Origin of the sequence: Streptomyces sp. NPDC019937, from assembly GCF_040631655.1 — a bacterium.
Classification (GTDB): Bacteria; Actinomycetota; Actinomycetes; order Streptomycetales; family Streptomycetaceae; genus Streptomyces.
In genome coordinates, this window is the sequence record NZ_JBEYAL010000031.1 from 1 (window position 1) to 57,671 (window position 57,671).

The 57,671-nt window shown below is 73.7% G+C and carries 46 protein-coding genes and 3 pseudogenes (1 of these 49 running past the window's edge); 24 read left to right on the plus strand and 25 right to left on the minus strand.

Annotation, left to right across the window (positions count from 1 at the left end):
• The 3 genes and pseudogenes from ABZ562_RS28035 to rsgA all read right to left on the minus strand — a co-directional run.
• Positions 1-417, minus strand: a pseudogene (locus tag ABZ562_RS28035) (hypothetical protein); the annotation flags it as partial.
• 66 nt (positions 418-483) lie between these two features.
• Positions 484-1,923, minus strand: coding sequence for an NAD(P)/FAD-dependent oxidoreductase (locus tag ABZ562_RS28040; RefSeq protein ID WP_361484802.1), 1,440 nt, complete (start codon positions 1,921-1,923; stop codon positions 484-486).
• 151 nt (positions 1,924-2,074) lie between these two features.
• The gene (rsgA, locus tag ABZ562_RS28045) at positions 2,075-3,172 is read right to left on the minus strand and encodes a ribosome small subunit-dependent GTPase A (protein WP_361484804.1); all 1,098 of its coding nucleotides are present in this window, start codon (positions 3,170-3,172) and stop codon (positions 2,075-2,077) included.
• Positions 3,173-3,447: 275 nt separating this feature from the next.
• On the opposite strand from rsgA, the gene ABZ562_RS28050 reads away from it, so the two are divergent.
• Together ABZ562_RS28050 and ABZ562_RS28055 are read left to right on the plus strand one after the other, a co-directional pair.
• Positions 3,448-3,927 carry a MarR family transcriptional regulator gene (locus tag ABZ562_RS28050; protein ID WP_361484806.1) on the plus strand — a complete coding sequence of 160 codons (480 nt, stop codon included), beginning with the start codon at positions 3,448-3,450 and terminating at the stop codon, positions 3,925-3,927.
• Between the two features lie 250 nt (positions 3,928-4,177).
• Entirely contained in the window at positions 4,178-6,361 is a 2,184-nt protein-coding gene (locus ABZ562_RS28055; protein WP_361484808.1) for a tetratricopeptide repeat protein, read from the plus strand.
• Here ABZ562_RS28055 and ABZ562_RS28060 read toward each other — a convergent pair.
• Both ABZ562_RS28060 and ABZ562_RS28065 read right to left on the minus strand, forming a co-directional pair.
• Entirely contained in the window at positions 6,262-6,933 is a 672-nt protein-coding gene (locus tag ABZ562_RS28060) for a hypothetical protein (RefSeq protein WP_361484810.1), read from the minus strand. The two genes, ABZ562_RS28055 and ABZ562_RS28060, sit on opposite strands and share 100 nt — an antisense overlap.
• Positions 6,934-6,938: 5 nt before the next feature.
• Complete coding sequence (locus ABZ562_RS28065; protein ID WP_361484812.1) at positions 6,939-8,219, minus strand: hypothetical protein; 1,281 nt, start codon at positions 8,217-8,219, stop codon at positions 6,939-6,941.
• A gap of 309 nt (positions 8,220-8,528) precedes the next feature.
• Here ABZ562_RS28065 and ABZ562_RS28070 point away from each other — a divergent pair, with 309 nt between their 5' ends.
• Positions 8,529-11,696: a BTAD domain-containing putative transcriptional regulator gene (locus tag ABZ562_RS28070; protein WP_361484814.1), complete on the plus strand. Its 3,168-nt coding sequence runs from the start codon at positions 8,529-8,531 to the stop codon at positions 11,694-11,696.
• 287 nt (positions 11,697-11,983) lie between these two features.
• Here the strand turns inward: ABZ562_RS28070 and ABZ562_RS28075 are convergent, their stop codons facing one another.
• Positions 11,984-12,685 (minus strand): class I SAM-dependent methyltransferase, encoded by a 702-nt coding sequence (locus ABZ562_RS28075; protein ID WP_361484816.1) that lies wholly within the window; start codon positions 12,683-12,685, stop codon positions 11,984-11,986.
• Positions 12,686-12,728: 43 nt separating this feature from the next.
• Positions 12,729-13,964 (minus strand): YihY/virulence factor BrkB family protein, encoded by a 1,236-nt coding sequence (locus ABZ562_RS28080; RefSeq protein ID WP_361484818.1) that lies wholly within the window; start codon positions 13,962-13,964, stop codon positions 12,729-12,731.
• Positions 13,965-14,155: 191 nt separating this feature from the next.
• Here ABZ562_RS28080 and ABZ562_RS28085 point away from each other — a divergent pair, with 191 nt between their 5' ends.
• The 11 genes from ABZ562_RS28085 to ABZ562_RS28135 all read left to right on the plus strand — a co-directional run bounded on the left by ABZ562_RS28085 (position 14,156) and on the right by ABZ562_RS28135 (position 24,649).
• Positions 14,156-14,689, plus strand: a complete 534-nt coding sequence (locus tag ABZ562_RS28085; RefSeq protein WP_361484820.1) for a GNAT family N-acetyltransferase — start codon at positions 14,156-14,158, stop codon at positions 14,687-14,689.
• A 396-nt stretch (positions 14,690-15,085) separates the two neighbouring features.
• Positions 15,086-16,780, plus strand: a complete 1,695-nt coding sequence (locus ABZ562_RS28090; RefSeq protein ID WP_361484821.1) for a nitrite/sulfite reductase — start codon at positions 15,086-15,088, stop codon at positions 16,778-16,780.
• A gap of 150 nt (positions 16,781-16,930) precedes the next feature.
• Complete coding sequence (locus ABZ562_RS28095) at positions 16,931-17,131, plus strand: hypothetical protein (RefSeq protein WP_361484822.1); 201 nt, start codon at positions 16,931-16,933, stop codon at positions 17,129-17,131.
• Positions 17,128-17,829, plus strand: a complete 702-nt coding sequence (locus ABZ562_RS28100; RefSeq protein ID WP_361484824.1) for a phosphoadenylyl-sulfate reductase — start codon at positions 17,128-17,130, stop codon at positions 17,827-17,829. Before ABZ562_RS28095 ends, ABZ562_RS28100 begins: the two co-directional genes overlap by 4 nt.
• The gene (gene cysC, locus ABZ562_RS28105) at positions 17,811-18,401 is read left to right on the plus strand and encodes an adenylyl-sulfate kinase (RefSeq protein WP_361484826.1); all 591 of its coding nucleotides are present in this window, start codon (positions 17,811-17,813) and stop codon (positions 18,399-18,401) included. The genes ABZ562_RS28100 and cysC overlap by 19 nt, the downstream gene beginning before the upstream one ends.
• Positions 18,398-19,348 (plus strand): sulfate adenylyltransferase subunit CysD, encoded by a 951-nt coding sequence (cysD, locus tag ABZ562_RS28110; protein ID WP_361484828.1) that lies wholly within the window; start codon positions 18,398-18,400, stop codon positions 19,346-19,348. The genes cysC and cysD overlap by 4 nt, the downstream gene beginning before the upstream one ends.
• 2 nt (positions 19,349-19,350) lie before the next feature.
• Positions 19,351-20,733, plus strand: coding sequence for a GTP-binding protein (locus tag ABZ562_RS28115; RefSeq protein ID WP_361484830.1), 1,383 nt, complete (start codon positions 19,351-19,353; stop codon positions 20,731-20,733).
• 206 nt (positions 20,734-20,939) lie between these two features.
• Complete coding sequence (locus tag ABZ562_RS28120) at positions 20,940-22,091, plus strand: ABC transporter substrate-binding protein (protein WP_361484832.1); 1,152 nt, start codon at positions 20,940-20,942, stop codon at positions 22,089-22,091.
• 59 nt (positions 22,092-22,150) lie between these two features.
• On the plus strand, positions 22,151-22,966 hold the full coding sequence (locus tag ABZ562_RS28125; protein ID WP_361484834.1) for an ABC transporter ATP-binding protein: 816 nt from the start codon (positions 22,151-22,153) through the stop codon (positions 22,964-22,966).
• Positions 22,953-23,876: an ABC transporter permease gene (locus ABZ562_RS28130; protein ID WP_361484836.1), complete on the plus strand. Its 924-nt coding sequence runs from the start codon at positions 22,953-22,955 to the stop codon at positions 23,874-23,876. The genes ABZ562_RS28125 and ABZ562_RS28130 overlap by 14 nt, the downstream gene beginning before the upstream one ends.
• Positions 23,877-23,896: 20 nt before the next feature.
• The gene (locus tag ABZ562_RS28135) at positions 23,897-24,649 is read left to right on the plus strand and encodes a sirohydrochlorin chelatase (protein WP_361484838.1); all 753 of its coding nucleotides are present in this window, start codon (positions 23,897-23,899) and stop codon (positions 24,647-24,649) included.
• Positions 24,650-24,658: 9 nt separating this feature from the next.
• Here ABZ562_RS28135 and ABZ562_RS28140 read toward each other — a convergent pair whose 3' ends face one another.
• From ABZ562_RS28140 to ABZ562_RS28170, 7 genes are all read right to left on the minus strand, one after another.
• Positions 24,659-25,294: a disulfide bond formation protein DsbA gene (locus tag ABZ562_RS28140; protein ID WP_361484840.1), complete on the minus strand. Its 636-nt coding sequence runs from the start codon at positions 25,292-25,294 to the stop codon at positions 24,659-24,661.
• 152 nt (positions 25,295-25,446) lie between these two features.
• Positions 25,447-26,667 (minus strand): S8 family serine peptidase, encoded by a 1,221-nt coding sequence (locus ABZ562_RS28145; protein WP_361484842.1) that lies wholly within the window; start codon positions 26,665-26,667, stop codon positions 25,447-25,449.
• Between the two features lie 285 nt (positions 26,668-26,952).
• Entirely contained in the window at positions 26,953-28,218 is a 1,266-nt protein-coding gene (locus ABZ562_RS28150; protein WP_361484844.1) for a macrolide family glycosyltransferase, read from the minus strand.
• Positions 28,219-28,278: 60 nt separating this feature from the next.
• Positions 28,279-29,535 carry an extracellular solute-binding protein gene (locus ABZ562_RS28155; RefSeq protein WP_361484846.1) on the minus strand — a complete coding sequence of 419 codons (1,257 nt, stop codon included), beginning with the start codon at positions 29,533-29,535 and terminating at the stop codon, positions 28,279-28,281.
• A complete protein-coding gene (locus ABZ562_RS28160; RefSeq protein ID WP_361484848.1) occupies positions 29,535-30,389 on the minus strand; it encodes a carbohydrate ABC transporter permease in 855 nt (284 codons plus the stop codon). Before ABZ562_RS28160 ends, ABZ562_RS28155 begins: the two co-directional genes overlap by 1 nt.
• Positions 30,386-31,327, minus strand: a complete 942-nt coding sequence (locus tag ABZ562_RS28165; RefSeq protein ID WP_361484850.1) for a sugar ABC transporter permease — start codon at positions 31,325-31,327, stop codon at positions 30,386-30,388. The genes ABZ562_RS28160 and ABZ562_RS28165 overlap by 4 nt, the downstream gene beginning before the upstream one ends.
• Positions 31,328-31,359: 32 nt before the next feature.
• Positions 31,360-32,091: an alpha/beta fold hydrolase gene (locus tag ABZ562_RS28170; protein ID WP_361484852.1), complete on the minus strand. Its 732-nt coding sequence runs from the start codon at positions 32,089-32,091 to the stop codon at positions 31,360-31,362.
• 254 nt (positions 32,092-32,345) lie between these two features.
• Here ABZ562_RS28170 and ABZ562_RS28175 point away from each other — a divergent pair, with 254 nt between their 5' ends.
• Positions 32,346-33,254, plus strand: coding sequence for an aminoglycoside phosphotransferase family protein (locus ABZ562_RS28175; protein ID WP_361484854.1), 909 nt, complete (start codon positions 32,346-32,348; stop codon positions 33,252-33,254).
• Here ABZ562_RS28175 and ABZ562_RS28180 read toward each other — a convergent pair.
• Both ABZ562_RS28180 and ABZ562_RS28185 read right to left on the minus strand, forming a co-directional pair.
• Entirely contained in the window at positions 33,251-33,868 is a 618-nt protein-coding gene (locus ABZ562_RS28180; RefSeq protein ID WP_361484855.1) for a TIGR03086 family metal-binding protein, read from the minus strand. The two genes, ABZ562_RS28175 and ABZ562_RS28180, sit on opposite strands and share 4 nt — an antisense overlap.
• 155 nt (positions 33,869-34,023) lie before the next feature.
• Positions 34,024-34,122, minus strand: a pseudogene (locus ABZ562_RS28185) (3'-5' exonuclease); the annotation flags it as partial.
• 144 nt (positions 34,123-34,266) lie between these two features.
• Between ABZ562_RS28185 and ABZ562_RS28190 the strand changes: the two are divergent.
• Positions 34,267-34,590, plus strand: a complete 324-nt coding sequence (locus ABZ562_RS28190) for a hypothetical protein (protein WP_361484857.1) — start codon at positions 34,267-34,269, stop codon at positions 34,588-34,590.
• A 29-nt stretch (positions 34,591-34,619) separates the two neighbouring features.
• Here ABZ562_RS28190 and ABZ562_RS28195 read toward each other — a convergent pair whose 3' ends face one another.
• From ABZ562_RS28195 to ABZ562_RS28205, 3 genes and pseudogenes are all read right to left on the minus strand, one after another.
• Complete coding sequence (locus ABZ562_RS28195; protein WP_361484859.1) at positions 34,620-35,333, minus strand: 3'-5' exonuclease; 714 nt, start codon at positions 35,331-35,333, stop codon at positions 34,620-34,622.
• 65 nt (positions 35,334-35,398) lie between these two features.
• Positions 35,399-35,497 (minus strand): annotated as a pseudogene (locus tag ABZ562_RS28200) (3'-5' exonuclease); the annotation flags it as partial.
• A 105-nt stretch (positions 35,498-35,602) separates the two neighbouring features.
• The gene (locus tag ABZ562_RS28205; protein WP_361484861.1) at positions 35,603-38,803 is read right to left on the minus strand and encodes a BTAD domain-containing putative transcriptional regulator; all 3,201 of its coding nucleotides are present in this window, start codon (positions 38,801-38,803) and stop codon (positions 35,603-35,605) included.
• A 154-nt stretch (positions 38,804-38,957) separates the two neighbouring features.
• On the opposite strand from ABZ562_RS28205, the gene ABZ562_RS28210 reads away from it, so the two are divergent.
• The 8 genes from ABZ562_RS28210 to ABZ562_RS28245 all read left to right on the plus strand — a co-directional run bounded on the left by ABZ562_RS28210 (position 38,958) and on the right by ABZ562_RS28245 (position 50,202).
• The gene (locus ABZ562_RS28210) at positions 38,958-41,534 is read left to right on the plus strand and encodes an FtsX-like permease family protein (protein WP_361484863.1); all 2,577 of its coding nucleotides are present in this window, start codon (positions 38,958-38,960) and stop codon (positions 41,532-41,534) included.
• Between the two features lie 82 nt (positions 41,535-41,616).
• Positions 41,617-42,384, plus strand: coding sequence for an ABC transporter ATP-binding protein (locus tag ABZ562_RS28215; RefSeq protein ID WP_234356890.1), 768 nt, complete (start codon positions 41,617-41,619; stop codon positions 42,382-42,384).
• Between the two features lie 2 nt (positions 42,385-42,386).
• Positions 42,387-44,954: an FtsX-like permease family protein gene (locus tag ABZ562_RS28220; protein WP_361484866.1), complete on the plus strand. Its 2,568-nt coding sequence runs from the start codon at positions 42,387-42,389 to the stop codon at positions 44,952-44,954.
• 129 nt (positions 44,955-45,083) lie between these two features.
• Positions 45,084-46,229: a radical SAM protein gene (locus ABZ562_RS28225; RefSeq protein ID WP_361484868.1), complete on the plus strand. Its 1,146-nt coding sequence runs from the start codon at positions 45,084-45,086 to the stop codon at positions 46,227-46,229.
• Positions 46,226-47,206, plus strand: a complete 981-nt coding sequence (locus ABZ562_RS28230; RefSeq protein WP_361484870.1) for a radical SAM protein — start codon at positions 46,226-46,228, stop codon at positions 47,204-47,206. The genes ABZ562_RS28225 and ABZ562_RS28230 overlap by 4 nt, the downstream gene beginning before the upstream one ends.
• A gap of 33 nt (positions 47,207-47,239) precedes the next feature.
• Positions 47,240-47,932 carry an iron-containing redox enzyme family protein gene (locus ABZ562_RS28235; protein WP_361484872.1) on the plus strand — a complete coding sequence of 231 codons (693 nt, stop codon included), beginning with the start codon at positions 47,240-47,242 and terminating at the stop codon, positions 47,930-47,932.
• A gap of 109 nt (positions 47,933-48,041) precedes the next feature.
• Complete coding sequence (locus tag ABZ562_RS28240) at positions 48,042-48,242, plus strand: aroma-sacti cluster domain-containing protein (RefSeq protein WP_039937244.1); 201 nt, start codon at positions 48,042-48,044, stop codon at positions 48,240-48,242.
• Positions 48,243-48,366: 124 nt separating this feature from the next.
• Positions 48,367-50,202 (plus strand): BTAD domain-containing putative transcriptional regulator, encoded by a 1,836-nt coding sequence (locus ABZ562_RS28245; protein WP_361484875.1) that lies wholly within the window; start codon positions 48,367-48,369, stop codon positions 50,200-50,202.
• A 20-nt stretch (positions 50,203-50,222) separates the two neighbouring features.
• On the opposite strand, the gene ABZ562_RS28250 is transcribed toward ABZ562_RS28245, so the two are convergent.
• The 6 genes in view from ABZ562_RS28250 to ABZ562_RS28275 are tightly spaced (at most 55 nt apart) and all read right to left on the minus strand, a layout consistent with a single transcriptional unit that may run on beyond the window.
• Positions 50,223-50,912 (minus strand): GAF domain-containing protein, encoded by a 690-nt coding sequence (locus tag ABZ562_RS28250; RefSeq protein WP_361484877.1) that lies wholly within the window; start codon positions 50,910-50,912, stop codon positions 50,223-50,225.
• Positions 50,913-51,734, minus strand: coding sequence for a S8 family serine peptidase (locus tag ABZ562_RS28255; RefSeq protein ID WP_361484879.1), 822 nt, complete (start codon positions 51,732-51,734; stop codon positions 50,913-50,915).
• The gene (locus tag ABZ562_RS28260; RefSeq protein ID WP_361484986.1) at positions 51,731-54,877 is read right to left on the minus strand and encodes an adenylate/guanylate cyclase domain-containing protein; all 3,147 of its coding nucleotides are present in this window, start codon (positions 54,875-54,877) and stop codon (positions 51,731-51,733) included. Before ABZ562_RS28260 ends, ABZ562_RS28255 begins: the two co-directional genes overlap by 4 nt.
• Before the next feature lie 55 nt (positions 54,878-54,932).
• On the minus strand, positions 54,933-56,462 hold the full coding sequence (locus ABZ562_RS28265; protein WP_361484881.1) for an MFS transporter: 1,530 nt from the start codon (positions 56,460-56,462) through the stop codon (positions 54,933-54,935).
• The gene (locus ABZ562_RS28270; RefSeq protein WP_361484883.1) at positions 56,462-57,145 is read right to left on the minus strand and encodes an iron-containing redox enzyme family protein; all 684 of its coding nucleotides are present in this window, start codon (positions 57,143-57,145) and stop codon (positions 56,462-56,464) included. The genes ABZ562_RS28265 and ABZ562_RS28270 overlap by 1 nt, the downstream gene beginning before the upstream one ends.
• Positions 57,142-57,671 carry the final stretch of a radical SAM protein gene (locus tag ABZ562_RS28275; RefSeq protein ID WP_361484885.1) on the minus strand. 562 nt of this gene lie beyond the right edge of the window, so the window shows 530 of its 1,092 coding nt (coding positions 563-1,092); its start codon lies off the right edge, out of view — the gene reads right to left on this strand; its stop codon occupies positions 57,142-57,144. The genes ABZ562_RS28270 and ABZ562_RS28275 overlap by 4 nt, the downstream gene beginning before the upstream one ends.

Consider the following 57,671-nt stretch of genomic DNA (forward strand, 5'->3'; position numbering starts at 1 on the left):
GCCGGCGCGGGGCCGCTCGGGCGCCTCGGCCTCGTACGGGGGCGGCCCGACGCCCACGTCCCCGTCCGCGGCGCCCCGCCCGGGCCGCCGGGGCGCGGGGGCGGGCGGGGGCGGCGGCCCGCCGGGGCCGTCGCCGCCCTCGGCGGGCCGCCGCCCCCGCGGGCCACCTCCCGCGCCGCCGTCCGCACCCGGCGCGCGCCCTGGGGGCTCACTCTCCGCCGGGCCCCAAGGCGCCCCCGCGGAGGGCATCTGGTCCCCGCCCGGCCGTCCGCGGCCGAGGGTGCGGGACGCGGAATCGAAGCGCTCGTCCACCGAGTCGGCCGCGGCGGCGGGCCCGGCGTCGGCCCGCGCGGGGTCGTACAACTCCCCCCACCAGTCGTTTTCGTGACGGCGTCGGTCGTCCCCCTGCTGGCTCATCCCCATATTGTCCACAGGGGGGCTTCACGGGAACACCACGCGATGGCCCCGCCGCCGTGGCACGAACTAGCCCCGGTACGCCTCCAGCAGCCGCAGCCACACCTCGCTCACCGTGGGGAACGACGGCACCGCATGCCACAGGCGCTCGATCGGCACCTCACCGGCCACCGCCACGGTCGCCGAGTGCAGCAGCTCCCCCACGCCCGGCCCCACGAACGTCACACCGACCAGATGCCCCCGGTCCAGGTCGACGGTCATGCGGGCGCGGCCGCGGTAGCCGTCCGCGTACAGGGCGGCGCCGGAGACCTGGCCGATGTCGTAGTCGACGACCCGGATGCTGCGGCCCTCGGCCTCGGCCTGTTCCGCGGTCAGCCCGACCGCGCCCACCTCCGGGTCGGTGAAGACGACCTGCGGCACCGCCCCGTGGTCCGCGGTCGCCGCGTGGGCGCCCCAGCGGTCGGTCTCCAGCAGCGGTACGCCCTGGGCGCGGGCGCCGATCGCCGCGCCCGCGATCCGCGCCTGATATTTGCCCTGATGGGTGAGGAGCGCGCGGTGGTTGACGTCGCCCGCCGCGTACAGCCAGCCGCCCGGCACGTTCCGCACCCGGCAGGTGTCGTCCACGTCCAGCCAGCCGCCGGGCGGGAGTCCTACCGTCTCCAGGCCGAGGTCGTCGGTGCGCGGGGCACGGCCGGTGGCGAACAGCACCTCGTCGGCCTCGACGGTCTCCCCGCCGTCCAGCGTGAGCGTCACCGGCCCGCCCGTGCCGTCGCGCCGTACGGCCGTCACGGACGTCCCCGTACGGATCTTCACCCCCGCCTCGGCCAGCGACTCCGCCACCAGCTCGCCCGCGAACGCCTCCATGCGCTCCAGCAGCCCGGAGCCACGGATCAGCATGGTCACCTCGGAGCCGAGGGCGCTGTACGCGGTGGCCATCTCGACGGCGACCACCCCGCCGCCCACCACGGCCAGCCGCCGCGGCACCGTGGAGGAGCTGGTCGCCTCCCGGCTGGTCCACGGGCGGGCCTCCGCGAGACCGGGCAGGTCCGGCAGCGCGGCCCGGCTTCCGGTGCAGATGGCCACGGCGTGCCGGGCGACCAGGAAGCGCTCCGGCCCGTCCGGCTGGGTGACGGCGATACGGCGCGGCTCGACGAGCCGCCCCTGGCCGCGCACCAGGTCGATGCCTGTCGAGTCGAGCCAGTCGACCTGGCCGTCGTCCTTCCAGTTCGACACGAACGCGTCCCGGTGGGCGAAGACGGCCTCCACGTCCAGCGGCACCTCGGCGCCCTGCCGGGCCCCGGGCGTACGGCGCGCCTCGGCGCGGGCGATGACCGGGCGCAGCAGCGCCTTGCTGGGGACGCAGGCCCAGTACGAGCACTCGCCGCCGACCAGCTCACTCTCCACGATCGCCGTGGAGAGCCCGGCCGCGCGGGCCCGGTCGGCCAGGTTCTCCCCGACCGGACCCGCGCCCAGGACGACGACGTCGTACTCATCCGTACCCGAATTCATCGCGACCCGCTCTCTGCCGGCAGCCAACCGTGCCGGCCGCCGGCGGTGTACCCGACCGTGGGATGACGCTTCCCCCATCCTCGCGTCGAGTCACCGCCGTCGGCCACCCGAACCGGCGAAGCACCGGCAACCAGCCGCGTGCCGCGCGGCGCTACGGCTCGCGCCGCGCCCCGCGCTTGCGCTCGACCATGTGCCGGCCGAGGGCCTGCCGCTGCTTCCACTCCCGCCGCATCTCGGACCGCAGCCGGGCGTCGGTGCGGGCCGCGAGGTAGGCGTTCTCGCGCAGCAGCTTGCGGTAGCTGTCCAGCCGCCGGGGCGGCAGCGCACCGTCCTCGACCGCGGCGAGCACCGCGCACCCCGGCTCGGTCTCGTGCGCGCAGTCGTGGAAGCGGCAGTCCTCGGCGTACGCCTCGATCTCGGCGAACGCCCGCGCCACCCCGCCCTCCGCGTCCCACAGCCCGACCCCGCGCAGCCCGGGTGTGTCGATGAGCGCGCCGCCCGAGGGGAGCGGCAGCAGGTTGCGGGTGGTCGTGGTGTGCCGCCCCTTGCCGTCGCTGTCCCGGATCGCGCGCACGTCCTGGACGTCCGCCCCGGCCAGGGCGTTGGCCAGCGTCGACTTGCCCGCGCCCGACTGGCCGAGGAGTACGGAGGTCCCGGCCGCGAGCAGCGCGCCGAGGACGTCCAGCCCCTGCCCGGTGGTGGCGCTGACCGCCACCACCCGGACCCCGGGCGCGGAGGTCTCGGCGTCGGCGACGAGATGGGCGAGCGTGCCCGGGTCGTCGACCAGATCCGCCTTGGTGAGCACCACCACCGGCTGCGCCCCGCTCTCCCAGGCGAGCGCCACGAACCGCTCGACCCGCCCGAGGTCCAGCTCGGCGGCGAGCGACACGGCGATCACGGCGTGGTCGACGTTGGCGGCCAGCACCTGGCCGTCGGAGCGCTTGGACGACGTCGAGCGCACGAAGGCGGTACGCCGCGGCAGCAGCGTCCGTACGTAGCGCGGCTCGCCCACGGCGTCCACGGCGGCCCAGTCGCCGGTGCAGACGACCTTCATCGGGTCGCGGGGAACGACGAACTCGGTGTCCGCCCGGACGGTGCCCCCGGGCGTCACCACATCGCACTGGCCCCGGTCCACCCGCACCACGCGCCCGGGGACCAGCCCCTGCCGTGCGTACGGACCGAACTCGGCCTCCCAGCCCTCGTCCCAGCCGTAAGGAACGAGAGTGGCGGCGGAAAAAGCATTGCTCAAGCTCAAGGGAAAAGCCCTTCGAAGGGCGGCCCCCGGCGCGCAGCGGAATCTGCGGAAACGTCAGCCGGAGACCACGGGGATGGGATTGATGCACTTCTGAACGCGGGCGGCGCAGCCCGCAACCGTGACCGTCATCAATGTCCTCACCTCCCGTTTCCTCGCTCTCGACGCGAACGAGGACACCGTATCCCTCTCCGTGGACGCGGCTCCACCGGTTTTTCGCGCGAGCGGTACGCTTCACTCCGACCATGTACCTAGGTTAGGTAAGCAAACCCATGCATGACGACGACCTGCTCGCGGAGCTGCTCCCCCGGCTGACCCAGCTCAGCAACGTGCTGAACCGCGGCCGCATGTACGAGCAGGCCGCCGCGTCCGCCGGAATCACGCTGGAGCGGGCCGCGATGGGTGTGCTCAACGTGCTCAAGCTGTCCGGCGAGCCCCTGCGCATCGGCGAGATCGCCGACCGCCTGCAGGTCGCGGGCCCGCATGCCACCCGCCAGGTCCAAGGTCTCGAACAGCGGGGGCTGGTGCACCGCATCGCCGACCCCGACGACCAGCGCGCCCGGCTGATCGAGCTGACCCCGGAGGGCACGTCGATCACCGAGCGCTACATGCGCACGGTCCTCGGCTGGTTCACCGGCGCCCTCGCCGACTGGCCCGCCGAGGACCGCCGTGACCTCGGCCGTCTGCTCGGCCGCATGGTCGACGACCTCTCGGCCCATCTGAAGTCCCTCGACGGCCCCGGCCCGTCCTGAACGCCCCGGCGGCGATCGGGTCGAGGCCGCCGCGACCGCCGGCGAGGAGAATGTCCTTGACCTGGCCGCCGGCGATTTCCCCCACCTTTCTTCGATTTTCGAACGAATACGCAAGGAGAATATGACCTAGGCATATTGCACTAACCTCGTCACGGGAAGTGACCCGGTGGCGGAGAGAGTCATATCACCCCCGAGCGGCGAATATCAGTTCGGGCGAGGGAAATGATGCTCTCCAAGGGCCGTGTCACGCATGCGTTCGGAGGGGGGACGGGTGCAGGGGCAAGCGCGCGGTGACCACAACGAGGTGAGCGGGACCGTGCACGGCGGGGCCGTGCAGGCGAGGACGGTCTACGGGGGAATCCACATCCGGGCCGAGGGCGCCGGCGAGGGGCGGCGGGCCCACGTCCCGTGGCAGCTGCCGCCGTCGGTGCGGATCACCGACCGGACGGCGGAGCTGGAGGCGCTGGAGGGGCATCGGGAGCGGGCGGCCGCGGAGGGGTACGGGACGCTGGCCGCGGTCAGCGGGCTGGGCGGGGTCGGCAAGACGGCGGTGGCGCTGGCGTGGCTGCACGGGCTGCGCGAGCGGTTTCCGGACGGGCAGCTCTACGCCCACCTCGGCGCCCAGTCCGCGGCCGGACCCGCGGCGCCCGACGAGGTGATGGGGCGGTTCCTGCGGGCGCTGGGCGTGCCGACCGGGCAGATCCCCACGGCGCTCGCCGAGCGGTTGGCGCTGTACCGGTCGCTGACCGCGGACCGGCGGCTGGTCGTGCTGCTCGACGACGCCGCGACCGCCGCCCAGGTGCGGCCGCTGCTGCCCGGCGGCCGGAACGTGACGGCCGTGACCAGCCGGTGGCGGATGCCGGGGCTGACGGTCGACGGGTGTTACGCGGTGCATCTGGACCCGCTGGCCACGGAGGCGGCCGTCGAGCTGCTGGAGGTCACGCTCGCCGACGGCCGGGTGGCCGCGCAGCCCCAAGAGGCGCGGGCGCTGGTGGAGTTGTGCGCCGGGCTGCCGCTCGCGGTGCGGGTGGCCGGGGCCCGGCTCGCGGCGCGGCCGCGACGGCACCTCACGACGATGGTGCGCGCCCTGACCGAGGAGCGCGGCCGGCTGGAGGCGTTGGCCATCGAAGGGGATCACGACGTACGGGCCGCCCTGGACCTGTCGTACCAGGGGCTTCCCGACGAGGCCGCCCGGCTGTACCGGCGGCTGGGGCTGCATCCGGGCCCGGAGTTCGGGAGCGCGGTGGCGGGGGCGGCGCTGGGCGGCGGCCGGGACGCGGCCGGCCCGCTGGACGTGCTGTACGACGCGAACCTGCTCATCGACGCCGGGGACGAGCGCTACCGCTTCCACGACCTCGTACGGCTGCACGCCGCCGAGAAGGCGGAGGCGGACGAGACCGCGCAGGAGCGCGCGGCGGCCCTGCGCCGCATCGCCGACCACTATCTCGCCACCGCCACCCGCGCCGAGGAGATCGTCGATCCGCAGCACCGGACGCTGGACCGGAGTTACGGCGAAGAGGGCGAACCCGTACCGGCCGACTTCGGCGAGGGCACCGACGCCGCGCTCGACTGGCTGGAGGGCGAGCTGCCCAACCTGATGGCGGTGATCCGCATCGCCCGCCCCGCCGGTTTCCCCACCGTCGCCTGGCAGCTCGCCGACGCGTTGTGGCCGCTGTTCCTGCGCCGGAAGTTCTACGAGGACTGGCGGGCCGCCGACCGCGAAGGGCTGCTGGCGGCACAGGAGTTGGGGGACGCGGTCGCGGAGTGCCGGATGCTGACCTCCGGCGGGATGGGCGAGCTGGGGATGGGTGACCACGAGCGGGCCCTGGAGATGTTCGAGCGCGCGGCGCGGACGTTCCGCGCGGGCGGCGACGCGCTCGGCCACGCCCGTACGCTCAACTACCAGGGCCTCGCCCATCAGCGGCTGGGCCGCCTGGACCGGGCGGCCGAGCTGTTCACCCGGGCCGCCGCGGAGTTGCCCGGGGCCGGCGACCGGCGGGCCGGCGGACTGGCCCGCCTCAACCTCGCCGACATCGCCCTGGAGCGGGGGCTGTGGGAGCAGGCGGCGGCCGAGGCCGACGCCGCGCACACCACGCTGGACGAGGCGGGCGACGCGTACAACGCCGCCCGCGCGGCCACCCTGCTCGGCCGCGCCCACCTCGGCCGGGACCGGCTCGACCTGGCGGAGGAGCGGCTGTCCACGGCGCTGGCCACCCTGCGGGGCATGGCCGCGCACTACGAGACGGCGCGCGCCGTGGAGAGCCTGGCCACGCTCGCCGAGCGGCGTGGCCGGACGGACCTGGCCCGGGAGCGCTACCGGGAGGCCCTGGACCTCTACTCGGCGGTGGGCCGTGCGAAGTCGGCCCACGCCGAGGCCGTCCGCACCCGGCTCGGACGGCTGGACGACCAGGCCACGGACGGCACCGCGGGCTGAACCCCCCTCAGCCGCAGCGGCGCCGCGCCCAGCTCCTCGGCCGGGAGCCCGGCCACCAGCCAGGCGTGGGCCACCGAGGCCCAGACCGCCCACACCGCCCACGGCGGCCCGGCCGCCGGGCACCGCGCGCGCAGCGTCAGCGCGCGCCCGTCGGGGCCCAGCCGCATCCACAGGTCGAGCCCCCGGTGCACCGCCACCACCAGCGCGCCGGGGTGGCGGGCGGCCAGCGCGGCGGTCTGACGGCGCGGCTCGGCCCCGGCCTCCGCCGCGGCCAGCAGCACGTCCGCGAGAGGGGAGAGCGAGGGCATCGGGGTGGGCAGCAGGACGCGCAGATGCTCGTCCACGGTGCGGGAAGCCACGGCCCGGGAGACCGCGGTCCGGGCGGCCGCGGTCCGGGTGTCCACGGCCCGGGTGTCCACCGCCCAGGTGTCCACCGCCCAGGTGTCCACGGCCCGGGTGTCCACCGCTCGGGCCGCCCGCGTCCGCCGCGCGTCGCGCCCCGGGCGCAGCAGCGCGACCTGGACGCGGCCGGTCAGGACACCACGGGCGGGCTCCTTCACCACAGCGGTCACCGGCGTCATGACACGGCCCCCGGCGGCATGCCACCGGGCGCCACGCTGCCCGGCTCGTCGTACGGCACCGTGAACGGCAGCCGCGCGGGCTCGGTGGTCGGCCGCCCGGCGGGGGCCCGCAGCCGCAGCTTGCGGTAGAGCAGCGTGCGCATCTTGCGGGCGAACCGGCCCGGTTCCGAGGTGATGCGGGCCGCCACCCGCTGGTGACGGTGCGCCCGGTACGTCGCCGAGCTGCGCTTGAACTGCTCGCGCAGCGGACGGTCCTGGTGCAGCCGGGGCGCGAACGAGCCCAGTTCGGCCAGTGGTGAGCGGGGGTCGACATCGGCGTCGGGCAGGGTGGCCATCAGGACGGGCACCCCGGTCATCGCGCCGTAGAGCGTGACCGAGCCGTGGTCGCCGACGATGTAGTCGGCCGCGACGAGCGCCCCGACCCAGTCGGCGTAGTGGCTGAGCACGGTGAGCCCGGAGCGGCCCAGCCGGGCGAGCCAGCTGCGGACCTGCCATTCGCCGTGGGCGTTCCACACGTGCGGGTGCAGCAGCGCGGCGACCCGGAACTCCTCCCTCGGCAGCTCCGCCACCAGCCGCTCCAGCACCTCGAAACCGCGCCCCAGCAGGGAGTTCGGGCCCCAGGTTGAGCAGGCGAGGACGAGTCGCTGCCGGGCCCGGGCGCCCAGCGCCTCCCGGTACAGGGCGCGGGCGGGCAGGCTCGCGGTGATGCGGTCGAAGCACGGGTCGCCGACCACCTCCGCGACCGGCAGCGCCTCCGGGCACTCCCGGCCCAGCCGGGCCAGTTCCTCCTGGTGCGCCAGGACGATGGCCTCGGGCACCACGGCCCCGTCCCGGACCAGCCGCTGCCGGCTGAGCCCGTAGACGCTGCGCTGCGCCACCGCGCCTCCCCGCCGGCGGCCGGGCACGATCTTGTTGTGTCCGGCGCCGTGCGGCAGCACGATGACGGGCGCGTGCAGTTCGTGCAGGCTGCCGTGGCCGGCGGCCAGCGCGAGGTCGAACGGCGTCTGCACCGCCTGGCTCCAGGGCAGCACCAGCCCCCGCAGCCCCTCCAGGAACGCCGCGACGCCGTTGCTGAACACATCGGGCGCCGCGGTGAAGAACACCTGCACCCGCGCGTCGCCCTCCAGCAGCCGGATCGCGTCCAGCAGCCGCTGTCCGGCGGTCACGGTGTGCACCACGGCCAGGACCCGGCGGCGGATCTCCCGGGTGGCCCAGTACTCGACGTCCGGGCGCACCGGCACATGGCGCGGGTGGGCTTCCAGCATGGTCACGCTCATTGTTTCGACTTCCCCCGGTCTTCCCTTCGGGCCCTGGGCCCGATTCCGGCCGGCGACCCGGTCGGCCGCCGGTGGAGGGGGTGTGCCCGGGGGACTGGACGCGGGGGTTGCGGAATTCCTGCATCCGTCCTGCGGCGCTGATCGTCCCCATCACGCCTGATCACAGCGGTGCGGACGTGCGCCCGCCACGCATCCGTGCGCCCCTGTCCGCCACCCCCGGCCGCGCGGCAACAGTGAATGGGTGCCGTACGAACGTGCGCGGGCCGCCGATCCATCGGCGGGGAGAAGCACACCCATCGGGGGCCGACGGTGAAACTGCTTGCTCTGGGACCCCTCGAACTATGGCATCACGAGCGGCGGTGCGCGCTCGGTTCGATCAAAGAGCGCTGTGTGCTCGCCGTCCTGGTGCACGCCCGGGGCGAGCCCGTCACCGCGGACACGCTGATGGAGCGGGTCTGGGACGGTGAGCCGCCGCCGACCGGCCTGGACACGCTCCAGAGCTATCTGTCCCGGGTGCGCAGACGGCTCAGCCAGGCCGTCGGGGACCGGGCGGGAGTGGAGCGGCCGTCGCCACGGCTGTACCGGCTGCGGGTGAATCCGGAGGACATCGATCTGCTGCGCTTCCAGCGGCTGCGCGGCGACGCGGGCGCGGCGGCCGCGCGCGGCGAGCGGGAGCGGGCCGTCGGGCTGCTGCGGGCCGCCGAGGAGCTGTGGCGGGGCGAGCCGCTGGCGGAGTTCACCGGCGCCTGGGCGGCGGCGGCCCGCGCCCGGCTGGTGGAGGACCACCGGCGGGTGCGGGAGGAACGGATCCGGCTGCAGCTGGAGTTGGGGCGGCACGCGGACCTCGTCGGCGAGCTGCGCGAGCTGGCCGCGCAGAACCCGTACGCCCAGAAGGTGGCCGCCTCCCTGATGCTGGCGCTCTACCGCTCCGGACGGGACGACGAGGCGCTCACCGTCTACCGGGACACCCGGCGGCTGCTCCGGAAGGAGCAGGGCATCGAACCCGGGGCGGACTTACGCGAACTGCATCAGCGCATCCTCGATCAGGACCGTGCGCTGATGGGCGTCGACCGCCCGGCCACGTCCCTCGCGGAGGCACCCGCGGAGGCATCCGCGGAGGCCCCCGCGGTCCGGGAGCCCGGGAACACCCTTCCGCGTGACGTCCGGGACTTCACCGGCCGGACGAGCGAACTGCGCATCCTGCTCACCCCGTCGGCCGCCCCCGCCACCTCCCTCCCCCTCACCCTCATCCACGGCATGCCCGGCGTCGGCAAGACCGCGCTCGCCATCCGCGCCGCGAACGGGCTGTGCGGCGCGTATCCGGCCGGGCAGTTCTACGTGGACCTCCACGCCTACGGCGGACAGCAGCCCTGCGACCCCGCCGAAGCGCTCGCGGTCCTGCTGCACGCCTCCGGCGCGCCCGGGCCGCTCCCCCACTCGCTCGACGAACGCGCGGCCCGGTGGCGGGCCTGGACCGCCCGCCACCGGGTGCTCGTCATCCTCGACAACGCCCGGGACGCCGCCCAGGTCGGCCCGCTGCTGCCGGGCTCCCCCGGCTGCCGGGCGATCGTCACCAGCCGCAACCGGCTGGTCGGGCTGAACGGCGCCACCTCGCTCCATCTGGACGTCCTCTCCGAGGCGGAGGCCGTCGCGCTCTTCGCCCGGATCGCGGGGCCCGCCCGGCTGTCCCCCTCGCCGTCCGCCGCCGACGCCGAGGCGCTGCGGCGGGTGGTGGCCGCGTGCGGCTGCCACCCGCTCGCCGTCCAGCTGCTCGCCAGCCGCTTCCGGCACCGGGACGCCTGGGGCCTGCACGACCTCCTCGACCGGCTGGCGGAGGCCACCGACCCGCTGGAGGAGTTCGACCCCGCGGTGGCATCGGCCTTCCAGCTCTCGTACGCCGGACTCAGCGCCCCCGCACAGCGCTTGTTCCGCAGGCTCGCCCTGCACCCCGGCCCCGACATCACCCTCGCCGCCGCCACCGCGCTCGCCGGACCGGACGCCGCGCGCATCCGGCGCGTGGTCGAAGAGCTGCTGGACAGCCATCTGCTGGAGGAACCGGTGCACGACCGCTACCGGTTCCACGACCTCGGCCGCGCGTTCGGCCTCCAGATCTGCGCCCGGGAGGAACCGGAGACCGCCCGCCACGAGGCCGTCGAGCGGCTGCTCGGCTCCTACCTCACCGCCGCACACCGCGCCGACCGCCTCGTCCATCCTGAGCGACGGCCACGGCCGCCCGGACCGCCCCAGGAGTCCCCGTACGCGCCCGCGTTCGCCGACGCCGACGAGGCGTCGGTGTGGCTCACCCTGGAGCGCGCCAACCTGCTGGCCGCGGCCCGCACCGCACCCGGCCGCTCCCCCTCGTACGCCGCGCTCTTCCCGCACGTCCTGGCAGGCGCGCTGAAGACCTGGGGGACCTGGGACATCGCCGCCGAGCTGTACGGCGCCGCCCTGACGGTCCTGCGCACCCGCGCCGACCGGCCCGCCCTCGCCAGAACGCTCGTGGAACGCGCGGAGGTGCTGGCCCAGAAGCGCCACGACGAGGCCCAGCGCTGCGCCACCGAGGCCCTGATCCTCTTCCGCGGCCTCCGCGATCCGCACGGCTGCGCCGACGCCCTCCTGCAGTCCGGGCGCGCCCATCTCGCTGCGGGCCACGGCGAGATGGCGCTGCGGGTCCTGGACCGGGCCATCGGGCGCTTCCAGCAGGTCGGCGACCGCGGCGGGGAGGCGGACTGCCTCAACATCCAGGCGGCGGCGCTGCACTACGCGGGCCGGTACGCCGAGGCGCTGGAGCGGGTGCGGGTCATGCTCAGCGTCCACGAGGCGCTCGGAAATCTGCGGGGGCAGGCCAAGGCCCTGAACAACCTGGGCGAACTCGCCTACCTCCAGGCCCGCTACGACGAGGCCCGCGCCCACTACGAGCGGTCCCGCACCCTGGCGCGGCAGTTCGGCGGCCGTCAGGAGCTGGCCATCCTCGACACCAACCTCGGCCGGGTGCACCAGGCCACCGGGGACACCGCCCGGGCGCTGAGGTGTTTCCGGCGCGCCCTCGACAGCCACCGGGCGGCCGGCGACACCCTCGGCGAGGCGAACGTGCTGATCAGCATGGGGACCGCGTACGCCGAAAGCGGCCGCACGGACGAGGCGTTACGCCACTTCGCGCAGGCGGACCGGGCGGCCCGCAGCATCGACAACGCGTACGAACGGCAGCGGGCGCTCATCGGCACGGCCGACGCACACCACCGCTCGGGCCATCTCGCCACCGCCACGGAGGTCTACCGGCAGGCGCTGGACCTGGCCCAGGGCATCGGTTTCCCGCTCGGCTGCGCCCACGCCCTCGCGGGGCTGGCCCGTACGGCGCTGTCCGCCGCCGACCGGGAGAGCGCACACCATCACGGGGCGCAGGCGGTCGCCCTGTACCAGCGCCTGGAGGCGGGAGCGGAGGCGGAGCGGCTGCGGTGCCTGCTCGCCGGGCGCTGACGCCGCGTCAGCGCCCGGCAGATGGTGCGGGTTGTCGGTCAGGCGCTCACCTGGCTACCTGCCGACTGCCGTGCGAACCACATCCACTGGTCGGTTCCGGCGAGTATCGTCGTCGCACCCACAGCGAGTACGGCCGTGGTGGCCACGGCGACGAAAACGCTCCTTGCGTTGATCACAACACTCCCATTGAGGAATGGAGTTACTGGGTCGGGACCCCTTGATCAAAAGGCGTGATCCGCAAGGTACACCCAATCGCAGTAGCGAAGAAACGTTTTGCATACGCCCCGTCAGATTTTCTTGCGCCACACCATCGCACACGACACCGGGTGGTGGCGGAACCGCTCCCACTTCGGCTTCACCGCCAGCCACCGCTCGTCCACCACACCCTCGCGCATCTCGGCGAGCGTCCACCCCGCGCCCAGCCCCGCCGTGATGTGTTCGCTGAGCAAATGGACATGGGTGCTGATGGCGACCGACTCGCCCGTGTCGCTGGTGAAGTGGGTCGGCATGCCGGTGGCCATGATGAAGTGCGGGTGGAAGGCCACCACCACACAGGCCGCGCCGGGCTCCGCGAGCCGCCACGCCTCGTCGTAGAACGGGCGCAGCTCGGGCAGGTGTTCGTCGATGAGCGAGGCGATGACCAGGTCGTACGCGCCCGCGTCGAGGCCGGTGGCGCGGACGTCGCCCTGGAACAGGCGGTCGTGGACGCCACGGGCGCGGGCGCGGTCCAGCATCTCGGGGGTGAGGTCGAGGCCGTCGATCGCGGCCACCCCGCTCCGCCGCAGCCAGGCGCCGGTGCGGCCGGTGCCGCAGCCGAGGTCGGCGGCGCGGCGGACGGAGGTCCACGAGGGGTCGGTGAGCTCGTCGAGGAGGGCGAGGTCCATCACGTCCTCGACGGTCTGCTCGTAGGTCTCGACCCACTGTCCGTAGCCGGTGGCGACGTCCACCGTGCGGTATCCGCGCGTGTCGAAGTCGGAGAAGGAAACCATGCGCCGCAGTATCGGCGAGCGCCGGTGCGGAGCGCGACGCGTTTTACGCCGGGGGCGCCCCGTCCCGTGTGGCGCCGTCCTCGGCGGCCGTGACCTCGGGGCGTTTCACCTCGGGCCGCCGGGGGTCGGCGGGCCCCGCCTCGGCCCCCTTCGGTTCCTCCCGTTTCGGCTCGCGGTCGCGCTTGCCGTGGTGGTGCAGCCGGCTCCGTATGTCCGCGTGGGGCAGGAACTGGGCCCAGCGCTCGGGGAACTCCGACGGCGGGGTGATCTCGGCCGACCCGTCGTCGGACGTGCGCTGGTCCCTGGCGCGCTCCAGGGCCGCCTGCTCCCGGGTCCAGGCCGCCCGCTGGGCGCGGCCGGCGGCGGTGGCCACCGAGGGCCACACCCGGTCGATGGCGGCGTTGACGGCCGCGCCGACGAGCACCGCGAAGGCGGACACGCCGATCCACAGCAGCACGGCGACGGGCGCCGCGAGCGATCCGTAGATCGTCGGGCCCTCCACGGTGTGGATGAGGTAGATCCGCAGCAGGAAGCTGCCGAGCACCCACATGGTGAGCGCCACGAGCGCCCCCGGGATGTCCTCGCGCCACGCCGAGCGCACCGGCACCGACACGTGGTAGAGCGTGGTGAGGAAGGCGACGGACAGCAGGATCACGGTGGGCCAGTACAGGACCCGTACGAGGGTGGCGCTGGACGGCACGAAGTCCACCAGGGTCTCCGGGCCGATGACCATCAGCGGCAGCGCCACCGCCCCGATGACGAGGGCCACCAGGTAGAGGAGGAAGGCGAGCAGCCGGGTCCGGACGATCCCGCGGCGGCCCTCCAGCCCGTACATGATGGTGATGGTGTCCACGAACACGTTGACCGCGCGGGAGCCGGACCACAGCGCGATGCCGAAACCGAGCGAGATGACATCGGGGCGGCCGCCCTCTATGACGTCGTCCAGGAGCGGCCGGGCGATCTCCTTGACGCCCTTGTCGGAGAGCACGGTGCCCGACGCGTCGAGGATGTTCTGCCGGATGGTGGCCACGGTGTCGGTGTCGGTCCACGCGTCGAAGTAGCCGAGCAGCCCGATCAGGCCGAGCAGCAGCGGTGGCAGCGACAGCAGGGTGAAGAAGGCGGCCTCGGCGGCGAGGCCGGTGACCCGGTACTCCATGCAGGAGTTGACGGTGTCCTTCAGCAGCAGCCAGGCCATCCTGCGCTTGGACACGTTGCGGTACATGGCGCGGGCCTTGTTCAGCCGCCCGGACGGCTTCGGAATGTCTTCTGCTGGCTGCACGCCCCAACCGTATCCGGCGCACTTCGGCGCGACCGACATGATCACCGGCGCACCCGGCCGGAATGCGTCGGCGGAGGGGACGCCGCGCCGACTCGGCACCGCCCTCCGCCCGCCGCGGACACTGTCCGCGCCCGGTGCGCCGGGCGGCAAAGGTTGCGTCGCGTTGCACCATCCATGGTTGGCTTGCCCCCATGACCATCGATGTGACCACCTGGTCCCTGGAGCAGACCTCGCCCGCGGACCTCGGACCGGCGCGGGAGCCCGCGGCCGAGGCGGGGGTGCGGATCGTCCGCGCCGAGGTGGCGAGCCCGGAGTTCAGCCGCTTCCTCTACACGGCCGTCGGCTCGGACAACGACTGGACCGACCGGCTGGAGTGGTCGCACGAGCGGTGGCTGGAGTTCCTGGACCGGCCCGGGGCGGAGACCTGGGTCGCGTACGAGCGCGGCACCCCGGCCGGGTACATCGAGCTGGACCCGCAGGACGCGGGCGTCGTGGAGATCACGTACTTCGGGCTGCTGCCCGCCTTCCGCGGCCGGCGCATCGGCGGGCACCTGCTGACCTGGGGCGCCCGCCGCGCCTGGGACCTGGCCGACCGCTGGCCCGGGCTGCCGCCGACCAAGCGGGTGTGGGTGCACACGTGCAGCAAGGACGGGCCGTACGCGCTCGACAACTACCGCCGCCGGGGGTTCCGGGTCTTCGACGTCAAGACCGAGACCGAAGGGTGACCAACCCCACACCATCTCACAGAACGAGACCGAGACGTCCGGATACTGGACAAAGGTGGACTCGCCGAAGATGCGCGTGCCACGCTTCCCTCATGTCTCGAGCTGGAATTGCCTTGGTGAGTCGACGCCACGTCGACCTCGGCCGCATGTCCAGCGCGATCTGTCCGGCGAGCTGACGCACTCAGCAGGGCCCGTACCGGCCCCCGGACAGCCTCCCCGCATTTCCCGCCGCCCCCGATGACGTGGGCGAGCGCGCACGCCTCGACACCTCCCCGTCGTATCCACCCCGCACCGGTATCCGCCGCAGCGCCGTGCCCGCCTGCGCTCCTGCGCAGGTCAGAGCGTGCGCGCGAGATCATCCGCCGCACCGAGCCGCTCAGAAGGACACACACCGCCATGCCCGCCACACCGGAACGCGCAGCAGCCACGCCCCGCCGTAAGGCCGGACGCCATCGCGGCGAAGGCCAGTGGGCCGCGGGTCACTTCACCCCGCTCAACGGCAACGAGCAGACCAAGAAGGACGACGACGGTCTCAATGTGCGGACACGCATTGAGACGATCTACGCCCACCGTGGCTTCGACTCCATCGACGGCGCCGACCTGCGCGGCCGGATGCGCTGGTGGGGCCTGTACACCCAGCGCAAGCCCGGGATCGACGGCGGCAAGACCGCCATCCTGGAGCCGGAGGAGCTGGACGACGAGCACTTCATGATGCGCGTCCGGATCGACGGCGGGCGGCTGACCACCGAGCAGCTGCGGGTCGTCGGCGAGATCTCGGAGGAGTTCGCGCGCGGCACGGCCGACATCACCGACCGGCAGAACGTCCAGTACCACTGGATCCGGATCGAGGACGTGCCCGAGATCTGGAAGCGGCTGGAAGCCGTCGGTCTGTCCACCACCGAGGCGTGCGGCGACACCCCCCGCGTGATCATCGGCTCCCCGGTGGCCGGGATCGCCGAGGACGAGATCATCGACGGCACCTCCGCCATCGAGGAGATCCACCGCCGCTACATCGGCAGCAAGGAGTTCTCCAACCTGCCGCGCAAGTTCAAGACCGCGGTCTCCGGCTCCCCGGTGCTCGACGTCGTGCACGAGATCAACGACGTCGCGTTCGTCGGGGTGCGCCACCCCGAGCACGGCCCCGGCTTCGACCTGTGGGTCGGCGGCGGGCTGTCCACCAACCCCAAGATCGGCGTCCGGCTCGGCGCCTGGGTGCCGCTGGAGGACGTCCCGGAGGTCTGGGCGGGTGTCACCTCCATCTTCCGCGACTACGGCTACCGGCGGCTGCGCAACCGCGCCCGGCTGAAGTTCCTGGTCGCCGACTGGGGCCCGGAAAAGTTCCGCCAGGTGCTGGAGGACGAGTACCTGAAGCGCCCGCTGGCCGACGGCCCGGCGCCCGAGCGGCCCGTCCGGCAGTGGCGCGACCACATGGGCGTGCACCGCCAGCAGGACGGCCGCTACTACGTCGGCTTCTCGCCGCGCGTCGGCCGGGTGGACGGGGCGACCCTCACCAAGATCGCCGACCTGGCCGAGGCCCATGGCTCCGGGCGGCTGACCACCACCGTCGAGCAGAAGATGATCGTGCTCGACGTGGCCGAGGACCAGGTCGAGTCGCTGGTCTCCGGTCTGGAGGCGCTGGACCTCCAGGTCAAGCCGTCCCCGTTCCGGCGCGGCACGATGGCCTGCACCGGCATCGAGTTCTGCAAGCTCGCGATCGTCGAGACCAAGGCGCGCGGCTCGTGGCTCATCGACGAGCTGGAGCGGCGGATGCCCGAGTTCGACGAGCCGCTCACCATCAACCTCAACGGCTGCCCGAACGCCTGCGCCCGCATCCAGGTCGCGGACATCGGCCTCAAGGGCCAGCTGGTCATGGACGAGAACGGCGAGCAGGTCGAGGGCTACCAGGTGCACCTGGGCGGCGCGCTCGGCCTGGACCCGGGCTTCGGCCGCAAGGTGCGCGGCCTGAAGGTCACCGCCGCCGAACTCCCGGACTACATCGAGCGCGTGCTGCGCCGCTTCCAGGAGGAGCGCGAGGACGGCGAGCGGTTCGCCACCTGGGCGGGGCGTGCCAGTGAGGATGCCCTCAAGTGAGCGGGCACGCCGAGGCTGAGCGGGAGGCCCAGTGAGCGTGCCTCGGCGCGCGGCGCTGGCTGGACTGAGGAGCCGCGCAGCGACGAAGGAGCGAGCAGTGACGAAGGAAGCCAGCGCGTCGGAGCACGCCGAGGCTGAGCGGGAGGCACGGTGAGTGAGAGGGCGGCGCCGTTCTACTGCCCCTACTGCGGGGACGAGGACCTGCGGCCCTCCGAGGAGGAAGGGCCCCGCGGGCAAGGCGCGGCCTGGGAATGCGCGTCCTGCAATCGGGCGTTCCGCCTGGCGTTCCTCGGGCTGCTGGCCAAGGGCCTGCGGCGCGACCGAGCCGGAGAAGGGGACACAGCGATATGACCCAGCTTCAGCAGCACACCGACCTCGAAGCCCTCGCCACGCGGGCGGGCCGCGACCTCGAGGACGCCCCGGCGCTCGACATCCTGCGCTGGGCGGCCGACACCTTCGGGCCGCGGTTCTGCGTCACCTCCTCGATGGAGGACGCGGTGGTGGCCCATCTCGCCTCCCGGGTGTTCCCCGGTGTCGACGTGGTGTTCCTCGACACCGGATACCACTTCCCGGAGACCATCGGCACCCGTGACGCGGTGGCGGCCGTGATGGACGTCAACGTCATCACCCTCACCCCGCGCCAGACGGTGGCCGAGCAGGACGCCGAGCACGGGCCGAAGCTGCACGACCGCAACCCCGACCTGTGCTGCGCCCTGCGCAAGGTGCGGCCGCTGGAGGAGGGGCTGAAGGCGTACGACGCGTGGGCCACCGGGCTGCGCCGCGACGAGTCCGCGACCCGCGCGAACACCCCGGTCGTCGGCTGGGACGCCCGGCGGCAAAAGGTGAAGATATCGCCGATAGCCCGCTGGACGCAGGCGGACGTGGACACATACGTCGCTGAACAGGGTGTACTGACCAATCCCCTGCTCATGGACGGATATCCTTCCGTCGGCTGCGCGCCCTGCACCCGTCGGGTGCTGGAGGGCGAGGACGCCCGGTCGGGCCGCTGGGCGGGGAGCAACAAGACGGAATGCGGACTGCACGGCTGATGGCTGTCGACCAGGAGATCGAGATGAGCGCGCCGATACACACCGGGGCCACCGTGTGGCTGACCGGTCTGCCGAGCGCCGGGAAGACGACGATCGCGTACGCGCTCGCGGAGCGGCTGCGCAGCGAGGGCCATCGGGTGGAGGTGCTGGACGGGGACGAGATACGCGAGTTCCTCTCCGCCGGGCTCGGTTTCTCCCGCGAGGACCGGCACACCAATGTGCAGCGGATCGGCTTCGTCGCCGAGTTGCTGGCCTCCAACGGGGTCAAGGTGCTGGTGCCGGTGATCGCGCCGTTCGCGGACAGCCGGGAGGCGGTGCGCAAGCGCCACCAGGCCGAGGGGACCGCGTATCTGGAGGTGCACGTCGCCACGCCGGTCGAGGTGTGCTCCGAGCGCGACGTGAAGGGGCTGTACGCGAAGCAGGCGGCGGGCGAGATCAAGGGGCTGACCGGGGTGGACGACCCGTACGAGGCCCCGGTCGACCCGGATCTGCGGATCGCGGCGCACGAGCAAGGTGTCCAGGAGTCGGCGGCGGCACTTCGGACTCTACTGAGCGAGAGGGGACTGGCATGACGACCGTGGCTCCGATCAATGGAACCGGGTCCGGTTCGGACGAGGGCGACCTCTACGCGCTCTCGCACTTGGACGCGCTGGAGTCCGAGGCGGTGCACATCTTCCGGGAGGTGGCGGGCGAGTTCGAGCGGCCGGTGATCCTGTTCTCCGGTGGCAAGGACTCCATCGTCATGCTGCATGTGGCGCTGAAGGCTTTTGCGCCCGCGCCGGTGCCGTTCTCGCTGCTGCACGTGGACACCGGGCACAACTTCCCCGAGGTCATCGAGTACCGCGACCGCACCGTCGCCGAGCACTCCTTGCGGCTGCATGTGGCGTCGGTGCAGGAGTTCATCGACGACGGGCGGCTGCGGGAGCGCCCGGACGGCACCCGCAACCCGCTGCAGACCGTGCCGCTGCTGGACGCCATCGAGAAGAACCGCTTCGACGCGGTGTTCGGCGGTGGCCGCCGGGACGAGGAGAAGGCGCGCGCCAAGGAGCGGGTGTTCTCCCTGCGGGACGAGTTCGGCGGCTGGGACCCGCGCCGTCAGCGCCCCGAGCTGTGGCAGCTGTACAACGGCCGGCACTCCCCCGGTGAGCATGTGCGCGTCTTCCCGCTGTCCAACTGGACCGAGCTGGACGTGTGGCAGTACATCGAGCGCGAGAAGATCGAGCTTCCGCGGATCTACTACGCGCACGAGCGCGAGGTGTTCCGGCGCAACGGCATGTGGCTGGCCCCCGGCGAGTGGGGCGGTCCCGGGGAGGACGAGACGGTCGAGCGGCGCCAGGTGCGCTACCGCACGGTGGGCGACATGTCCTGCACCGGTGCCGTCGAGTCGGACGCGGTCACGATCGAGCAGGTCATCGACGAGATCGCGGCATCCCGGCTGACCGAGCGGGGTGCGACGCGCGCCGACGACAAGCTGTCGGAGGCCGCGATGGAGGACCGTAAGCGCGAGGGGTACTTCTAGCCATGACGAGCAATCTCAGTGCCGAGGAGCAGGCCGTGGTGACCGCGGTGGAGCAGTCCGCGGCCTCTTCCCAGCTGCGCTTCGCCACCGCCGGTTCGGTGGACGACGGCAAGTCGACCCTGGTCGGGCGGCTGCTGCACGACTCCAAGTCGGTGCTCGCCGACCAGCTGGAGGCGGTCGAGCACGCGTCCCGCAGCCGTGGCCAGGAGACCCCGGACCTGGCGCTGCTGACCGACGGGCTGCGGGCGGAGCGCGAGCAGGGCATCACCATCGATGTCGCCTACCGCTACTTCGCCACCCCGCGGCGGCGGTTCATCCTCGCCGACACCCCGGGCCATGTGCAGTACACCCGCAACATGGTCACCGGCGCCTCCACCGCGGAGCTGGCGGTCGTCCTGGTGGACGCGCGCAACGGCGTGGTGGAGCAGACCCGGCGGCATGCCGCGGTCGCCGCGCTGCTGCGGGTTCCGCACGTGGTCCTCGCCGTCAACAAGATGGACCTGGTGGACTACGCGGAACCGGTGTTCGCCGCGATAGCCGAGGAGTTCACCTCGTACGCGGCCTCGCTGGGCGTCCCCGAGATCACCGCGATCCCGATCTCCGCGCTGGCCGGGGACAATGTGGTGACCGCGTCCGCCCACATGGACTGGTACGGCGGCCCGACCGTCCTGGAGCACCTGGAGACGGTGCCGGTGGGCACCGACCCGTCGCAGGACCCGGCGCGCTTCCCGGTGCAGGTCGTGATCCGTCCGCAGAGCGCCGAGCACCCCGACTACCGCGGCTACGCGGGCCAGGTGGCCTCCGGTGTGCTGCGCGTCGGCGACGAGGTGACGGTGCTGCCGTCGGGCCGTACGAGCACCATCACCGGGATCGACGCGCTGGGACAGTCCGCCGACCTGGCCTGGGCCCCGCAGTCGGTGACGATCCGGCTCGCCGACGACCTCGACATCTCGCGCGGCGACGTGCTCGCCCCGAGCGCCTACGCGCCCACTCCCACCCAGGACGTCGAGGCGACCGTGTGCCATCTGCACGACCGTCCGCTGCGGGTCGGGGACCGGGTGCTGCTGAAGCACACCACCCGCACGGTGAAGGCGATCGTCAAGGACATCCCGTCCCGGCTCACGCTCGCCGACCTCTCGCACCACCCGGCGCCGGGTGAGCTGGCCGCCAACGACATCGGCCGGGTCGTCCTGCGGACGTCGGAGCCGCTGGCGCTGGACGCGTACGCCGCGTCCCGCCGCACCGGGTCCTTCCTGCTGATCGACCCGGCGGACGGCACGACGCTGACCGCGGGCATGGCGGGCGACTCGTTCGCCGAGCAGGCGTCGCAGGCGTCCGCCGCGGACGGCGAGGACGCCGCCGACGACGAGGGCTGGGACTTCTGACCATGGCCGGTGAGGTGTTCTCGACGTTCGCGAAGGAGGGCGGCCGCGTAGGCAGCGGCGCCCGGGGCAGTGGTCAGGGCGGAGTCGGGCGATGTGTGCGCTGAACCGCGCCCTCCCCGCTGTGCCGTACCCCCTTTCCCCGAGACCTTGTGAACCGCCGGGCGTCCCCTGACGCGGCGCCCGGCCCCCTGAGAGGAACACCTCCCGTGCCGTCTGCCGCTTCCCGCGCGACATCCCCGTCGCGCCGCCGCCGCACCACCCGCCCGCTGGCGGCCGCCGCCGTCCTTCCGCTGCTGATCGGCGCGCTCGGTGGCTGCGGCTACGGCTCGCAGAAGAAGACCGACGACACCGGGTCCTCGGCACTGCCCGCGGCCGGCGGCAAGAAGGTCGACGGCCTGGACAAGGTGAAGGTGGGCTACTTCGCCAACCTCACCCACGCCACCGCCCTGGTGGGGCTGCGCAAGGGCGGCCAGATCCAGCAGGCGCTGCGGGGCACGAAGGTCGCGCCGTACGTCTTCAACGCCGGGCCGTCGGAGATCGAGGCGCTGAACGCGGGCTCCATCGACATGGGCTGGATCGGCCCGTCGCCGTCCATCAACGGCTACGTGAAGTCGCACGGCTCCAACCTCAAGATCATCTCGGGTTCGGTCTCCGGCGGGGTCAAGCTCGTCGTCAACCCGAAGAAGATCAAGACGCTGGACGACGTCAAGGGCAAGAAGATCGCCACCCCGCAGCTGGGCAACACCCAGGACGTGGCGTTCCTCAACTGGATCGCCTCCAAGGGCTGGAAGGTCGACGCGCAGAGCGGCAAGGGCGATGTCTCCGTGGTCCGCTCGGACAACAAGGTGACCCCCGACGCCTACAAGTCCGGTTCCATCGACGGCGCCTGGGTGCCCGAGCCGACCGCCTCCAAGCTGGTCGCCGAGGGCGGCAAGACCCTGCTGGACGAGTCGTCGCTGTGGCCGGACAAGAAGTTCGTCATCACCAATCTGATCGTCAAGCAGTCGTTCCTCGAGCAGCACCCGAAGGTGGTCGAGGCCGTGCTGCGCGGATCGGTGAAGACCAACGCCTGGATCAAGGCCAACCCCGACAAGGCGAAGGCCGCGGCGAACGCCGCCCTCAAGGAGGAGACCGGCAAGCCGCTGCCCGCCAACGTGATCGACCCGGCCTGGAAGTCCATCCAGGTCACCGACGATCCGCTCGCCTCGACCCTCAACACCGAGGCGGAGCACGCGGTCAAGGCCGGGCTGCTGGAGAAGCCCGACCTCAAGGGCATCTACGACCTGACCCCGCTCAACAAGGTCCTGAAGTCCGAGGGCAGGCCGGCCGTCTCGGCCGCGGGCCTCGGCGACCAGTAGCCGCCGCCCGCTCCCGTACGCACGTGACCACACGTACGCCCCCATCAGGAGGTGACCGGATGTCCCCGGCACTGACCACCGAGAAGGCCGACCTGGCGAGCCCGGCCGCGCCCGGCGCCGCCGACTCCACCGGAGCGGTCCGGATCGACCACGTCCACAAGTCCTTCGGCCGCCCCGGCGCCGCCCAGCCCGTCCTCGACGACATCAACCTGGAGATCAGGCCCGGCGAGTTCGTCTGCATCCTGGGGGCCTCCGGCTGCGGCAAGTCGACGCTGCTGAACCTCATCGCCGGCCTGGACCGCCCGACCAGCGGAACCATCGAGGTGCCCGGCAGCCGCCCGGCCCTGATGTTCCAGGAGCACGCGCTGTTCCCGTGGCTGACCGCGGGCAAGAACATCGAACTGGCGCTGCGGCTGCGCGGCGTGCCCCGCGCCGACCGCGGGCCGGAGGCCGAGCGGCTGCTGGAGCTGGTGCGGCTGAAGGGCGCGCACGGCAAGCGGGTGCACGAGCTGTCCGGCGGCATGCGGCAGCGCGTGGCGCTGGCCCGCGCGCTGGCCCAGGACTCCAGCGTGCTGCTGATGGACGAGCCGTTCGCCGCGCTCGACGCCATCACCCGCGATGTGCTGCACGGCGAACTGACCCGGATCTGGAGCGAGACCGGCGTCTCGGTCCTGTTCGTCACCCACAACGTCCGCGAGGCCGTCCGGCTGGCCGAGCGCGTGGTGCTGCTGTCCTCGCGCCCCGGCCGGGTCGTCCGCGACTGGGCGGTGGACATTCCGCAGCCGCGCCGCATCGAGGACGCCGCCGTCGCCGACCTGTCCATCGAGATCACCGAAGAACTGCGTGGGGAGATCCGCCGCCATGGCCAGCAGTAGGACCGCCACGGCCGACACGGCCCCGAATACCGACGGCGCGAAGAAGTCCGCCGAGGACCTGGAGGGCCTGGAGGCCGGGCTCGACGCACTGGACACGGTCCAGATCAAGCGGGTCCCGGTGACCCAGGTGCTCACCCAGAAGGTGCTGCCGCCCATCGTGGCCGTCATCGCGGTGGTGGCCCTGTGGAAGGTGCTCGTCTGGGCCAAGGTCACCGAGGACTACAAGCTCCCCGACCCCAGCCTGGTGTGGGACTCGCTGCGCCGGCTGTGGCTGCAGGGCGAGCTGTTCGACATCATCTGGACCAGCGTCTCGCGCGGCCTCTTCGGCTTCCTCATCGCGCTCGCGATCGCCACCCCGCTGGGGCTGATCGTCGCCCGGGTGAACTTCGTCCGTGCCGCCTTCGGCCCGATCCTCTCCGGACTGCAGTCGCTGCCCTCGGTCGCCTGGGTGCCGCCCGCGGTCATCTGGCTCGGCCTCAACGACCAGATGATGTACACCGTCATCCTGCTCGGCGCCGTGCCCTCGATCGCCAACGGCCTCGTCGCGGGCATCGACCGGGTGCCCCCGCTGTTCCTGCGCGCCGGCCGCACCCTCGGCGCCCGCGGCCTGGTCAGCGCCTGGCACATCCTGCTGCCCGCGTCGCTGCCCGGCTACGTCGCCGGGCTCAAGCAGGGCTGGGCCTTCTCCTGGCGCTCCCTGATGGCCGCCGAGATCATCGCCAAGTCCCCCGACCTGGGCCTGGGCCTGGGCCAGTACCTGGAGAACGCGCGCAACAACTCCGACATGGCGAGCGTGCTGCTCGGCATCATCATGATCCTGGTCGTCGGCATCGCCATCGAACTGCTGATCTTCGCCCCCATCGAGCGCCGCGTCCTGCGCAACCGCGGCCTGGCGCCGAACGCCCGCTGAAGGAAACCACGGAACCCACCATGTCTGCCCCGACCCTCCTCGTCGTCGCCCACGGCAGCCGCGATCCCCGCCACGCGGCGACCGTCGGCGCGCTGTGCGCGCGCGTGCGGTCGCTGCGGCCGGGGCTGCGCGTCGAAGCGTCCTTCCTGGAGTTCAACGCGCCCCGGGTGGGCCAGGTCCTGGACCGGCTCGCCGCGGAGGGGGCGGACGAGGTGATCGCCCTCCCCCTCCTGCTCACCCGCGCCTTCCACGCGAAGGCCGACATCCCGGCGGTCCTGCGCGAGGCCACGGCCCGCCACCCCCGCCTGACCGTCCGCCAGGCCGGTGTCCTGGGCCCCTCCCCGCTGCTCGTGGAGGCCCTGGAACACCGCCTGTACGAGGCCGGGCTGCGCCCGGCCGACCGGCACCGGACCGGCGTCGTCCTGGCCTCGGCGGGCTCCACCGACCCGGAGGCGATCGCGGTGATCGCTGAAATCGCGCGGGAGTGGCGGCACACCGGATGGTGCGCCGTGCGACCCGCGTTCGCCTCCGCCTCCCTCCCCCGCACCGAGGACGCGGTGCGCGCCCTGCGCGCCGAGGGCGTCGAACGGGTGGCCGTGGCCCCGTACGTCATCGCCCCCGGCCGCCTCCCCGACCGCATCGCCCACGGCGCCGAGGCGGCGGGCGCGGACGTCCTGGCCGACGTCCTCGGCCCGGCCCCCGAACTGGCCCGGCTGCTGCTGGGCCGCTACGACGAGGCCCGGGTGGCGCGGCGGGTCCTGCTGACGGCCTGAGCCACGGGCTCAGCTGAAGTCGAGGCCGCCGGTGCGGGTGCGCTTCAGCTCGAAGAAGTCCGGGTAGCCCGCCAGCAGCCGCACGCCGTCGAAGACCCGTACGGCGTCCTCGCCCCGGGGGATCGAGGAGAGCACCGGGCCGAAGAAGGCCACCCCCTCGATGTGCAGGGTGGGGGTGCCGACGTCCTCGCCGACCGGGTCCATGCCCTCGTGGTGGCTGGCGCGGAGGGCGTCGTCGTAGGCGGTGGAGTGCGCGGCCCCGGCCAGGTCGGCGGGCAGCCCCACCTCGGCCAGTGCCTCCTCGATCACGGTCTGGTGGTCCGGTTCGTCCTCGGCGGTGCCGGAGTGGAGGCGGCTGCCGAGGGCCGTGTAGAGATCCCGCAGCACCTCCTCGCCGTGGTGCTGTGCGGCCGCGACGCAGACGCGGACCGGGCCCCAGCCCTTGTCCAGCAGATCGCGGTAGCGCTCGGGCAGGTCCTCGCGGCCGTCGTTGAGGACCGACAGGCTCATCACCCGGAACCGGAGGTCGAGGTCGCGGTGGCGTTCGACTTCCAGGATCCAGCGGGAGGTGATCCAGGCGAAGGGGCAGATGGGGTCGAAGTAGAAATCGACCTTGGTGGGGGCACCGGTGTGCGCAGTGGTCATGGCCGCGAGCCTAATCGGCCACTGACCTGCGGCCCTGGGACAATCGCCCGCTCATCCCGTGGGCCACTTCGGCCTTCGGGGAGCCGGCCGCCGCGCCCAGTGGGGTGGGTGCGGCGGCCGGGTGGGTCAGGTGTGAGGGGAAGGCCCCGGGGCTACTTGACGACCTTCAGCAGCTTGTTCGGGGTGCCCTCGCTCGGGTTGGAGATCTTGTCGGCGGTGGCGCCGTCGGTGAGCGCCTTCGCCACGTCGGCCGGCTTGGCGTCCTGATGGCCGCTCAGGTAGACGGCGGCGGCGCCCACGACGTGCGGGGTGGCCATCGACGTACCGGAGATGGTGTTGGTGGCGTCGTCCCCGGTGTTCCAGTCGGAGGTGATGTCCGAGCCGGGGGCGTAGAGGTCGACGACCTTGCCGAAGTTGGAGAAGTCGGACTGCTCGTCGGCGTCGGTGCTGGAGGCGACGGTGATCGCGTCCTTGACCCGGGCGGGCGAGCTCTGGTCGGCGTCGGCGGACTCGTTGCCGGCCGCGACGGCGAAGGTGACACCGGAGTCGATCGCCTTCTGCATGGCCGCGTCCAGGGCCTCGTCGGCGGTGCCGCCGAGACTCATGTTGGCCACGGACGGGCCCTTGTGGTTCTTGGTGACCCAGTCGATGCCGGACACCACCTGCTCGGTGGTGCCCGAGCCCTGGTCGTCCAGGACTCTCACCGCCACGACCTTGGCCTTCTTGGCGACACCGTGCTCGGTACCGGCGATGGTGCCCGCGACATGGGTGCCGTGGCCATTGCCGTCGTCGGCGTCGTCGTCGTTGTCGATGGCGTCGAAGCCGGAGGTGACGCGGCCGCCGAAATCCTTGTGGGAGGCGCGGACCCCGGTGTCGATGACGTACGCGGTGACGCCCTCACCCGCGCCGTCCGGGTAGGTGTACTTCTTGTCGCCCTTGGTGTCTTCCTGGTCGAGCCGGTCCAGGCCCCAGGACGGCGGGTTCTCCTGGGTGGCCTTGATGGAGTAGCGGTGGTTCTGGACGACCTTGGCCACCGACGGGTCGGCGGCCAGCCGCTTGGCCTCGGTCTCGCTGAGGCCGTCCGCGGAGAAGCCGTTGACGGCGGAGTCGTAAGCGCGGCGGAGCTTGCCGCCGTACTCCTCGGCCAGGTCCTTGCCCTGGGCGGCGGCCTTGATGGTCTTTCCGCCCTTGAGCATGACGATGTAGCTGCCGTCGACGGCGTTCTTGGCCTGGGTGCCGTAGACGGTGCCCTCGGCGGGTTTCGCGGTGGCGGCGCCGGCCGGGACGGCCACGAAGGCACCGGCGGTGACGGCACCCGCCGCGGCTATCGCCAGGGTGAGTCGACGCGCGTTGCGCTGCTTGTGTACTGCCATGACGAGGGATCCTCCTCGTGCGGTTGTGGGGGGATCGCGCGCACGGTGATCGCTCACGCGGGCGCGCCGGCGCCGGAGCGTGTTCGGATCACTCCGGGCTGAGACGAAACCCTGGCGGATGGAACCGGGCAATTCAAGATCCTGGTCCATGTGTGACATATGCAACGTCTTCTCGGGACGATCATGACAAGTCCCGTTACCGGTACGCGACTTGGACCGGAAGAGGGCCGGAGAACCCGCACGGGCGGGAGGTGGCGGTGGCCCGGGTGCCGACCGGGCAAGGGGTCACGCTCGTACGGGAGTTGGCCGCAGGGGGCGCCCCGGGCCGCTGAGCGGACCGACGGGGAGTTCGTCCTCGATCAGGTCGGCCGCGAGCTCCGGGCCGCCCTGGGCGGCCATGCGGGCCTTGACCTCCGCGCAGCGGGCGGCCGCCCCGGGGTCGTCCGCGAGCGCGAGGACCGCCTCGCGCAGGGTTTCCGCCGTCACTTCTTCCTTGGGCAACTGGCGGGCGACGCCGAGCGATTGGAGGGTCTGGGCGTTGCGGAACTGGTCGACGGCCTGCGGCACGGCCACCATCGGCACACCGCGGCTCAGCGCCTCCTGGCTGCCGCCCGCGCCCGCGTGGGTGACGAAGGCGTCGGCCTGCCGCAGGACGCTGGGCTGCGGCACCCAGGGGTGGGCTTCGATGTTGGCGGGCAGGCCGCCGAGGCCCACCGGGTCGACGTATTCGCCGATCTGCAGGACGACGTGCCAGCCGGGCAGATCGCCGAAGGCGTCGACACAGGCGCGGTAGAAGCCGGGTTCCCTGGTCCAGGTCGAGCCGAGCGAGATCAGCAGGACGCGGTCCGTCGGGGCGAGGCCGTCCGGGCGGCGCCACTCCCCCTCCTCGTGGCGGCTGCCGTGGCAGTCGCCGACGAAGGAGTAGACGGATCGGTCGACGCGGTCGGCATGGGGCTGGAACAGCTCGGGGATCAGAGCGAGGCAGCGGCGGGGGCGGCCGGTGAGCCGGTCGGGGTCGGTGCCGGGCAGACCGTGCTCGGCGAGCCAGGCGCGGAAGCGCGCGTAGTAGGCCCGGCCCCGCTCGGAGTTGCGCAAGTGCCCGTATTGGGGGTCGAAGACCTCTTCCTTGTAGCCCTCCCAGGCCACGAAGCTCGGCGCGAGTTCGACGGCGGGGACGCCCCAGCGGTGGGCGAGGATGTGCGCCGGGTAGGCCGTGAGGTCGTAGAGGATCAGGTCCGGCTCGTCGCCCTCGTACGCCGCCAGGTGCTGCGGCAGCGCCTGGATGGCTTCGGTCAGGAACGGCTCGACGTAGTCGATGAGTTCGGCGCCTTCGGGTATCTCGTCGCGGAAGAGGACCGTCTCGTACGTCCTGGGCTCGGCGCCGGTCTCGGCGACCTTCGCGGCGAACGACGCGGGAATGGCGTAAGTGACCCGGTGACCGCGGGCCACCAACTCGCGGATCACCTCAAGGCTGGGGTTCACGTGCCCGTGCGCCGCTATGCCGAACATGGCTATATGAGCGGGCTCTTGGGCACGCATCGCTGAGGTCATGGTGCGGAACTTAGGCGAGGTCAATTGCCCCATGCAACTATCGACACACCTGCCCACACCCTAGCGCTGGTATCGAGCGAGCACCAGCCCTCCGTCCTTGATCAATCTTTTTCTCAGTCTTTCCCTTCCTATGGCTCCGCTGTAGTACTCCTGCAGCGCGGGCGTGGCCACCTTGTCCTTCCACTCCGGATAGCCGCGCACCGACAGGGCGGGGGCCGGGCGCAGGTGGTCGGCCAGCGCCGTGCCGGTCGCCCAGCCGTGCTCGGGCGTGCGCAGCGCCCGGTCGCGCAGCGCAGCGGTGCCGGTCGGCAGCATCCAGTCGCCGAGCGCGAGCCGGACCATGTTGCGCGGGCGCAGGAAGAAGTCGAGGAAGCGGACCGCCTCCCGCTGGTACGGGCTGTCCTCGGCGATGGACAGGGTCTGCGGGCTGACGCCCTGGCGCTGGTCGCCGCCGGGCCCGGCGGGTGCGGGCAGCACCGTCCAGGCGAAGCCCTCGGGGGCCTGCTGGACGATCTGCTGGCGGTAGGAGAAGCCGAGCGGCACCATGGCGTACTTGCCGCCGAAGAAGCCGGGGAGGGTGTCCGAACCGCCCATGCCGAGCGTGGACTTGGCCGCCGTACGGGCGATGGCGCGCGGGACGCGCTGGTCGGCGGCGTCGAAGCGGACCGTGACCTTGCCGTCGGCGCCCCGGTGGAAGATCCGGCCGCCGGTGGAGAGGGCGAGGCCCAGGGTCGCGGCGACGGGCTCCTTGAGCGGCCAGGCGACGCCGTACGTCCCGTCCCGGGTGAGCGCTCGCGCCACGTCCTCGAACTCCGCCCAGCTCCAGGGGTCGCGCACGGTCGGGATGCGCACCCGTGCCCGCTCCAGCAGCCTCCGGTTGGCGATGATCACGCGCGGTTCCTGGAGGAACGGCACGCCGTAGATGCCGCCGCCGAAGGTGGTGGTGGCCCAGCTGTGGGCCGGGATGTCGGCCGTCAATCGGTCCGGCAGGAGCCCCCGCAGATCGGCGAGACAGCCGCCGTACGCGAAGTCGGCGAGGTCGTCGGCCGCGTCGTGGATGATGTCGGGCGCCTCGCCGCCCTCGAAGGAGGTGAGGAGCTGGTCGTGGACGCCGTCCCAGCTGCCCTGGACGTAGTCCACCCTGATGCCGGGGTGGGCCGCGTTCCACTCCGCCACCAGGCGCTTGTTGGCCTCGACGGACTCCTTCTGCCAGGCCAGCGACTGGAAGCGGAGCACCACCTCTCCCCCGCGGGCCCGGCGGCGCGCGGGGGCGCATCCGGCCAGCAGCGCGCCGGTCAGCAGCGTGCGGCGGCGCATCAGGACTTCACCGCCCCGGCCAGGGTCCCGCTGGTGATCCGCCGCTGGATGACGGCGAACAGGACCAGCGAGGGCAGGGTGGCGAGCAGCGAGGCGGCGGCCAGCGGCCCGAGGTCGGCGACGCCTTCCGCGCCGATGAAGTGGGTGAGGACGACCGGCATGGTCTGCTTCTGCGGCGTCTTGAGCAGCACCAGTGCGAAGAAGAACTCGTTCCACGCGGTGATGAAGGCGAAGAGGGCGGTGGCCACGAGGCCGGGCGCCAGCAGCGGCATGGTGACGGACACCAGAACGCGCAGCCGTCCCGCCCCGTCCACGGCCGCGGCCTCCTCCAACTCCCTGGGCACGGCCCGGGCGTACCCCGCGAGCATCCACAGGGCGAACGGCAGGGACCACACCACGTACACCATGATCAGGCCGGACAGGGAGTTGATCAGGTACAGGTTCTTCAGCACGAGGAACAGCGGGATGATCACCAGGACGAAGGGGAACGCCTGGCTGACCACGACCCAGCCGGTGGCCGCCCGGGACAGCGGGGAGCGGTGGTGCCGGGCCATGACGTAGGCCATCGGGGTCGCGATGACGACGGTGATGGCCGCGGCGGCGACGGAGGCGGTCAGGCTGTTCGCGGCCGCCCGCAGCAGCGGCTGCTCGTCGAACGCCTGGCGGAAGTTGTCCAGCGTCGGGTGGCCGGGGATCCAGCTGGGGTCCGGGCTCATCAGCTCGCGCGGCGGCTTGAACGCGGTGGACAGCAGCCACAGCAGCGGGAACGCGAGGAAGACGAGATAGCCCAGCAGGGCGAGGTACTGCCCGGCGCGGGCGGCCCGACGCCTGCGCGGCGCGGCGGCCCGGTTCACGCGTCGTCCCCCCTGAGCCGGCCGACGAGGAAGAGCGCGAGGAACACGGAGACCACCGCGACCAGCACACACCCCATGGCCGCCGCGTACCCGAACTGCCCGTAGCGGAACGCCTCCTCGTACGCGAAGAGCATCGGCAGCCGGGTGCGCCCGCCGGGCCCGCCGCCGGTCAGGACGTAGACCAGCGCGAAGGAGTTGACGTTCCAGATGAGGCTGAGCGCGCTGATCGCGAGCGCCACGGGCCGGATGGCGGGCCAGGTGACGGTGCGGAAGCGCCGCCAGGCGCCCGCGCCGTCCATCGCCGCGGCCTCGTGCAGCTCCCGCGGTACGCCTCCCAGCGCGGCCAGCAGCGTGACCGCCACCTGCGGCAGCCGCGCCCAGACGCCGACGACGATCACGGCGGGCAGCGCGGTGGCGAGGCTGCCGAGCCAGTCCCGGTCGGTGGCCAGCGTGTCGTTCAGCAGCCCCGCGTCGGGGTGGTAGACGAGCCGCCACATGATGCCGACGACGACCTCGGGCATCGCCCACGGCACGATCGCCAGGGCCCGCGCCAGCCAGCGGAAGCGGAGGTTCTGCGCCAGCAGCAGCGCCAGCCCGAGGGCCAGCACGAACTGCGGCACGGTCACCGCGACCGCCCACACCAGGCCGATCCGGAACGACTCCCAGAAGAGCGTGTCGCGGGCCAGGTCCTGGAAGTTGAGCAGCCCCGCCCACTGGGTCGGCTCGGTCCGGCCGGACTGGGCGTCGGTGAAGGCCAGCCCGATCCCGTACAGCAGCGGGCCGACGCTCAGCAGCAGGATCGGCAGCAGCGCGGGCAGCACCAGGAACCACGCGCCGTGGCCGGTTCCCGGCCCCCGCCGCGCGGCGGGGGCGCCGCCGCCGTCCGGCCCGCGGGCCGGAGGCTTGTCGGACCGCGCCGTCGCGGTCGTGGGTGTCACGCCGTCATCCTGCGGACGGGGCGCGGCGCGCGTCAAGGAGTGCGGCCGGCCGGTCCCAGCAGCGTACGGGCGATGGTCTGCGCCAACGCGGCGGCCTGGGCGGGCCGTTCGAGGTAGAAGTGGCCGCCGGGGAGGCGGGGCGTGATCTCCGCCCGCCCGGTCGTGCTGTGGCGCCAGCTGTCCAGCTGGGCGTCGGTGAAGACGTCATCGGCGCCGCAGCACACCACGAGCTCGGTGCCCACGGTGGTGGCCCGGCGCTTGCGCAGAAACGAGTCGCCGAGCGAGAAGTCGGCGCGCAGCAGGGCCGCGGTGCGCTCCCGCAGGACGGGGTGGTCGCGGATCCGCGGGGAGATCGTGCCGCCGGACTTCTCGGCGATGTCGAAGATCTCCTCGTCGGTGGTGAGCAACGGCGAGCCCTCGCAGGGCAGTTCGGCGCTCACCGGGCCGGCGTTGGCGGAGACGATGAGGGCGGAGCAGCGCGGCCCGCCGGTCTCCGCGGGCCGGGCCGCCAGGCACAGGCCCAGGTAGGCGCCGACGCTGTGGCCGAAGACGGCGATGTCCTCCCGGTGTCCGGAGACCGCCCGCAGCAGGTCGTCGACCGCGTCCTCGATGGTGGTGACGGGCGCCTCGCGCCACCGCTTGCCGCGCCCGGGCAGCTCCAGCGGCAGCGGCTGGATGCCGTCCGGCAGGGCCTCGGCGAGCCGGTCGAAGACGGCGGCGGAGCCGCCCGCGTGGTGCAGCATGATGAGGGGGCGGGGCGTCATACGTACCTCCTGCGGACCGTCGCGGCGAGCACCGCGGATGCGGGAAGGGGGCACGGCGGGGCGGCCCGGGGCCGCCCCGCCGTGGCGCCGGACCCGGACCAGGTGTGCTGTCCCGGCGCGTCGCCTGTCACCAACGTGCCGGGACAGCACACCTAGGGCTCGGTTCGCCTCCGGGGCGCGGGCTGCCGGATGGGAGACTGGGCCGTCCGGGGCCGGGCGGTCCGGGACCCGGTTCGGCGACGGAGAGGTACGGCGTGGCGGACGCGGGGTTCACGGAGGAACGGGCGCGGGCGGTGCTCGGCGCCGCACTGCCGCACGGCACGGCCGACGCCGCCGGGGCCCGGCTGCTGGCGCTCGGCGAGAACGCCGTCTTCGCCCTCGACCGCCTCTCCCTGGTGGTCCGCGTCAGCCGCGACCTCGGCGTACGGGAGCGGGCCGCGCGGGAGCTGCGGGTCGCCGACTGGCTGGCCCGGGAGGGGGTGCCCGCGGTGCGTCCGGACCGCCGTTTCGGCGGCGCGGAGCAGCCGCGCGCCTACGACGGCCACCTGGTCACCTACTGGCAGCGGCTCCCGCCGCCGGAGCGCCCCGCCGGCCCGCGCGACCTCGCCGCGCTGCTGCGGCGGGTGCACGCCCTGCCGGAACCGCCGCCGGACCTGGCGCTGCCGCGCCGTGATCTGCTGGGCGGGGTCGAACGCTGGCTGCGGCTGGCCGGGGAGGCGATCGATCCGGCGGACGCCGCGTATCTGCGCGCCCGCCGCGACGACATCGCGGCGGCCACGGCGGAGCTGACCCCGCAGCTGGCGCCCGGTCCGATCCACGGCGACGCGCTGCCGCGCAACGTGCACATCGGGCCGGACGGTCCGGTCCTGGTCGACCTGGAGACGTTCGCCACCGATCTGCGCGAGCACGACCTCGTCGTGATGGAGCTGACCCGGGACCGCTACGGGCTCGGCGCGGCGGCGTACGACGAGTTCACCGCGGCGTACGGCTGGGATGTGCGGGAGTGGTCCGGCTGCGCGGTGCTGCGGGGCGCGCGGGAGACGGCCAGCTGCGCGTGGGTGGCCCAGCACGCGCCGGGGAACCCGGCGGCACTGGCCGAGTTCCGCCGTCGGGTGGCCTCACTGCGCGAGGGCGACGCGTCGGTGCGCTGGTACCCGTTCTAGCCCGCGGCCCGCCACGCGGGGTCGCGGCCGCTGAGCCCGACCGCGCGGTCCAGCACGGACGCGTCCTCGGGCACCGTCACCACGGGACCGAACCCGCCGCCCCGCGCCTCCTCCGGGAACGCGGACAGCAGTCCGACGATGGCCTCGGCACTGGACCGGTCGCAGTCGAAGGGCTGGCCGGTGGCGCGGGCCAGATCCCAGCCGTGGATCACCAGCTCGTCCAGCGCGAAGAGGCCGATGGCGTCGGCGGCCATGGTGACGCCCCCGGCCTGGGTGGTGCCCTCCCAGGCGGCCGGGTCGCGCCAGGCCGCGGCCAAGTCGTCCAGCCGGCGCGGCAGCTCCCGGCGCCAGCCGGGGTCCAGCCCCTCGGCCGACCCCCGGCCCGGCCGGGGCTGCGGGCCCGGCCCGCCAGTGATCTTCCGCGCCGCGTCGCGCATGCCGATCGTGAACCCCATGAAATGGTCGAGCAGCTCTCCCACGGAGTAGTCCCCGCAGGGGGTGGGCGCCCCGAGCTGGTCGTCCGAGACGCCGCTGAGCAGCGTCGTTACCCGCTGGGCCGCGGGGCCGAGATCAATGCGGCCCGTCTGGTCCGTCTGGTCCGTCCGGTCGGTCATCGGTGGCTCTCCTCTTTCTCCGGTTCTCCGGTCCGCTCCCCCTCACCTGTACGGACCGGCCGGGCTGCGGAAACTCATCGGTGGCGCGGGGACTACCCGACCGCCGCCCGCGCCTCGCGCAGCGGCCGGCCGCCGTCCACGACCGCGTCCGGGGTGCCCTGGCGGTAGCGGTCGACGGCGCGGTCTATCGTGTACGGATCCACGACCGGACCGGTCGGCGCGCCGCCCAGCCGCTCGCTCAGCGAACGCAGCCCTGGAATCGGGGCGGCGCGGCCCCGGACACGTTCTACCACTGGGCGTCGGACGAAGGCCTGGTCACGCGGACGCCGTTCAAGTACCACGACAGCTCACGATCGGCCGACTTCGGTCGACAGGTGCCCGTTCGCCACAACCGCGCAGTGGAGAGCGCCGCCAGGCGCGGGGACGTCAAGTTCCTCTCCGCACCTCGATACGCGGCCTTCCGCGATGTCGGACTGCGCGGTCAACGGCCCTCGGGAGCCACCGACCCGTCCTTCCGGGGCCGTAACGCGGAACGCAACGTCGTCATGGCGGAGCTGCTGGTCACCACCGGCTTGCGTATCGAGGAGGCCGCGCCGCTGTGCTGGCCGGAACTTCCGGGCCCGGACCGCCAGGACGGGAGGAAGAGCGTGGCGTCCGACTTGACGCCGCCGACCGCGAAGCGTCGTGCCTTGGAGGCACACTCTGGGGGGCAAGCCCCGTAGCTCGTCGCAGCGGTGATGGATCCAGGCCGTCAGCCGACATACGGGATGACGGGCCAGGCCGACTCGACGGTCGCCTTCGGATCAGACGTACGCCGAAGGTACTTCTGTAGCGACGCGGCCTGCTCGGCTGCCGCCCGTATCTGAAGATCATGCAGGTCCGCCAGTGCCAACGCTCCTATGGCCGTGTGCTTGACCCCCATGGACCGCGCGGCACGTGCCGCGGCCACGGCGTCCGCGACGGCATTGTGCGCGTCATCGAGCGTCACGCCGTAGTGCGCGCAGAGGGCCTGCAGATTCCGCGACCCCTTCCTGTACCGATCCACATGCTTGTCCAGGACCAAGGGGTCGATGACCGGCGACGCGATTCCGCGCAATCGGTCACCGAGTGGTCGTATCCCATGCCGTCGGCACTCGCGGTCCAGGAGCGAGAGGTCGTACCGCGCGTTCATCACCACCAGCGGAGTCCCCGAGTTCAGCACCTCGGCAACGGCCGAGGTGATCTCTTCGATCGCCGGCCCTGCCTGCGTCCCGTACTCGCGGGCGTGGTCGGTGGAGATGCCGTGGATGGCCGAAGCCTGCTGCGGGATCACCACCCCGGGGTCGAGCAGCCAGGTCCGTGGCTCCGGAGGTCGCCCGTCCGGGGCCACGGTCACCACCGCCGCAGTGACGATCCGGTCGCTCTCGATGTCCGTTCCTGTGGTCTCCAGGTCGAAGGCCGCCAGCGGCTGGCTCGTCCAGCTCATCGCAGGGCCCCGCTCACGGTTGCGGGCTGAGGCACTTGAGACGTTGTCGGGGTGGGTGGATAAAACACCTCGACCACCGCGGCCGTCACGATCCGCGCCTCGCGCGGGTCCGTGCCCGTCGTCTCCGGATCGAACCCGATCAGCAGCTCCCTGTGCCAGCTCATGGCGGTTGCCCTCCCTTTGTTGTGCTTCCCCCAGGTGTCGCCACCTTCGCACGCGCCACTGACAACGGGTCGCGGGCGGGCCCCCGCGACCCGGCGGCGGGGGCGTCAACGACCGGGCACGGCTCGGGCGGTCGCGTCGCACGCGACCGAGGAGACCGCGAGATGGAACGGGCACTCGGTGGTGCGCGAGGGTGAGGCCTCGCGGACCGTGCGCTCCAGCCGGTCGCGCAGCTCGGCGGCGGCCGACTCGTCGCCCTGGGCCTCGCGCAGGGCGATCAGGCCGCGCAGCGGCAGGGCCTCGGCGTAGCGGCGGCCGGACAGCCGGGCGGTGCGCAGGGCGTGCTCCCAGCGGACCTGGGCGAGCACCGATTCGCCGCGCTCGGCCGCGACCACGCCGAGCATGGTGAGGTCGTGGGCGGCGCATTCGGGGCGGTTGCCGCCCCGGTAGCGCTCGGAGGCGCGCAGGTGCAGCCGCTCGGCCTGCTCGAGGTCGCCGCGGGCGCGGGCGGCCAGCGCCCGTACGGTCTCCACCTTGGCCAGCAGATAGCCCTCGGCGCTCTCGCGGGCGTACGTCTCCAGGGCGTCGGCGAAGGAGGTGGCGTCGTCCCATTCGCCGTCGCCGGCGGCCGCGTAGGCGAGCACGGCCTTGACGTAGGCGGCCTCGTGTTCGGCGCCGATGAGCCGCAGTTCGTCGTGGGCGGCGCGGAAGGCGCGCACCGACAGGGCGCGCTCGCCCAGCCGCTCGTAGGCCATGCCGGTCATGATCTGCGCGGTGGCGGCGGAGTGCGGGTCGAGGGTGGTCAGCAGCTCCCGGGCGGTCATGGCGGAGGTGAGGGCGGCGCGCCGCTGGTCCTCGGCGACCAGGAGTTCGCTGTGGAACAGCTGCCACACCCCGGTCTCCCAGCGGTGGCCGTGCTCGTCGAGGGCGGCGGCGGTGCGCCGGGCCACCTCGCGCGCCTCGGCCAGCCGCTCCTGGCGGACGTGGACGGTGAGGGCGAGCGCTCCGACCAGGGTGACCTGGGCCGGGTCGCCGCGCTTCTCGGCGGCGGGGAGGGCCTGGCGCAGCAGTTCGTCGTCGTCCCCGGCGCGGCGGATGTTGACGCCCAGCCAGCCGCACCAGGCCAGGATCTCGGCGTACCAGCCGACGGTGGGCGGGGTGGATTCCAGGGCCCGCAGCAGCCGCCGGTGGCCCTCCTGGCGCTGGCCGGCGGCCATCCAGTAGAGGGAGAGATGGGTGGCGATGCGGGAGCCGAGCAGCCGGTCGGCGGGGTCGGCGCTGTCCTGCAGCCAGTCCAGGCATCCGGCGACTTCGGGGGTCACGGCGGTCATCTCGGCGAAGGCGGCCGGGCCGCTGCCGGTGCGCAGCGCGGCGTCGGTGCGCTGCGCGAGGGCGGCGACCCAGTCGGCGTGGCGGCGTAAGCAGCCGGTCTCCTCGCCGCGCTCGGCGAGCGCCTGCCGGGCGTACTGGCGCAGGGACACGAGCATGCGGTAGCGGGGGCCGCCGGGGCCGGGGTCGTAGACCAGCAGCGACTTCTCGGCGAGCAGGGCGAGGGTGTCGCCCGCGCCGGGCCCGGCGACCGCCTCTGCGGCGTCGACGGTGAAGGGCGCGGCGAACACCGACACCGCCCGCCACACCCCCCGCTCCTCGTCGGTGATGAGGCGGTAGCTCCAGTCGAGGGCGGCGCGCAGGGTGCCGTGGCGGGCGTCGGCGGAGCGCAGCGGCACCTCCAGCAGTCCGCGGCGGCCGCGGAGCTGGCGGACGATGACGGGCAGCGGGGTGGACGCGGCCTTGGGGGCGACGAGTTCGATGCCGAGCGGAAGCCGGTCGACGGCCTCGCACAGGTCCCGGACCTCGTCCCAGTCGGCGGCGCGGGCGGCGGCCGGGGAGACCCTGGCGAGCCGGTCGAGGAAGAGCCGGATGGCGTCCTGGCCGGTCAGGGGCCGCAGGGCGAGGCGGGATTCCCCGGCCACGCCGAGCCCTTCACGGCTGGTGGCCAGCACCCGCAGCCGGGGGCAGTGCTCCAGCAGCCGCGCGGTGAGGCCGGCGGCGGCGTCGGTGAGGTGTTCGCAGTTGTCGAGGAGCAGCAGGCATCGGGGGCTGCGCTCGATGGCCAGCCGCATCCGGTCGGCGAGGGTTTCGGCGGGGCCGGGTGCGATGCCCAGTGCCGCGGCGACGGCGCCGGGTACGTCGGCGGGTGCGCAGGGCACCAGGTCCACCCGCCAGACGGTGGCACCGGCCTCCTGTTCGCGGGCCGCGGCGGCCAGGGACAGCCGGGTCTTGCCGATGCCCGCGGTGCCGGTCACGGTGACCAGCCGGGCCTCGGCCAGCTGGGCGGCGACGGCGGCGAGTTCGGGGCCGCGCCCGACGAAGTCGGTGCCGGACGGGAGGCTGGGGTGGGCGGCGGGATCGGGCGCGGGGCCGCGCCGCGCACGGACCGCCCCGGCCGTGGTGCCGTTCCCGTGCGCCGCGCTGACCGTGGTGCCGTTCCCCGCCGCCGCCCCGGCCGGGGTGCCGTTCCCGGGGCCCGCCGCGGTTCCGGTGGGGGAGAAGCCGCGCAGGACGGCCTGCTGGGCGGCGCGCATCTCCGGGCCCGGCTCGATGCCCAGCCGCTCGCGCAGATCGGCGCGGGCCGCCCGGTACACCCCCAGGGCCTCGGCCTGCCGGCCGCACGCCTGGAGCGTGCGGATGAGCAGGGCGTGCAGCCGCTCCCGGTCCGGGTCGGCGCGGGCGGCGGCCCGCAGCGCCTCGACGAGATCGGCCGGATCCGCTCCACCCGCGAGTCCGCCCGCCGTGGCGTGCGCGGCCAGTTCGGCGTCGGCGCGCTCTTCGAGGACGGTGAGCCGCAGGGCCTCCAGCCGGGCCCGCTCGGCCTGGACGAACGGCAGTGCGGGCAGCCCGGCGAGCGGGGTCCCGGACCACCGGTCGAGCGCGGCGCGCAGCAGTGCCGCCCGGCGGCCGGGGTCCTCGGCGGCGCGGGCCCGGGCCAGCTCCCCCTCCAGCAGCCGCACGTCGACCGTGTGCCCGGTCAGGTCCAGCCGGTAGCCCGCGGGACCCGTGACGACCAGGCCAGGGGCGTGCGGCTGGAGGGCGCGGCGGAGCTTGGCCACCGCCGTGTGGAGGGCCGCCATCGGGTCCTTGGCCCGTGCCCCCGTCCACAGTTCGTCCAGGATGCGGCCGGTGCTGACCGCCGAGGGGGCGTGCAGCAGCAACAGGGCCAGCAGGGCGCGCGGCCGGGCTCCGGCGATGGCGAGGGCCAGGCCGGAGCCGTTACGAACCGTGAGGTCGCCGAGTAATTCGAACTCCATGGGTGATATCGGACCATGGGACGGGTACGGCTGTCCCGCGAACCGGTCCGGACCAGCCGACACGAACGGCCCAGTCGGACAGACGGTGGACAGAATTCGGACAGACCGCCGGAGGATCCTGCCTAGACACCCCTGGGTCGACACGAATCACGACATGAGGAGCGCCGTGCTGCGGCTCGCCTTCAGTACGCTTCGCGCCCGGCGTTCCCTGTTCGCGGGGTCACTCGCGGCGGTGACGCTGGCCCTGATGCTGCTCACTTCCGCCGGGATCCTGCTGGAGTCCGCGCTGCACGGCCATGGCGAGCCGAACCGCTTCCACGGGGCGTCCCTGGTGGTCGTGGGCAACTCCGACGTGGGTCTGGACGGGAAGGAGCACCGGCCCGGGTTCGGCGACGTGGAGGCGCCGCTGGTGCCGCGCCCGCCGGTGCCGGCCCATCTGGTGGAGCGGGTGCGCGGCGTCGAGGGCGTCCGCTCGGCCGTCCCCGACCTGGCCTTCTACGCGCAGGCGGTGGGCTCGGACGGCAGCCCGGTCACTCCCGAGCAGGGCACCCGGTCCTACGGCCACTCCTGGGCGAGCGCGCGCGTCACCCCGTACACGCTGCGCGCGGGCCGGGCCCCGGGAGCGGACGGCGAGGTGGTGGTGGACGCGGCCACGGCGCGCCGCGGGGGCCTGCGGGTCGGCGGTCCCGTGACCGTGCTGACCGGGGCCGAGGGCCGCCGTACGTACCGGCTGAGCGGCATCGTCGCCGGGCCGCGCGCGGGGCTGACGAAGGATCAGTCGGCGCTGTTCTTCGCGCCGGACACCGCGGCCCGGCTCGCCCCGGAGGGGAGCCGGGTGCACGCGATCGCGGTGACGACCGCCGCGGGCGCCGATCCGGGCGCGGTGGCCGGCCGGGTGCGCGCGGCGCTCGGGGCGGGCCCGGCGGTCGAGGTGCTGACCGACACCGGTGAGGCGGAGGTCTCCTCCAGCGACGTGCTCTTCATCGACACCCTGGTCTTCGTGGTGTCCATGGGGTCGCTGGCGGTGTTCGTCGCCCTGTTCGTCATGGCGGGCGGCTTCGCCTTCGCGATCCTCCAGCGCTACCAGGAGATCGCGCTGCTGCGGGTGATCGGGGCCACACCACGTCAGATCAAGCGGATGCTGGGCTGGGAGACGCTGCTGGTCGCGATCGTCGGCGCGGCGATCGCCATCCCGGCGGGCGCCGCGCTGGCCGGGCCGCTGGCCGACGCGCTGGTCTCGCTCGGCATCGCGCCGCAGGAGCTGACGGTCGAGGTCGGGCCGTGGCCGCTGGCCGGGGCCGCCGTCGCCGGGCTGGTCATCACCCGGCTCGCCGTCTGGTCGGCCGCCCGCCGCGCCGCCCGGGTGCGCCCGGCCGAGGCGCTGCGCGAGGCGGCGGCGCCGGAGCGGCGGATGCCGCGGTCGCGGCTGCTGACCGGGCTGGCCTTCCTCGTCTTCACCGGGCTGTTCCTGGCGTTCGGCATCTCCATGGGCGGGGTGTCCGGGGCGGGGCTGGCGTTCGGGGGCGTCCTGACGCTGCTGATCGCGGCGGGCGCGCTCGGCCCCGCCCTGGTCCGCCCCCTCACGCCGTTCGTGGGAGCGCTCCTACGGGCCTTCTCGCGGCGCACCGGGCAGCTGGCGCTGGCCAACACCTCGGCCGCGCCGCGCCAGGTCGCGGCCGCCGCGGTGCCGATCGTGCTGATGGTCGGCTTCGCCGTATCGGCGCTGTTCATGCAGACCACCCAGCAGAGCGTGGCGGCCGACTGGGCGGGGCAGCGGCTGACGGCCGGTCATGTGCTGCTGCCGCACGACGCGGAGGGGCTGCCGCCGGGCGTCGCCGAGGACGCGGCGCGGCTGCCGGGCGTCACCGCGGTCTCCTCGACCAGCACCGCCTGGGTGCGCACCTCGGTGCACACCGACGAGGCGGAGAGCGTCACCGCGCGGGCGCTCGGCGCCGACGCGCACGTGACCCACGCCCTGGACATCCACCTGAAGGACGGCGATCTGCGCGGGCTGACCGCCGGGCGGGCCGTCGCGGTCAGCGAGGAGCAGGCCAAGGAGTACGGCTGGAAGACCGGCGAGCGGATCCGGCTGCGGCTGCCCGACGGCACCCGCAAGGAGCTGACCATCGGCGCCCGCTTCGACCGCTCCCTCGGCTTCGCCGACCTCGTCGTGCCCGCCGCCGTGCTGCGCCCGCACACCCCCGACCCGCTGCTGGACGCCGTCTACCTGATCACCGGCCCGGACCACCGGCCGTCCCTGGACCGGGACCTGGCGCGGCTGACCCAGCGCTGGCCCTCGGCCCGGGCGGCCGACCGCGCCCAGATGCGCGAGGCCGGAGCGGCGGGCGCGGTGGAGGAGACCTGGCCGGTCTATCTCTTCAGCGCGCTCATCGCCGCCTTCACGGCGCTCGCGCTGGCCAACACGGTCGTCATGGCGACGCTCGTGCGGACCGGGGAGTTCGCGATGCTCCGGCTGATCGGGGCCACCCGGCGCAACGTCCTGGCCCTGGTGGCCTGGGAGAGCCTGGTCGTCGCCGGCTGCGGGGTGGTGCTCGGCGCGGCGGTCGCCGCGATCGTGCTGTCCGCCACCAGCATGGCGCTGACCGGCGGCGTCCACATCAGCGGCCCGCCCGGTTTCCTCCTCGCCGCGGCCGCGGGCGCGGTGGCCCTCGCGCTCGCCTCGGCCCTGGTCCCCGCCTGGCGGATGCTGCGCGAGCGGCCCGCGCGCTGAGCGAAGGGGGCGGGTGGTGGATGACCCGCCCCCACCACCTACGGAGGACGCGAATGAACCACCACGGAGAGGAAGACATCTGATGACGCTGCCGGATCAGACGGCGCGCATGACCCCGCGGGGCGCGCTCCCCGCCATGCGGCTGGAGAACGTGACCAGGCGCTACGGCCGGGGGGACGGCACGGTCCACGCGCTGCGCGGCGTCACCGTGGCGCTGCCGCCCGGGTCGTTCACCTCCATCATGGGCCCGTCCGGCTCGGGCAAGTCCACCTTCCTGCGCTGCGCCGCCGGTCTGGACCGCCCCACCTCCGGCGGGGTGTTCCTGGGCGACACCGAGATCAGCAGGCTGCGCGAGCACAAGCTGACGCTGCTGCGCCGGGAACGGATCGGCTTTGTCTTCCAGTCGTTCAACCTGGTGCCGTCCCTGACCGCGAAGGACAACATCCTGCTGCCGTTCCGGCTCGCCGGGAAGCGGCCGGACCGCGACTGGATGCGGGACGTGGTGCACCGCACCGGGCTCACCGAGCGGCTGGGCCACCGGCCCGCCGAGCTGTCCGGCGGCCAGCAGCAGCGGGTGGCCGTCGCCCGCGCCCTGGTCACCCGGCCCGAGGTGGTCTTCGCGGACGAGCCGACCGGCGCCCTGGACCTGTCGTCCGGCCAGGACGTGCTGCGGCTGCTGCGCGACGTCGTCGACGGCACGGGCCAGACGCTGATCATGGTCACCCACGATCCGGGCGCCGCCGCGTACGCGGACCGGGTGCTGTTCCTCGCCGACGGCACCCTCGTCGACGCGATGGAGAACCCGACGCCGCAGCGGGTCGCCGACCGCATGGCCCGGATGGGGGCCTGACGGTGCTGCGCCTCGCTCTCGGCGGAATCCGGCACCATCGGTACGGATTCATCGGCGCCCTGTGCGCCTCGGCCCTGGCCGCGATGCTGCTCGCCGCGTGCGGAGTGCTGATCGAGTCGGGGCTGCGGGCCGTCCCGGAGACGGACCGCTTCGGCGCCACGGCGGCCGTCGTCCGCATGGACCCCGATCTCGTCGTACGGACCGGATCCGGGCAGAACGTCGACCATGAGCACTACCCCCTGGACCAGCCGCCGCGGTTGAGCCGTCAGGCCGTCGAGGCGGTGCGGGCGGTCGGGGGCGTGGGCCGGGTGGTCGCCGACACCCCGTTCTACGCCCAGGCCGTCGGCCCGGGCGGGGTGCCGCTGGCCGGGCCGGAGGACGGGCCCGCCCAGGGCCACGCCTGGGAGGCCGCCGCGCTGACCCCGTTCGGCTTGCGCTCGGGGCGGGCGCCCGGCGCGGACGACGAGGTCGCGGTGGACGCCTCGGTCGCGGCCCGCGCGCACCTGAGGACGGGCAGCGCCGTCACCGTGGTCACGGACTCGGGCACCGAGCGGTTCCGGGTCTGCGGGATCGCCGCGCCGCGCGGCCGGGACGGGCTGCCCGACCAGTCGGCGCTGTTCTTCTCCGCGGCCACCGCCGAGCGGCTGTCCCGGTCCGGCGGCGAGGCCGCGGCCGTGGGCGTCTTCCCCGCGCGGGGCGTGGACGCGGGCGAGCTGGCCGGGAAGCTGAGGAAGGCGCTCGACAAGCCGGGTACCGACGTGCTCACGGGGGACGCACGGGCGGAGGCCGGGGCTCCGGACACCACGCGGCAACTGGACGACGCGACGCTGCTGTTCGGGCCGATGGCCGGATTCGGCGGCTTCCTCGCCGTCTTCGTGCTCGGCGGCACCATCGCCCTCGGCGTCCTCCAGCGCACCCATGAGATCGCGCTGCTGCGGGCGGTCGGGGCGACGCCCTGGCAGGTGCGGCGCATCGTCACCTGGGAGACCGTGCTGGCCGCGGTCATCGGGCTGGTGCCCGGGTTCGCGCTGGCGGTGCCGCTGGCGAAAGTGGTCCTCGGGACGCTGCGGGACCGCGGCTCGGTGCCGTCCGCGTACCAGCTGGTGATCGGGCCGCTGCCGTTCCTGATCGCGGCGGCCGCGACGCTGCTGCTCGCCCTGCTCGCCGGGGTCTTCGCCGCCGGGCGGGTCGCCCGCGTCCGGGCCGCCGACGCGCTCCAGGAGGCGGCCGCGCCGCGCCGGATCATGCCGGTCACCCGGCTGCTGCTGGCGCTGGTGGCGCTCGGCGGCGGGATCGCGCTGTTCCTGGCCACCCAGCACATCGGCGGCGAGGTCGGGGTGGCGTTCCAGTACCTGGTGGTGATGCTGCTGATGGGGGCCGCGGTGCTGTTGGGGCCGCTGCTGACCCGGGTGCTGGAGCCGCCGCTGGGCGCCCTGGTGTCCTGGATCGGCGCCACCGGGCGGCTCGCGCACGCCAACTCCCGTACCTCGGTGCGGCGGGTGGCCTCGGTGGCCTCCGCGCTGATGCTCACCACGACGATGGCGTGCACGGTGCTGCTGGTCACCGGGTCGCTCAACCGGATCACCGCCGAGCAGACCGACCGCCGCACCCGGGCCGATGTGGTGCTGCTGCCCCGGGACGCGCCGGGTCTGCCGCCCGATGTGGCGGCGGCGGCGCGCCGGCTGCCGGGCGCGGAGGCGGTGGCGGCGACGCGTTCGACCACCTTCGTCTCGTACGTGCTGGGCACCCCGGACGTGCTGGGGGCGCAGGCGCTGGACCCGGCGGCCGCGGCCAAGGTGCTCGACCTGGGTCTGCGGGAGGGCTCGCTGGCCGGCCTCGCGAAGGACGGCACGGTGGCGGTCAGCCGCACCCACGCCAAGGAGCACTCGCTGCACGTGGGCGACCGGCTGCGCGGCTGGCTCGGTGACGGTACGAAGGTGTCGCTGACCGTCGGCGCGGTATTCGACCGGCCGCTGGGACTGGGCGACATTCTGCTCTCCGAGCACTATCTCGCCCCCCATATGCACCAGAAACTGGACGACTCGGTGCTGGTGCGGGCGAAATCCGGTGAGGAGAAGCGGCTGCGGGAAGCGGCCGACGCGCTGGTGCGCGACCATCCGACGGCCAAGGCGACGGATGTCGGGGAATACGCCTCCGCCACCCGCACCGCCCTCGCGCAGAACACCACCGGCACCTATCTCGTACTGTCCGTGCTGGTGATGTTCACGGCGGTTTCGGTGGTCAACGGGCTTCTCATGGGAACGGCCGAGCGGGCGCGGGAGTTCGCGCTGCTGCGACTGCTGGGCGCGAGCCGGGGACAGATCAGCCGCATGCTCTATCTGGAGACCTTCATCGCGGTCCTGATCGGTGCCGCGGTCGGTACGGCCATCGCCTGTGCGGGCCTGGCGGGGGCCAACGGGGCGCTCACCGGGTCCATGGAATTCAGCATTCCCCCCGGGGGCTACCTCCTGGTGCTCGCGGGAGTGGCCGCGCTGGCCCTGGTGTCCACGGCACTTCCGGCCGCGCTCGCCCTGCGCAATCGGGCGGACGGTGCCCTTCCGGCGGCCTGACGCTTTTTACCGCCGAACTAGAAAACCAGTTCGCAACCGGCACGAAAGTTCGATTCAAGGCCGGCGCCGCATCATAGAAAGCGCAACACCCAATGAGCCGTCACAGGAGGGGGATTCCTGGTGCACCTCATGGAGATCTTGCGTTACCGACCGGTGCCGGCCTCGGCCGTGTTTTTCGGTATCACCCGAAGGTGCCCGCTGCACTGCAAGCACTGCTCCACCAGCTCCATGCTGGACAGTGAGGAATATCCGGAAGAGATGTTCCGGAAATTCGCGGAATCCTTCACCCCGGAAAACCGCCCGGAGTTCGTGCTCATGTCCGGGGGCGAGGCCCTGCTGCGGCCGCGCCTGGTGCGGGAGATCGCCGAACTGGCGCGTGCCGCCGGGTCCCGCTCCCACGTCCTGTCCGGCCTCTACTTCGCGGACCGCGGCCGCATTCCACGGCCGCTCAAGCGGGCCATCGACGCGGTCGACCACTTCTCGGCCAGCCTCGACCGCTTCCACGAGGAGGAGGTGCCCCGGGCCTCGGTCTTCCGGGTCCTGCGGGAGCTGCTGGACGAGGGCAAGGACGTCAGCCTCCAGCTGACCGGCCTCGGGCCGGACGATCCGTATCTCGCCGACATCACCGCGGAGGTGCGGCGGGTCTTCGACGACCGGGTGCCGATGCTGGTGGCGCCGATCAGCCCGCACGGGCGCGCCGACGCCTGGCTGCTCAAGCGCGTGCCGCTGCCCAGGTCCACCGTCGACCCCGCGCCCTGCGCGGTCTCCGCCTGGCCCGTGATCGGCTTCAACGGGCAGGTGACGGCGTGCGGCAACCAGGACGTGATGGACGGCAAGGTACCGCTGCCGCCCCACCTCTACCTGGGCCACATCGCCCGCGACGACTGGCCCGCCATCAAGAAGCGCGCGCTGGAGAATCCGATGGTGCGGGCGATCCGCGCCACCGGACCCGAATACCTGATGGACCGCCACGGCAGCCTCGGCGCCGAGGCCAGCAGCGGCGGCAACGGCGGCAGCATCGCCGACCGCGGCTGCGGCAGCCCCGGGTACTGCGAGACCTGCTGGGTGCTCTCCAAGGACAGCGCCGTACCCCGGGCGGTCCGGGAGCTGGCCGACCGGCCCGCCACCCGGCTGATCGAGCGCCAGACCGAATCGCTGCTGGTGGAGGCCGGACCGCTGGCCTTCGCCCGGAGTTACGGCATCGCCAAATACGCCGACCTGGTGTCCCTGGGCCACGATCCGTCGCGCAGAACTCCCGCGGGGAGCCTGGTGTGAACCGGCTCGGCCACCGGGAGGTGCTGGCCATCCGGCGCACCCGGGGCGCCTCGGTGCTGCTGTTCATCACCGACCGCTGCCCGGTGGGCTGCGCCCACTGCTCGGTGGACTCCCGCCCGGACAGCCCGAGGATCACCGACCACGCGCTCTTCGCCTCCATCGTCGACCGGCTCGCCGCCCTGCCGGAGGTGCGGATGGTGGGCATCTCCGGGGGCGAACCCTTCGTCGAGCGGCGCGCCCTGGCCCTCGCGGTCGCGCGGCTGGCCGCCGCGGGCAAGCATGTGGTGCTCTACACCAGCGGCTTCTGGGCCCGCGGCGACCACGCCCCGCAGTGGATCCACCGGGTCCTGGAGCGGTCGGCGGCCGTCTACCTGAGCACCGACGCCCACCACGTGGCGAGCCAGGGGCCCCAGCGGTTCCGGAACGCGGCGCGGGTGATCGCCCGGCACGGGCTGCCGATCGTGGTCCAGGCCATCGACGAGGGCGACACGCTGGACCGCACCCGCGAATCGCTGGCCGAGGCGCTGGGCCCGGACTGGGCCGACCACGCCGAACTGGTGCCCACCCACGGCCTTCCGCACGGCAGGGGCGCCGGGCTGTACGACCGGCCGGTGCGGCACTCGGGGCGCTCCTTCGGGCCCTGTGACGTCGTGGACGCCGCGGTGGTGCGCTACGACGGCCGGGTCACCGCGTGCTGCAACGAGTCCGTGATCATGGGCGCGGGTCCGGCGGCGCTGCGCCGGGACTGCGCGGACGGCTCCGAAGTGGCGGCCGCCGTCACCGGCTTCACGAACGACTCCTTCTTCACGGCGCTGGGGTCCGTCGGACCGGGCCCGCTCACCGCCCTCCCGGGCTTCCATGACCTGGCCGACCGGCAGTTCTCGTCCATCTGCGGACTGTGCTGGACGATGACGAAGCGCAGGGCCGAGGGAGAAAGCGACCGGATGCTGGCGGCGATCGCCACCCTGAATTCCTAATCCACGGGAACATCACGGAAAAGACGATCTCATATGACACGGCACAGCCAGGCCCTGCGCGCCAAAACCGGCCTTCTGCTCCCCCAGCTCATGGCGACGACCCGCAGATTCTGGAATTCTCCACGGCTGAGCGAGCTGTATCCCGAATACCTCTGCATGCTGCACAGTTCCATTCGCTCGACGGTGCCGCTGATGGAATGCGCGCTGACCCGCTGCGGGGAACTGGCCGGCGACGATCCGGTCGCCGCGGCGCTCATACCGTACTTCACCCGGCATATCCGCGAGGAACAGGGCCACGACGAATGGCTCCGGCAGGACCTCGCGGCGATCGGATGCGATCCCGACGAGCCGCTGCGCCGCCTTCCGTCCGCTTCCGTGGCCAATCTGGTCGGCGCCCAGTATTACTGGATCCAGCATTATCACCCGGCCTGTCTGCTCGGCCACATCGCGGTCCTGGAGGGAAATCCGCCGTCCGCGGAGCTGGTGCCCGAGCTGATGCGCCGCACCGGATTCCCACGGACCGGTTTCCGCACCCTGGAGCGCCATGCCGCGCTCGACGTCAAGCACCGCGACGAGCTGATGCGCACCCTCGACGAGGCGCCGCTGACGCCGGACCTGGTCACGGCGATCGGGCTGAGCGCACTCCACTCCATCGACGCCGCCAACAACGCGCTCGCGGCGGTCATCGATGCCACGACGGTTCCCATGACGATCGCCAACGCCTAGGTCCGAGGAGGGACATGGGGGACGGGAGCGGCAGATCGCCGCCCGAACAAAGAGGCAACGGCGCGACGGAAAAGTTTCTCTCACTCACACCCTACGAAGGAGATTCACCATGTCGTTCGACGCGCTCAAGGAACTGGCCGCCGCGGGGCACAACTTCAAGGGCGCCAACCCGCAGCAGCTGGAGGCCATCTCCTCCCTCAGCCAGGAGGAAGTGACCCTGCTCAACTCCATCAAGCAGCGCCTGGACTCCGCCGAGGACGTCGTCCCGCACGGTGTGGACGCCCCGCTGAGCGGTGCTTTCGTCTGGTAATCGACCGGACACCGTGATGAAAAGGGCCCAGGCGGTGTACCGCCTGGGCCCTGCGGCCATTGCCCAATACCACCGATTCGCTACGTAACGGGCACCAAAAAGACGGGGAAGGAAACGCGGGGATATGCAGTTCAGTGTGCTCGGCCCGCTCATCGCCACGACAGCGACGGGATCCGTAACCCTGGGTCCGCACAAACAGCAGCTTCTGCTCGCCGCACTCCTGTGCCGGCCCGACCAGGTCGTCTCCGTGGACCACCTGGTCGACGCCCTGTGGAACGAGGACCCGCCGAAGAGCGCGGGGAAGAACATCCAGGTGTACGTGCACCATCTGCGCCGTACGCTCGCGGCGGCCGACGAGACGGCCCGGGTCGTCCACCAGCGCCCCGGCTACCGGCTGGCCATCGATCCCGAGAAGATCGACACGGTCCGCTTCGAGCACACCGTCGACCTCGCGCGCCGCGCGGCCACCGCGGGCGATCCGGCCCGCGTCGACCGGCTCACGGGCGACGCCATGGCGCTGTGGCGCGGCCGCCCCTTCACCGGTCTCGAGGGGCCCGCCCTGCTGGAGGACGAGGCCGCCCGCCTGGAGGAGCGACGGCTGTCCGCGCTGGAGGTGCTGTTCACCGCGCGGCTGGGCCTCGGGCTCTACCACGAGGTCCTGGAAGAGGTCGAGCCGCTGATCCTGGCCCACCCCTACCGGGAGCAGCTGCGCGCCCAGTACATGCAGGCCCTGCACGGGGTGGGGCGGCAGAGCGACGCGCTCATCGCCTTCGACGACGCGCGCCGCCTGTTCTCCCTCGAACTCGGCCTGGAGCCGGGCACGGTCCTGCGCCGGCTGCAGCAGGACATCCTCGCGGGCACCTCCCCCACCCCCGCGCCGCGCGACTCGCTGCACGCCGCGCCACCGGCCGCGGCCGCCCCCGCCGGGCGGGACACCGCCGCCGTCCAGCTGCCGCCCGGCCTCGCGGACTTCACCGGCCGGCGGCGCGAACTGGCCGAGCTGCTCCCGGCGGTGAGCGCCCATGCGGCCGAGGCGCCCGCGCCCTGGCAGGTCACCCTGGTCACCGGCCGTCCGGGGGTGGGCAAGTCCTCGCTGGCAGTGGCCGCCGCGCACGCCGCCGAGGGGGCGTTCCCGGGGGGCCGGTACTACGTGGACCTGATGGATCCGCGAGGCCGCCCCAAGGACGCCTCCCAGGCCCTGGCCGAACTCCTCCAGGAACTCGACCACGCGGCCCCTCCCCTGTGCGAGCTGAGCGAACTGCTGTGGCGGTACCGCGCCCACGCCGACGACGCGGAACCGGCCCTGGTGGTGCTCGACAACGCCACCAGCGCCTCCCAGGTACGGCCGCTGCTGCCCAACTCGCCCGTCTTCACCACCGTCGTCACCAGCTGCACCCCGCTGGCCGGGCTGGACGGCGCCCGGGTCGTGGAGCTGGACCCGCTGCCCCCGGAGGACTCGCTGGCCCTGCTGCGGCACATCGTCGGCGCCCAGCGGGTCGCGGCCGAACCAGCGGCCGCCCGGCGCATCGTGGAGGCGTGCGAGGGGCTTCCGCTCGCGCTGCGCATCGCGGGCGGGCGGCTGGCCGCGCACCGCCGCTGGCCCATGGAGGGGCTGGCGGACGCGCTGGAGTCACCGGACCGGCTGGACGAGTTCACGGTCGGGGACGTCGATCTGCGCAAGCGCCTGATGCGCGGCTACGCGGCCGCCGGGGAGGCCGACTGGTCGGCGGTGCGGCTGCTCGCCCACGAGGGGGAGTTCTCCTTCCGGGAGGCGCTGCACCGGCTCGGCGCGGGCCCCGCGGAGGCCCGGCGGGTGCTGGGCAGACTGCTGGACGCCCAGCTGATCGGCTTCGCCCCCGACCCCGGCCCGGACGGCCACTGCCACTTCCGGCTGCCCCGTCTGGTGCTCGACCTGGCCCGCGACCAGATGCGGGCCGACGTGGAGCTGCTGGGGCTGTAGGAGTCCGGCCCGGCGGCTGGTCACCCCTCCCCGCTCAGCAGCTCTTCGAGCGACCTGACCAGCCGCCGCCCGGCCTCGCGCCGTTCGCCGCGCAGCGCGGCCAGGGCCCGCGCCAGCCCGTCGACGTCCGGACCGGCGACGCCCGGACCGTCCGTGCCCGGACCGTCCGGACCGTCCGCGCCCGGTGCGCCGGGCCCGTCCTCCGCCGGGCGGGTCCGGCGGCCGTGCCGTACCAGCCGCAGCGCCACCGACGCCTGCGCGCTGAAGAGCGCCAGCAGGTCCATGGCCGCCAGGGTGGTCCGTATCTCCCGGCTGCGGTCGAGGACTTCGAGGACGCCCAGCACCTCGTCCCCGTGCAGCAGCGGCGCGGCCATCAGCGCCCGGGGGACGTAGTCGGTGGACTCGGCGAGGTCGCGGGCGAAGCGCTCGTCCTCGTCCACGTCGTCGACCTCGATGGGCTGACGGGACTGCAGCACCCAGCCCGCCACCCCGCGCCCCGCCGGGAAGCGGCGGCCGACGAGGTCGCCCTCCCCCTTGCCGGACACGGCCTCGAAGACCAGGGCGCCGTCCGCCTCGTCCAGCAGGAAGATGGAGCTGGCCTGGGCCTCGAAGATCGCCCGCGCGGTCTCCACCACGGACTGCAGCAGCAGCCGGTGTTCGGCCCCGGGCTCGTACCGCTCGTGCTGCGCGTGGTGCTCGTACGCGGTCATCTAGGCCCTCCTGACGTTGGCCGAGGCGAGGAAGAGCGCCTGCTTGACCTGGAACGGCGTCATGTCCGGGTGCTTGCCGAGGATCCGGGCGCACATCCCGGCCACGTGCGGGGTCGCGAAGCTGTTGCCGGTGCAGCGGCGGGTGGTGCCGCCGGGCCAGGCGGCGGGGACGCGGACGCCGCGGGCGAAGAACTCCACCGGCGGGGCCGGGTTGTAGAGCAGCAGCTCGGAGCGGTCCTCCTCGTGGCTGCCCACCGAGATCACCGAGGAGAACCGCCACGGGAAGCTCTCCACCGGCATGTTGTGCGCGGAGGCGACGAGCAGGCTGCGGCCGAAGTAGGCGCGGTCGGCGATCTCGTGCAGGGCCTGGGCGAACTCCCGCCGGGTCGTGGACAGGCTCATGTTGATCACGTCGTAGCCCTGGTCGACCGCCCAGCGCACGCCCTCGATCAGCGCGCCCCCGCTGCCCCGGTAGCCCGAGCGCAGCACCTGGACGCTGTGCAGTTCGCACTCCGGGGCCATCATCCGGATGATCGACGCGCAGGCGGTGCCGTGTCCGCAGGAGTCGCCCCCGGTGTCCGCCACGACCTCGTTTCCGCCGCGGGCCGCCTCCCGGACCGTGTGCGACGACGCGACGGGGCCCACCGAGGGGTGGCCGACCTCGACCCCGCTGTCCAGGACGCACACCCGCACGCCCCGGCCGTCGGCGCCGCCCCAGGCCCATTCGGCCCCGCCCGCGCCCGCCCAGTCGGTGCGGACCTCGATCTCGGCACGGTCGCGGCCGAGGAGGCTCCAGGTCAGCCGTGCCCCGGTGGCCGTCATCCGGTGCCGCCTCCCAGCGCGGCGGCGAACGCCGCGGCCCGTTCCGCCCCGACCAGATGGCCCTTGGCGGTGAAGTGGCGCCGCGCCTCAGCGGCCGCCGCCACCGCCTCGGGCGCGCGGCCGAGCGCGGCGGCGGCCTGCGCCCGGTCGAACTCGGCACCGGCCAGGCACACCGGCGAATCGGTCCCGCGCGCCGCGTCCAGGGCCGCCGCGAGGTGGTGGGCGGTGGTGTCCGCGTCGCCGTCCGCCGCGGCCAGCCGGGCGCGTATCCCATGGACGTCGGCGGCGGCCGCGGGCAGCGCGTCGAGGTCGGTGTCGAGCAGCCCGCCGACCAGCCGCGCCACCTCGTCCACGGCGCCGCCCCGGGAGAGCAGCACCCGGGCCAGATCGCGGGTCGCGGTGGCGTGCAACTGCCCGTCGCCCAGCCGCTCCAGCTCGGCGCGGGCGGCGCGCAGCAGCCGTATCGCGTCGTCCCAGCACCCCGCCGACTCCTCCACCGTGGCCTGGAAGAGGTGGACGGCCGGTACGGCGAAGAGGTGGCCGAGGTCGCCGAGGGTGCGCACGGCGTCGGCGAGCAGCCGCCGCGCCTCGGTGTGCTCGCCGCGCATCGCCAGCAGGGCGGCCATCGGGCAGGACACCGTGGCTCGCGCCATCCGGCGCCCGGCGAGCAGATCGTCCAGGGACCCGGCGCAGCGGCGCAGCGCCACGGGTGCCGGTTCGGGGCCCAGCCACAGGGACACGGCGAGCGCGCCCAGGCTCCCGGCGCGCTCCAGACCGGCCCCGGCGCGGACCGATTCGTGCAGGGCGCGGGTCAGATAGCGGGCGGCCTCGCCGTGCCGGCTGCGGCTCTGCCGCTCCTGGCCGATGGCCAGCCAGGCGCGGGCCAGGCCGAGCGCGTCGTCCGACGCGGTGAAGACGGCGACCGCGTCGCGGGCCGTGTCGAGGACGGCGCCGAAGCCGTCCGCGCCCGGCTCCAGATAGACGAGCTGGAGCCGGACCCGGGCCTCGACGCCGCGGTCGCCCGCGGCGCGCGCGTCGGTGAGCAGCTGCCGCAGCGCGCCGACCGCCTCGGCCGCGTCCCCGGCGGCCAGCCGCGCCTCGGCGAGGGCGGTCCGTACGGCGAGACCGGTGTGGGGCTGGGGTTCCGGGAGGGCGTCGGTGAGGGCGAGCGCCCGGCGCAGCAGGTCGACGGCCCAGCGGACGTCGCCGCGGCCGAGCGCCGCGGTGCCCGCCGCCGCGAGGTGGCGGGCGGCGCGGGCGCCGGTGCTCCGGGCCGTGGCGTCGGCGGGGCCCAGGTCCAGCCGCAGCCGGAACGCCTCCTCCAGGTGGGTGCCGATGGTGTGGTGGTCGGAATGCTCCCCGGCGTGCTCCCCGGCCCGTTCCTGGTTCTGCTCCTGGGTCTGCTCCTCCGGGGCGTGTTCGGCGCGGTATTCCGCGAACCGCTCGTGCTGCCGGGCCCGCACCAGCTTGGACATGCCGCTGTAGACCTCGTCGCGGATCAGCTGGCTGACGAAGCGCCAGCGGGCCGCGCCGGGCTCCGCCGGGGCGGGCGCTCCGGCGGCCTCCAGGAGGCGGCGGCGCACCAGCGTGCGGACCGCGTGCTCGACCGGACCGTCCCCGGCGGGCAGCAGCGCGGTGAGGTCGGCGGCCGTGAACTCGGCGCCGGTGACGGCCGCGCACTCCAGCACCGCCCGTTCGGCGGGCTCCAGCCGGTCCAGCCGGGCGGCGACGACGGCCCGCACCGACGGGGGTACGAAACGCGGGTCGTCGCTCTCGCTGACCATTCCCACGATCTGCTCGACGAACAGCGGGTTGCCCTCGGAGCGGTGCACCAGCCGCTCCACGATCCGCTCGTGCGCGGCGGCGGCCGTGTGCGGGACCACCTCGGGGTCGTGGGCGCCGTCCGGCTCGTACAGCCGCAGCACCAGTTCGCGGCAGTCGTCGGCGGCGAGCGGCGGCACCACCAGCGCGGTGGCGTTGAGCTTGCCGCTGCCCCACTGGGGGTTGCGCTCCAGCAGCTCGGGCCGGGCGACGCACAGCAGCAGCACCGGCGCGCCCTGGACCCAGTCGGCGAGGTGGTCGAGCGCGCCGAGCAGGTCCTCGTGCGCCCAGTGCAGATCGTCCACGACGGCGACCAGCGGGCGTGTGCCCGCCAGCGCGGTGCACAGCAGTTGCAGGGCCCAGCGGGTCTCGCCGAAGGAGGTGCCGGAGACGCCGGTGCGGGCGAGCCGCGCCAGCGCGGTGGCCGCGTCCCGTTCGGCGTCCCCGCCGCCCAGCACCTCGGCCAGCCGCGCCCGGGGGTTCGCGCCCAGCGCCTGGGTCAGCAGGGGTGCGAGCGGGGCCAGCGGCCCGGCGCTGCCGTACGGCGGGCAGTGGGCGCCCGCGACGAGCGCGCCGTCGCGTTCCGCCTCGGCCGCGAACGCGCGGGCCAGCCTGCTCTTGCCCACGCCCGGGTCGCCGAACAGGGTCACCAGGTGGCAGGAGCGGTCGCGCACCACCCGGGCGAACGCCATGCGCAGCTGGGCCAGTTCGTCGCTCCGGTCGACCATGGGGACGCCCGGCGGCCCGGCGAGCGTCCGCGTCTGCGGCCGGATCCCGGTCAGCCGCCAGGCGGGCACCGGCTCGGACTTGCCCCGTACGGTCAGCGGCTCCACTTCGGCGGTCTCGGCGTGTGCCGCGATGAGCCCGTGGGTGTCGGCGCCGATGAGGATCTGCCCGGCGGGGGCGTGCTGTTCGAGCCGGGCGGCGACGTTGACCGCCTCCCCGGAGACCAGGGCGTGCCCCGCGTCGGCGGCGCCCGAGGTGACGACCTCGCCGGTGTGGATGCCGATGCGCACCGCGATCCGGGCCCCGGTCTCGCGCTCCAGCTCCTCCCCCGCCCCCTCGACGGCGGCCAGCATGTCCAGGGCCGCGCGGGCGGCGCGCAGCGCGTCGTCCTCGTGCACGACGGGGATGCCGAAGACGGCCATGACCGCGTCGCCGATGAACTTCTCCACGGTGCCGCCGTGCCGCTCCAGGCAGGAGCGCAGCAGGTCGTAGTAGCGCAGCATCACATGGCGCAGCGCCTCCGCGTCGAGCCGCTCGCTGAGCGCCGTGGAGCCGACCATGTCGCAGAAGACGACGGTGATGGTCTTGCGGCTCATGTCGTGCACGGCGCCCCCTTCGTGATGGCGGCCGACGGGTCGCGGCGGGCCGGGCTCAGAAGAGGACCCCGCCGATGATGGGCTCCCCGCTGTGCGCCTCCACCTCGTCGGCGGTGGCGTGGAGCCGTAGCTGTACGGAGATCAGCAGGTCGGCCTCCTCGTCGCTGAGCCCGTGGAGCGCGTCCCGCTGCCCCGGGGTGAGTGCGTCGACGGGGAACCCGGCGGCCCGCAGGGCGTCCAGGCGCTGTGTGTCCGGCATGGTGTCGGCCCTCCCGGTGGGTGGTGGGGGTTGTTCGTCGTCCCGGTGCGGGTTCGGGTGCTCGTTCGGGTGCTCGCCCCGGCGCCGTACGCGCGTCCCGTACAGCCAGACCACCGCTCCCAGCGCCGCGAGGGCGGGGCCGGCGGTCAGGAACACGAAGCCGACGCCCGCCCAGTCGGCGAGCGCCGCGCCCAGCGGCGGGGCGGCGAGCTGCAGCAGCACCGGGAAGGCGTTGGCGATCGCGGTGACCCGGCCGGTCAGCTCCGGGGGCGTCTCGCGGTGCAGTACGTACGGGAAGACGACCATGATCCCGGCGGCGGCGAAGCCGAGCACCCCGGCGATCGGCATCCACAGCCAGACCATGCCGTGGGCGTCCAGGCCGAGCCCGGTGCCGATGCCGCTGACCGCCGCGCCGACCACGATCTGCGCCACGCCCAGCACCACGAACGGCCCCGCCCGCATGACCCGCCCGCTGATCGCCAGGGTGCCGAGCGCCGCGCCGAGCCCCACCGCCGCCACCACGTAGCCCAGCGACGATTCGCCGACGCCCAGTTCGCGCATGGCCAGCGGGGAGAGGGTGTCGAAGGTGAGGACGAGGAAGAGGGTCGCCGCGACGCTGCCGATCAGCGCGATCAGCGCGGGGGTGCGGGCGATGAACCGCATCCCCTCGGCGATGTCGGCGCGCAGTCCCGTGCGCGCCGTGGGCTCCTCCGCACCGTCCGGCGCGGCCGCCTTCGGGTCCGGCCGGGGTGGCAGTCGTACGGCGGACAGCAGGGCCGCCGAGACGAGGAACGTCGCCGCGTCCACGATGAACGCCGCCCGCACCCCGAAGGCGGCGATGAGCAGCCCGCTCAGCGCCGGTCCCGCCACCTTGGCGGCCTGGTTGGTGAAGACGGTGAGGGACATCGCGGAGAGCAGATCCGCCTCCGGGACGACGGAGCGCAGCGTGGACTGGTGGACGGGGTTGAACAGGGCCCCGAACGACACCTTGCACACCACGAGCACCAGCAGCACCGGCAGATCGGGCGCGGCGAGATAGCCGAGCGCCAGCCCCGCGCGGATCACATCGCAGCCGACCAGCACCCGGATCCGGTCGCTCATCCGGTCGGCCAGCGCCCCGGCCACCGGGGCGAGCGCCACCATCGGAACGGCCACCGCCACGCTGAGCGCGGCGAGCGCGCCCGCGCCGTGGCCCCAGGTGTAGGTGAGGAGGACGACGAGGGCGAGATAGTCCAGCCAGTCCCCGACGCTGGAGATGGCCTGGCCGCCGTAGAGCAGGCGGAAGGGGCGGTGGCGCAGGGCGGCGGTGAGCGAGAGCCGGTCCATCACGCGCTCCCCGTGAACCGGTCGGCGAGTGCGCCGAAGGCGGCCACCAGCAGCTGAACGGTGTTCAGGGCGGACACGCCCACCGCGCGCCGCAGCCGGGTGTCGAGCGGCAGGGTGTCGAGCAGCCGGCGCAGGGCGTCCCGGTGGCCGGGGTCCTCCTCGGCGTGGCGCGCGAGGGTGCGGAACGCGGCGCGCGGATGCCCGGTGCGCGCGCGTAAGTGCTCGGCCGCCCGGGGGTGCGGAGGGTCGCCCTCCAGTACGGCGATGTAGCCGAGCAGACAGACCGGGTGGAGCTGCCGGATCCAGAAGTACTGGGCGCCCGCCAGCGCCGCCACCGGCGCGGGCGGAATCCGCCGCCAGGGCTCGCCGGGGTCGTGGCCGAGGGCGGCCAGGTCCTCGCACACCCAGCGGTCATGGCCCCGCTCCTCGGGGATGTGGCGCGCCCAGTACGGCACGAGCGCGGCGGCCACCGGGTCGGCCGCCCGGTCGGCCAGCTCCCGGCTGCGGGCGGCGGCGGCCTCCATCACGGGGACGGTCGCGCGGATGATCTGGTGCGTCAGATGCAGGTATTCGGGATAGACGGCGGCCGGGTCCGGCACCGCCCAGACCCGGGCCAGGGTGGTCCGCAGCCCCGGCCGCAGCAGCCCGATCCTGGCGTCGAGCGCGGCGCCCGCCGGGGTCATGAGGCACCCGTTTCGTGTCCGAGAGCGGCAAGCTCCCGATACCCCTCGGTCCCGTAGCGCCGCAGGAACGCCTCCGCCCCGCCCTCGCGCACCACCTCCTCGAGCCGCCGCTCCACCGCGCGCACCCCCGGCCGCTCCAGCAGCGCCCCCACCCGGGCGGCCGTCCCCGGCTCGCCCAGGGTGGTCACGCACGCCGCGCAGTAGCCCTCGCAACCGGCGCCCGCGAGCGAGGCCAGATGGCGCGGGCCGAAGGCCCGGATGCCGCGCAGCAGCGGGCGGCTGCGCTGGCGTGCGCGGATCGTCGCCCAGTCGTCGCGCGCGATGTGCCCGAGCCGCAGATGGGCGGGGAGGCGGCCGAGGGCGGCGGCGTCGACCACGTCCTGGTTGCAGCAGGCCGCCACGGTCCCGTCGAAGCACACCACCGGCCACGCGGCCAGCGCGCAGGGGGCGGGCACGCTGCGATGGGCGACAGCCTCGGGGACCGCCCCGGGGCGGGGCAGCCACGTACGGGCGCGCCCGGCAGCAC

Coding starts and splice junctions, on each gene's coding strand:
- ABZ562_RS28155 (WP_361484846.1), bottom strand. CDS start 29,535: ATGCGCCGCCGCACGCTGCTGACCGGCGCGCTGCTGGCCGGATGCGCC.
- ABZ562_RS28215 (WP_234356890.1), top strand. CDS start 41,617: ATGACGCTGCCGGATCAGACGGCGCGCATGACCCCGCGGGGCGCGCTC.
- ABZ562_RS28130 (WP_361484836.1), top strand. CDS start 22,953: ATGGCCAGCAGTAGGACCGCCACGGCCGACACGGCCCCGAATACCGAC.
- ABZ562_RS28115 (WP_361484830.1), top strand. CDS start 19,351: ATGACGAGCAATCTCAGTGCCGAGGAGCAGGCCGTGGTGACCGCGGTG.
- ABZ562_RS28250 (WP_361484877.1), bottom strand. CDS start 50,912: ATGACCGCGTACGAGCACCACGCGCAGCACGAGCGGTACGAGCCCGGG.
- ABZ562_RS28210 (WP_361484863.1), top strand. CDS start 38,958: ATGAGGAGCGCCGTGCTGCGGCTCGCCTTCAGTACGCTTCGCGCCCGG.
- ABZ562_RS28235 (WP_361484872.1), top strand. CDS start 47,240: ATGACACGGCACAGCCAGGCCCTGCGCGCCAAAACCGGCCTTCTGCTC.
- cysD (WP_361484828.1), top strand. CDS start 18,398: ATGACGACCGTGGCTCCGATCAATGGAACCGGGTCCGGTTCGGACGAG.
- ABZ562_RS28075 (WP_361484816.1), bottom strand. CDS start 12,685: ATGGTTTCCTTCTCCGACTTCGACACGCGCGGATACCGCACGGTGGAC.
- ABZ562_RS28170 (WP_361484852.1), bottom strand. CDS start 32,091: ATGACGCCCCGCCCCCTCATCATGCTGCACCACGCGGGCGGCTCCGCC.
- ABZ562_RS28125 (WP_361484834.1), top strand. CDS start 22,151: ATGTCCCCGGCACTGACCACCGAGAAGGCCGACCTGGCGAGCCCGGCC.
- ABZ562_RS28225 (WP_361484868.1), top strand. CDS start 45,084: ATGGAGATCTTGCGTTACCGACCGGTGCCGGCCTCGGCCGTGTTTTTC.
- ABZ562_RS28260 (WP_361484986.1), bottom strand. CDS start 54,877: ATGAGCCGCAAGACCATCACCGTCGTCTTCTGCGACATGGTCGGCTCC.
- ABZ562_RS28195 (WP_361484859.1), bottom strand. CDS start 35,333: ATGAGCTGGACGAGCCAGCCGCTGGCGGCCTTCGACCTGGAGACCACA.
- ABZ562_RS28065 (WP_361484812.1), bottom strand. CDS start 8,219: ATGAGCGTGACCATGCTGGAAGCCCACCCGCGCCATGTGCCGGTGCGC.
- ABZ562_RS28270 (WP_361484883.1), bottom strand. CDS start 57,145: ATGACCCCGGCGGGCGCCGCGCTCGACGCCAGGATCGGGCTGCTGCGG.
- ABZ562_RS28245 (WP_361484875.1), top strand. CDS start 48,367: ATGCAGTTCAGTGTGCTCGGCCCGCTCATCGCCACGACAGCGACGGGA.
- ABZ562_RS28140 (WP_361484840.1), bottom strand. CDS start 25,294: ATGACCACTGCGCACACCGGTGCCCCCACCAAGGTCGATTTCTACTTC.
- ABZ562_RS28180 (WP_361484855.1), bottom strand. CDS start 33,868: ATGACCGACCGGACGGACCAGACGGACCAGACGGGCCGCATTGATCTC.
- ABZ562_RS28050 (WP_361484806.1), top strand. CDS start 3,448: ATGCATGACGACGACCTGCTCGCGGAGCTGCTCCCCCGGCTGACCCAG.
- ABZ562_RS28085 (WP_361484820.1), top strand. CDS start 14,156: ATGACCATCGATGTGACCACCTGGTCCCTGGAGCAGACCTCGCCCGCG.
- ABZ562_RS28150 (WP_361484844.1), bottom strand. CDS start 28,218: ATGACCTCAGCGATGCGTGCCCAAGAGCCCGCTCATATAGCCATGTTC.
- ABZ562_RS28265 (WP_361484881.1), bottom strand. CDS start 56,462: ATGGACCGGCTCTCGCTCACCGCCGCCCTGCGCCACCGCCCCTTCCGC.
- ABZ562_RS28240 (WP_039937244.1), top strand. CDS start 48,042: ATGTCGTTCGACGCGCTCAAGGAACTGGCCGCCGCGGGGCACAACTTC.
- ABZ562_RS28040 (WP_361484802.1), bottom strand. CDS start 1,923: ATGAATTCGGGTACGGATGAGTACGACGTCGTCGTCCTGGGCGCGGGT.
- ABZ562_RS28100 (WP_361484824.1), top strand. CDS start 17,128: ATGACCCAGCTTCAGCAGCACACCGACCTCGAAGCCCTCGCCACGCGG.
- ABZ562_RS28145 (WP_361484842.1), bottom strand. CDS start 26,667: ATGGCAGTACACAAGCAGCGCAACGCGCGTCGACTCACCCTGGCGATA.
- cysC (WP_361484826.1), top strand. CDS start 17,811: ATGCGGACTGCACGGCTGATGGCTGTCGACCAGGAGATCGAGATGAGC.
- ABZ562_RS28255 (WP_361484879.1), bottom strand. CDS start 51,734: ATGACGGCCACCGGGGCACGGCTGACCTGGAGCCTCCTCGGCCGCGAC.
- ABZ562_RS28205 (WP_361484861.1), bottom strand. CDS start 38,803: ATGGAGTTCGAATTACTCGGCGACCTCACGGTTCGTAACGGCTCCGGC.
- ABZ562_RS28055 (WP_361484808.1), top strand. CDS start 4,178: ATGCGTTCGGAGGGGGGACGGGTGCAGGGGCAAGCGCGCGGTGACCAC.
- ABZ562_RS28135 (WP_361484838.1), top strand. CDS start 23,897: ATGTCTGCCCCGACCCTCCTCGTCGTCGCCCACGGCAGCCGCGATCCC.
- ABZ562_RS28090 (WP_361484821.1), top strand. CDS start 15,086: ATGCCCGCCACACCGGAACGCGCAGCAGCCACGCCCCGCCGTAAGGCC.